This is a genomic window from Zoogloea sp. GW822-FHT05C07 (assembly GCF_058800215.1).
In genome coordinates this window covers 2,134,690-2,190,645 of the sequence record NZ_CM179510.1, presented here as the reverse complement: position 1 = coordinate 2,190,645, position 55,956 = coordinate 2,134,690, and the positions used below count along the sequence as shown (strand labels likewise).

Annotated in this window: 48 protein-coding genes and 1 CRISPR repeat array (2 of these 49 cut by a window edge); of the genes, 20 read left to right on the top strand and 28 right to left on the bottom strand. The window is 69.1% G+C overall.

The window, feature by feature from the left end:
- From AC3QL2_RS10310 to AC3QL2_RS10265, 10 genes are all read right to left on the bottom strand, one after another.
- Nucleotides 1–810, bottom strand: partial view of a 2Fe-2S iron-sulfur cluster-binding protein gene (locus AC3QL2_RS10310; protein WP_493233504.1) — the 5' portion only. Its footprint begins 207 nt before the window's first position; the window shows 810 of its 1,017 coding nt (coding positions 1–810); the start codon lies at nucleotides 808–810; its stop codon lies off the left edge, out of view.
- A complete protein-coding gene (locus tag AC3QL2_RS10305; RefSeq protein ID WP_493233502.1) occupies nucleotides 801–1,136 on the bottom strand; it encodes a non-heme iron oxygenase ferredoxin subunit in 336 nt (111 codons plus the stop codon). Before AC3QL2_RS10305 ends, AC3QL2_RS10310 begins: the two co-directional genes overlap by 10 nt.
- A gap of 66 nt (nucleotides 1,137–1,202) precedes the next feature.
- Nucleotides 1,203–2,387 (bottom strand): OmpP1/FadL family transporter, encoded by a 1,185-nt coding sequence (locus AC3QL2_RS10300; RefSeq protein WP_493233500.1) that lies wholly within the window; start codon nucleotides 2,385–2,387, stop codon nucleotides 1,203–1,205.
- The gene (locus AC3QL2_RS10295) at nucleotides 2,384–3,166 is read right to left on the bottom strand and encodes an SDR family oxidoreductase (RefSeq protein WP_493233498.1); all 783 of its coding nucleotides are present in this window, start codon (nucleotides 3,164–3,166) and stop codon (nucleotides 2,384–2,386) included. Before AC3QL2_RS10295 ends, AC3QL2_RS10300 begins: the two co-directional genes overlap by 4 nt.
- A gap of 25 nt (nucleotides 3,167–3,191) precedes the next feature.
- Nucleotides 3,192–3,740, bottom strand: coding sequence for a flavin reductase family protein (locus AC3QL2_RS10290; protein ID WP_493233496.1), 549 nt, complete (start codon nucleotides 3,738–3,740; stop codon nucleotides 3,192–3,194).
- Complete coding sequence (locus AC3QL2_RS10285) at nucleotides 3,730–4,995, bottom strand: styrene monooxygenase/indole monooxygenase family protein (protein ID WP_493233494.1); 1,266 nt, start codon at nucleotides 4,993–4,995, stop codon at nucleotides 3,730–3,732. The genes AC3QL2_RS10290 and AC3QL2_RS10285 overlap by 11 nt, the downstream gene beginning before the upstream one ends.
- Before the next feature lie 29 nt (nucleotides 4,996–5,024).
- Nucleotides 5,025–5,510 carry a nuclear transport factor 2 family protein gene (locus AC3QL2_RS10280; protein ID WP_493233492.1) on the bottom strand — a complete coding sequence of 162 codons (486 nt, stop codon included), beginning with the start codon at nucleotides 5,508–5,510 and terminating at the stop codon, nucleotides 5,025–5,027.
- A gap of 2 nt (nucleotides 5,511–5,512) precedes the next feature.
- Entirely contained in the window at nucleotides 5,513–5,857 is a 345-nt protein-coding gene (locus tag AC3QL2_RS10275; protein ID WP_493233490.1) for a hypothetical protein, read from the bottom strand.
- Between the two features lie 11 nt (nucleotides 5,858–5,868).
- A complete protein-coding gene (locus AC3QL2_RS10270) occupies nucleotides 5,869–7,074 on the bottom strand; it encodes an aromatic ring-hydroxylating oxygenase subunit alpha (protein ID WP_079435120.1) in 1,206 nt (401 codons plus the stop codon).
- Between the two features lie 36 nt (nucleotides 7,075–7,110).
- Complete coding sequence (locus AC3QL2_RS10265; RefSeq protein ID WP_493233488.1) at nucleotides 7,111–8,427, bottom strand: acetamidase/formamidase family protein; 1,317 nt, start codon at nucleotides 8,425–8,427, stop codon at nucleotides 7,111–7,113.
- A gap of 292 nt (nucleotides 8,428–8,719) precedes the next feature.
- On the opposite strand from AC3QL2_RS10265, the gene AC3QL2_RS10260 reads away from it, so the two are divergent.
- The 5 genes from AC3QL2_RS10260 to AC3QL2_RS10240 all read left to right on the top strand — a co-directional run bounded on the left by AC3QL2_RS10260 (nucleotide 8,720) and on the right by AC3QL2_RS10240 (nucleotide 13,633).
- Complete coding sequence (locus AC3QL2_RS10260; protein ID WP_493233486.1) at nucleotides 8,720–10,210, top strand: PAS domain S-box protein; 1,491 nt, start codon at nucleotides 8,720–8,722, stop codon at nucleotides 10,208–10,210.
- The gene (locus tag AC3QL2_RS10255) at nucleotides 10,203–10,859 is read left to right on the top strand and encodes a response regulator transcription factor (RefSeq protein WP_493233485.1); all 657 of its coding nucleotides are present in this window, start codon (nucleotides 10,203–10,205) and stop codon (nucleotides 10,857–10,859) included. The genes AC3QL2_RS10260 and AC3QL2_RS10255 overlap by 8 nt, the downstream gene beginning before the upstream one ends.
- Before the next feature lie 65 nt (nucleotides 10,860–10,924).
- A complete protein-coding gene (locus tag AC3QL2_RS10250) occupies nucleotides 10,925–12,034 on the top strand; it encodes a hypothetical protein (protein WP_493233483.1) in 1,110 nt (369 codons plus the stop codon).
- 119 nt (nucleotides 12,035–12,153) lie between these two features.
- Entirely contained in the window at nucleotides 12,154–12,555 is a 402-nt protein-coding gene (locus AC3QL2_RS10245) for a PA2779 family protein (protein ID WP_493233481.1), read from the top strand.
- Nucleotides 12,556–12,682: 127 nt separating this feature from the next.
- Nucleotides 12,683–13,633, top strand: coding sequence for a PA2778 family cysteine peptidase (locus AC3QL2_RS10240; RefSeq protein ID WP_493233479.1), 951 nt, complete (start codon nucleotides 12,683–12,685; stop codon nucleotides 13,631–13,633).
- Between the two features lie 109 nt (nucleotides 13,634–13,742).
- Here AC3QL2_RS10240 and AC3QL2_RS10235 read toward each other — a convergent pair whose 3' ends face one another.
- From AC3QL2_RS10235 to AC3QL2_RS10225, 3 genes are read right to left on the bottom strand one after another with little or no spacing between them, the layout of a single operon-like run.
- Complete coding sequence (locus tag AC3QL2_RS10235; protein WP_493233477.1) at nucleotides 13,743–14,969, bottom strand: hypothetical protein; 1,227 nt, start codon at nucleotides 14,967–14,969, stop codon at nucleotides 13,743–13,745.
- A 42-nt stretch (nucleotides 14,970–15,011) separates the two neighbouring features.
- Entirely contained in the window at nucleotides 15,012–15,449 is a 438-nt protein-coding gene (locus AC3QL2_RS10230) for a hypothetical protein (RefSeq protein ID WP_493233476.1), read from the bottom strand.
- 47 nt (nucleotides 15,450–15,496) lie between these two features.
- Nucleotides 15,497–17,536: a methyl-accepting chemotaxis protein gene (locus AC3QL2_RS10225; protein ID WP_493233474.1), complete on the bottom strand. Its 2,040-nt coding sequence runs from the start codon at nucleotides 17,534–17,536 to the stop codon at nucleotides 15,497–15,499.
- A 292-nt stretch (nucleotides 17,537–17,828) separates the two neighbouring features.
- Between AC3QL2_RS10225 and AC3QL2_RS10220 the strand changes: the two genes are divergently transcribed.
- Nucleotides 17,829–20,516 carry a cation-translocating P-type ATPase gene (locus AC3QL2_RS10220; protein WP_493233473.1) on the top strand — a complete coding sequence of 896 codons (2,688 nt, stop codon included), beginning with the start codon at nucleotides 17,829–17,831 and terminating at the stop codon, nucleotides 20,514–20,516.
- Nucleotides 20,517–20,576: 60 nt separating this feature from the next.
- Nucleotides 20,577–21,611, top strand: a complete 1,035-nt coding sequence (locus tag AC3QL2_RS10215) for a zinc-dependent alcohol dehydrogenase family protein (RefSeq protein ID WP_493233471.1) — start codon at nucleotides 20,577–20,579, stop codon at nucleotides 21,609–21,611.
- Nucleotides 21,612–21,667: 56 nt separating this feature from the next.
- On the opposite strand, the gene AC3QL2_RS10210 is transcribed toward AC3QL2_RS10215, so the two are convergent.
- Nucleotides 21,668–22,597 (bottom strand): LysR family transcriptional regulator, encoded by a 930-nt coding sequence (locus AC3QL2_RS10210; protein ID WP_493233469.1) that lies wholly within the window; start codon nucleotides 22,595–22,597, stop codon nucleotides 21,668–21,670.
- 118 nt (nucleotides 22,598–22,715) lie between these two features.
- Between AC3QL2_RS10210 and trxA the strand changes: the two genes are divergently transcribed.
- Entirely contained in the window at nucleotides 22,716–23,042 is a 327-nt protein-coding gene (trxA, locus tag AC3QL2_RS10205) for a thioredoxin TrxA (RefSeq protein ID WP_481116337.1), read from the top strand.
- Between the two features lie 160 nt (nucleotides 23,043–23,202).
- On the opposite strand, the gene AC3QL2_RS10200 is transcribed toward trxA, so the two are convergent.
- Nucleotides 23,203–23,424: a hypothetical protein gene (locus AC3QL2_RS10200; protein ID WP_493233467.1), complete on the bottom strand. Its 222-nt coding sequence runs from the start codon at nucleotides 23,422–23,424 to the stop codon at nucleotides 23,203–23,205.
- 228 nt (nucleotides 23,425–23,652) lie between these two features.
- A complete protein-coding gene (locus AC3QL2_RS10195) occupies nucleotides 23,653–24,540 on the bottom strand; it encodes a tetratricopeptide repeat protein (RefSeq protein ID WP_493233466.1) in 888 nt (295 codons plus the stop codon).
- Nucleotides 24,541–24,868: 328 nt separating this feature from the next.
- Between AC3QL2_RS10195 and AC3QL2_RS10190 the strand changes: the two genes are divergently transcribed.
- From AC3QL2_RS10190 to AC3QL2_RS10180, 3 genes are all read left to right on the top strand, one after another.
- A complete protein-coding gene (locus tag AC3QL2_RS10190; protein ID WP_493233464.1) occupies nucleotides 24,869–27,262 on the top strand; it encodes a penicillin-binding protein 1A in 2,394 nt (797 codons plus the stop codon).
- Nucleotides 27,263–27,267: 5 nt separating this feature from the next.
- On the top strand, nucleotides 27,268–28,149 hold the full coding sequence (locus AC3QL2_RS10185) for a ketopantoate reductase family protein (protein WP_493233463.1): 882 nt from the start codon (nucleotides 27,268–27,270) through the stop codon (nucleotides 28,147–28,149).
- Between the two features lie 177 nt (nucleotides 28,150–28,326).
- Nucleotides 28,327–28,638: a BON domain-containing protein gene (locus AC3QL2_RS10180; RefSeq protein ID WP_493233461.1), complete on the top strand. Its 312-nt coding sequence runs from the start codon at nucleotides 28,327–28,329 to the stop codon at nucleotides 28,636–28,638.
- Nucleotides 28,639–28,886: 248 nt separating this feature from the next.
- Here the strand turns inward: AC3QL2_RS10180 and AC3QL2_RS10175 are convergent, their stop codons facing one another.
- The 3 genes from AC3QL2_RS10175 to AC3QL2_RS10165 form a co-directional block, all read right to left on the bottom strand.
- Nucleotides 28,887–29,297 carry a response regulator gene (locus AC3QL2_RS10175; RefSeq protein ID WP_493233460.1) on the bottom strand — a complete coding sequence of 137 codons (411 nt, stop codon included), beginning with the start codon at nucleotides 29,295–29,297 and terminating at the stop codon, nucleotides 28,887–28,889.
- An 8-nt stretch (nucleotides 29,298–29,305) separates the two neighbouring features.
- Entirely contained in the window at nucleotides 29,306–29,584 is a 279-nt protein-coding gene (locus AC3QL2_RS10170; protein WP_493233458.1) for a hypothetical protein, read from the bottom strand.
- Between the two features lie 62 nt (nucleotides 29,585–29,646).
- Nucleotides 29,647–29,988, bottom strand: coding sequence for a BON domain-containing protein (locus tag AC3QL2_RS10165; RefSeq protein ID WP_493233457.1), 342 nt, complete (start codon nucleotides 29,986–29,988; stop codon nucleotides 29,647–29,649).
- 218 nt (nucleotides 29,989–30,206) lie between these two features.
- On the opposite strand from AC3QL2_RS10165, the gene AC3QL2_RS10160 reads away from it, so the two are divergent.
- Nucleotides 30,207–30,842 carry a response regulator gene (locus tag AC3QL2_RS10160; protein ID WP_493233554.1) on the top strand — a complete coding sequence of 212 codons (636 nt, stop codon included), beginning with the start codon at nucleotides 30,207–30,209 and terminating at the stop codon, nucleotides 30,840–30,842.
- Between the two features lie 28 nt (nucleotides 30,843–30,870).
- On the opposite strand, the gene AC3QL2_RS10155 is transcribed toward AC3QL2_RS10160, so the two are convergent.
- On the bottom strand, nucleotides 30,871–32,265 hold the full coding sequence (locus tag AC3QL2_RS10155) for a CHASE3 domain-containing protein (protein WP_493233455.1): 1,395 nt from the start codon (nucleotides 32,263–32,265) through the stop codon (nucleotides 30,871–30,873).
- Between the two features lie 160 nt (nucleotides 32,266–32,425).
- Between AC3QL2_RS10155 and AC3QL2_RS10150 the strand changes: the two genes are divergently transcribed.
- The gene (locus tag AC3QL2_RS10150; protein WP_493233453.1) at nucleotides 32,426–34,354 is read left to right on the top strand and encodes an AsmA family protein; all 1,929 of its coding nucleotides are present in this window, start codon (nucleotides 32,426–32,428) and stop codon (nucleotides 34,352–34,354) included.
- A 155-nt stretch (nucleotides 34,355–34,509) separates the two neighbouring features.
- Here AC3QL2_RS10150 and ahbB (AC3QL2_RS10145) read toward each other — a convergent pair whose 3' ends face one another.
- Genes ahbB (AC3QL2_RS10145) through AC3QL2_RS10125 form a run of 5 tightly spaced genes read right to left on the bottom strand, consistent with a single transcriptional unit; the run spans nucleotide 34,510 to nucleotide 38,012 of the window.
- Nucleotides 34,510–35,007, bottom strand: coding sequence for a siroheme decarboxylase subunit beta (gene ahbB, locus AC3QL2_RS10145; protein WP_493233451.1), 498 nt, complete (start codon nucleotides 35,005–35,007; stop codon nucleotides 34,510–34,512).
- Nucleotides 35,004–35,483, bottom strand: a complete 480-nt coding sequence (locus AC3QL2_RS10140; protein ID WP_493233449.1) for an Lrp/AsnC family transcriptional regulator — start codon at nucleotides 35,481–35,483, stop codon at nucleotides 35,004–35,006. The genes ahbB (AC3QL2_RS10145) and AC3QL2_RS10140 overlap by 4 nt, the downstream gene beginning before the upstream one ends.
- Nucleotides 35,480–36,469: a siroheme decarboxylase subunit beta gene (gene ahbB / locus AC3QL2_RS10135; protein WP_493233447.1), complete on the bottom strand. Its 990-nt coding sequence runs from the start codon at nucleotides 36,467–36,469 to the stop codon at nucleotides 35,480–35,482. The genes AC3QL2_RS10140 and ahbB (AC3QL2_RS10135) overlap by 4 nt, the downstream gene beginning before the upstream one ends.
- A gap of 14 nt (nucleotides 36,470–36,483) precedes the next feature.
- Nucleotides 36,484–37,662 (bottom strand): cytochrome D1 domain-containing protein, encoded by a 1,179-nt coding sequence (locus tag AC3QL2_RS10130; protein WP_493233445.1) that lies wholly within the window; start codon nucleotides 37,660–37,662, stop codon nucleotides 36,484–36,486.
- Nucleotides 37,663–37,664: 2 nt separating this feature from the next.
- On the bottom strand, nucleotides 37,665–38,012 hold the full coding sequence (locus AC3QL2_RS10125; RefSeq protein ID WP_493233443.1) for a c-type cytochrome: 348 nt from the start codon (nucleotides 38,010–38,012) through the stop codon (nucleotides 37,665–37,667).
- Nucleotides 38,013–38,164: 152 nt separating this feature from the next.
- Between AC3QL2_RS10125 and AC3QL2_RS10120 the strand changes: the two genes are divergently transcribed.
- A complete protein-coding gene (locus AC3QL2_RS10120; RefSeq protein ID WP_493233442.1) occupies nucleotides 38,165–38,770 on the top strand; it encodes an IMPACT family protein in 606 nt (201 codons plus the stop codon).
- A gap of 70 nt (nucleotides 38,771–38,840) precedes the next feature.
- On the opposite strand, the gene AC3QL2_RS10115 is transcribed toward AC3QL2_RS10120, so the two are convergent.
- Both AC3QL2_RS10115 and AC3QL2_RS10110 read right to left on the bottom strand, forming a co-directional pair.
- Nucleotides 38,841–39,155, bottom strand: coding sequence for a c-type cytochrome (locus AC3QL2_RS10115; RefSeq protein ID WP_493233440.1), 315 nt, complete (start codon nucleotides 39,153–39,155; stop codon nucleotides 38,841–38,843).
- Between the two features lie 62 nt (nucleotides 39,156–39,217).
- Nucleotides 39,218–40,933 (bottom strand): cytochrome D1 domain-containing protein, encoded by a 1,716-nt coding sequence (locus tag AC3QL2_RS10110; protein WP_493233552.1) that lies wholly within the window; start codon nucleotides 40,931–40,933, stop codon nucleotides 39,218–39,220.
- A 158-nt stretch (nucleotides 40,934–41,091) separates the two neighbouring features.
- Here AC3QL2_RS10110 and cobA point away from each other — a divergent pair, with 158 nt between their 5' ends.
- The 6 genes from cobA (at nucleotide 41,092) to AC3QL2_RS10080 (ending at nucleotide 54,199) form a co-directional block, all read left to right on the top strand.
- A complete protein-coding gene (gene cobA, locus AC3QL2_RS10105) occupies nucleotides 41,092–41,997 on the top strand; it encodes a uroporphyrinogen-III C-methyltransferase (RefSeq protein WP_493233438.1) in 906 nt (301 codons plus the stop codon).
- Nucleotides 41,998–42,249: 252 nt separating this feature from the next.
- Entirely contained in the window at nucleotides 42,250–45,630 is a 3,381-nt protein-coding gene (locus tag AC3QL2_RS10100) for a transglutaminase family protein (protein WP_493233437.1), read from the top strand.
- 147 nt (nucleotides 45,631–45,777) lie between these two features.
- Nucleotides 45,778–48,306 carry a circularly permuted type 2 ATP-grasp protein gene (locus AC3QL2_RS10095; protein WP_493233435.1) on the top strand — a complete coding sequence of 843 codons (2,529 nt, stop codon included), beginning with the start codon at nucleotides 45,778–45,780 and terminating at the stop codon, nucleotides 48,304–48,306.
- A gap of 7 nt (nucleotides 48,307–48,313) precedes the next feature.
- Entirely contained in the window at nucleotides 48,314–49,246 is a 933-nt protein-coding gene (locus AC3QL2_RS10090) for a transglutaminase family protein (RefSeq protein WP_493233433.1), read from the top strand.
- Nucleotides 49,247–49,315: 69 nt separating this feature from the next.
- The gene (locus tag AC3QL2_RS10085) at nucleotides 49,316–50,350 is read left to right on the top strand and encodes a diguanylate cyclase domain-containing protein (protein WP_493233431.1); all 1,035 of its coding nucleotides are present in this window, start codon (nucleotides 49,316–49,318) and stop codon (nucleotides 50,348–50,350) included.
- A 69-nt stretch (nucleotides 50,351–50,419) separates the two neighbouring features.
- The gene (locus AC3QL2_RS10080) at nucleotides 50,420–54,199 is read left to right on the top strand and encodes an ATP-binding protein (RefSeq protein ID WP_493233430.1); all 3,780 of its coding nucleotides are present in this window, start codon (nucleotides 50,420–50,422) and stop codon (nucleotides 54,197–54,199) included.
- Nucleotides 54,200–54,244: 45 nt separating this feature from the next.
- Here the strand turns inward: AC3QL2_RS10080 and AC3QL2_RS10075 are convergent, their stop codons facing one another.
- Entirely contained in the window at nucleotides 54,245–55,480 is a 1,236-nt protein-coding gene (locus AC3QL2_RS10075; protein ID WP_493233428.1) for a DUF4382 domain-containing protein, read from the bottom strand.
- 144 nt (nucleotides 55,481–55,624) lie between these two features.
- Nucleotides 55,625–55,956: a CRISPR direct-repeat array (repeat unit 28 nt; unit sequence TTTCTGAGCTGCCTATTCGGCAGTGAAG) (it continues 4,082 nt past the right edge of the window).

Sequence of the window (55,956 nt, the reverse complement as noted above, 5' to 3'; positions counted from 1 at the left end):
CACCGCGGCGTGGTAGCGGAGTTGAATGCCGTAGCCGGGCAGGGCCGCGAGTTCGGCCTCGCCGCACAGGTCGGCCGGGGTGCGTCCGCCGTAGAAGAAATCCAGCCGGCGGCCGGCCAGCGCCGGGTGGGCCGCCGCGCCGCGGGCCACCGACAGCATCGGTGCCAGCCCGGAGCCGCCGGCGATGCAGACGATGTCGCGTGGGCTGTCGGGGCGCAGGTGGGCGAGGCCGTAGGGGCCGTCCAGTTCCGCCGTGGCGCCGGGTGCCAGCTGCTCGAACAGCGTGCCGGTGGCTTCGCCGCCGGTTACCCGGCGGATGCGGAAATGCCACTCGCCGGCACCGTTGGGCAGGTTGGCCATCGAATAGGCCCGTTCGCGGGCGACGCCGGGCAGGGCCAGGAAGGCGTATTGGCCGGGCAGAAAATCCGCCGGCGCGTCGGCCTGGAAGACGAACTCGCGGATGTCGTGGGTGACGTCGCGCACGGCAGCCAAGCGTGCCGTCCGCCGCTGCGGGCGGATCGCCGGCACGGCGCGGGGATCCAGCTGCAGGCGCAGGCCGGCGTCGCCTCGCGGGCGGCTCTGGCAGGCCAGCATGCGGCCCTTGCGGCGGTCCCGCGCGGACAGGCCGGGGGCGTCCGGCCACAGGTCGTCCACCTGTCCTTCGACCACCTCGCCGCGGCAGCAGCCGCAGGCGCCGACGCCGCACTCGTAGGGCAGGCCCACGCCGGCGCGCAGGCCGGCCCGCAGCAGGTTGTCTCCGTCCCGGCATTCGAAGACGGCTTCGCCGTCGTTCACTGTGATCACGGGCATGGCGCGGTCTCCGTCTCATCCACGGCGGCGAACACCGCTTCGTCCTTCACCTCGACGCGGTAGACCCGCAGCGGGATGGAGCACGGGGCGCCGGCGGGGCGGCCGCTGGCGATCTCGAAGGCCCCCTGATGGTAGGGGCATTCCACCACGCCGTCGTCGCAGTCGATCTCCCCGTCGCACAGGGAGGCATCGCCGTGGGTGCAGGTGTCGTCGGTGACGTAGAAACGGCCTTCCAGATTGAAGACCGCCAGGGGCGGGCGATCCGGCAATTCGATGCGGCGGCAGCCGCCGGTCGGCACGTCGATGGTGGGGCACAGTTTTTTCATGATGATCGTCTCTGGTTGAAGGGGCCGCCCGGCGGGGCGGCCCGGAGTCGTGTCGGATTCAGCGGCCTACCACTTCCAGGCCCAGGCGGCGCCGAGCCATTGCTGGGACATGCGGACGTTCACACCGGCGCTTGGGCCGGTACCGCGCACTTCCTCGCCGAAGACCCGCGTATAGACCAGCGACAGTTCGTGGCTGGCGTCCATCGCCCAGGTCGCGCCGAGGGTGGCGTGGTCCTGGGGGGTGACCGGGGCGAGGTAGTCGAGGGTCGCATTCTCCTTGCCGACGATCTGCGTGCCGTGGCTGTAGCCGGTGCGCAGGGTCAGTGCGGGGGTGGCCTGCCAGGACGCGCCGATCCGCGAGATGGTCTGGCTGCGCCAGCCGAAGCCGGGCTGCGGGGCGGTGAGCGCATTGGCGAGGGAGTCGATGTCGCCCCAGTTCACGCGCATCAGGTCGGCGGCGATCACGATGCCGTCGCGCGGCCGCCAGGCGACGCCGACGCCGTAGCGCTCGGGCACGTCGAACTCGCCGGAATGGGCGAGCAGGTTGCGGTAGGCCTTCAGCTTGCCCATGTGCATGCGCGCCGCGTACATGGCGCCGAGGGTGATCTGCTCGCTGACCTGGCCGGTCCAGCCCAACTTGAAGCCGGCGCCCATCGAGCTTTCGGTGCCCTGGCCTTCCTGGCCGAGGCCGTCGGGCACGCCGTCTACACGGAAGCGCTGATAGGCCAGGTCGAGGGATACGCCGACCGCCTGGCCGGGGCTGAGGCGTAGCGCGTAGGTGGGGGCGACGATGACCTGCATCAGCTTGGCGGCGTCCTTGCCGCTGCCGGGGCCGCCGACGATGGAGGTGTCGTACTGGGTCGTCACGCCGTTGCCGTAGACCGACACGCCGACCGACTGGTGGTCGTCGAGCATGTGGTTGTAGCCGAATTCGGGGATCGGGATGGCCTTGACGCCGTCGCCGTCGAAGTTGGTGCCGCCGAAGGTGGACGCCGGCTTGGGCATCACCACGGCCAGACCGAGATCGAGGCGGTTGCCGACGAAGGCCATGCCCGCTGGGTTGTTGGCGGCGGCCAGCGCGTCCTGGGGCAGGGCGATGGACGCGCCGCCCATGCCCTGGGCCTTGATGCCGTAGCCGTGGGGCATCGTGCCATTGGTGGCGTGGGCGGGCAGCGCGACGGCGAGGAGGGCCGCGCCGGCGGCGGGAATACAGTGGCGGCGCCAGCGGGGGCGGGTCGGGGCGGGGGTCATGACAGCAGCTCCGTGATGGGGGAAAGGGCTTGCTCGGGGCCGAGGGCGGCGTAGCCGCCATCCACCGCCAGGTTGGTGCCGGTGATGAAGCGGGCGTGGTCGGAGCACAGGAAGAGCACTGCGTCGGCCACTTCGGCGGGGTCGCCGATGCGGCCGAGCATGTGGAAGGGGCGGGCGACCTGCTCCACCTTGTCGCGGTCGCCGCCGGAGATCTGGTCGAGGATGCCGGACCAGGTCCAGCCCGGCGACACGGCGTTCACGCGGATGCCCTCCGGTGCCAGGTCCAGCGCTGCGCTGCGGGTGAATTGCAGGACTGCGGCCTTGCTGGCCGGGTAGGTCCAGCGCCCGGCCTGGGCCACGCCGGCGCTGGTGGAGCCGAAGTTCACCACCGCGCCGCCGTTTTGCAGCTGCGGGCGGGCGGCGCGCAGGAAGCCGACGGCGCCGAAGAGATTCACCGCGAAGGCCTTCTCCCAGTCGCTGCGCGGCGAGGCGGGGCCTTGGTCGGCATATACGGCGGCCACGTTGACCAGGCAGTCGAGGCGTCCGAAAGCCTGCACAGTCGTCGCCACGCAGGCTTCGATGTCGGCGTCGCGGGCCACGTCGGTGGCGACGAAGCGCGCCGCGTCGCCGAGCTCGGCGGCCAGCCGGTCGCCGCCGGCCCGGTCGATGTCGGCGATGACGACCCGTGCGCCGGCGGCGACGAAGGCGCGGGCGACCGCCGCGCCGATCAGGGTGGCGCCGCCGCTGACGATCGCCACCTTGTCCTTGAGTCCTCTCATTGGGGGTTCCTTTCTGTTTGTCCGGTCAGCCGGCGAGAGCCGGTTCGGGGAGCGGTGCGGACTGTGGCGCGGGGCCGAGACGGCCCTGACAGAACAGCAGCGGGTTGCGGCTGTTCCAGCGGTAGCGCAGCACGCGGCCGATCAGGATCAGGTGGTCGCCGCCGGGATGGACGGCTTCGCGCTGGCACTCGAACTGGGCCACCGCACCGGCCAGCAGCGGGGCGCCACCGGCGCCGGGCTGGGTGATGAGGCCGGCGAACTTGTCCGGACCAGGGCGGCCGAAGCGCTGGCACAGGTCGAGCTGACCGTCGGCCAGTACGTTCACCGCGAAGTGACTGCCGCTGCGGAAGGCGTCCAGGTTGGGCGACTGGCGCGACAGGCTCCACAGGATCAGCGGCGGGTCGAGGGACACGGTGTTGAAGGAGCTGGCAGTGACGCCCACCGACCGGCCGCCGTCGGCCAGGGTGGTGATCACCGTGACGCCGGTGGCGAAGCTGCCGAGGGCCCGGCGCAGGCCGGACGGGTCGGCGGCGTCCAGCTCGCCGTCCCAGCGGGGAGCGGAATCAGGCGGCACAGGGCACCGTCCTTTCGGCGACGAAGCGGCGGGCTTCGTCCAGGTCGGCGATCCACGGCCAGTAGTTGCGCGGGTTGTCGAAGCAGCGCATGAAGGCATCGCCTACCGGCGGGTGCTGCGAGGCGGCGCCGAGCACTTCCATCACCGGCGCGCCGGGCGGCTTGAGCAGGGCGTTGGTGAAGGCGGTGGTGTACATCGCCGATTCGGCCCAGAACGTCTCGAAGGTGTCTTCCATCCATGCCGCGTCGAAGGCGCTGTTGCCGCGGGCCTGGATGCGCGACACCAGGTGGCGGACCATGCGCGCGGCGTTGTTGGAGCCCTGGCCGGCGATCGGGTCGTTGAGCACCGCGGTGTCGCCGATGGCCATCACCAGCCCGCCGGAAGGCAGGCGGCCGACCGGCTTGCGCACGGTGGGGGTGAATGCGCCCTTCAGCCAGGCGTCGGCGTCGGTCAGTTCGGCACCGTCCAGGTGGTGGAGGTCGTCGGGGGCGAATTCGGCGATCACCTGGCGGGCGATTTCCAGCAGCTCCTTGCCGTCCCTGGCGTCCTGGAAGCGGTCCATCGGGCCGTCGGGGATGGCTTCGAACAGGAAGCTGCGGCACTCGCCCTTGGTGTGGGTGTAGAAGGGCAGCGAGAAGAACTCGCCGACGCCGGCCACGAAGTTGAAGCGCAGGGGACGGAAGGGCACCCGCTTCCACGGCCGGTCGCCGAGCATCTTGGGGCCGGTGAGCAGCAGCGCGGCCAGGTTGCGCGGCGGGCTGAGGTGCTCGCTGCGCTCGTCGTCGCGGGCGAAGAAGGCGTTGATCTGGCCCTTGCCGGCGGCCACCATGGTCAGGTCGGATTCGGCGGCGATCTTCTCCAGGTCGGCCACCGACACGGCCTGGATCACCAGCTTGCCGCCACGGCGCGGGAATTCCTGCAGCCAGCGGGAGAACTTGGTGCGCTGGTCGAGGGCCTGGCCTTGCAGGTTGCCGAGGCGGCCCTGCACGGTGAGGCCGATGCGGCCGTCCGGCCCGCGGAAATCCACGTGCATGCCTTCGCCGAAGGGCACCAGATCTTCCCAGAAGTTGAGGCCGAGGGCCCGCTCGGTGGCCAGGGAGCTGTCGAACAGGAAGGCGGTGCTGGGGATGCGGCTGTTGAGCACCTGTTCCGCCGTCCGGTCGGTGTAGACGGTGACGGCGTAGCCCTTGTCGAGCAGGGCGAAGCCGAGCAGCAGGCCGGCCTGGCCGCCGCCGATCAATGAAATCTTGCGCATGTGCGTGTCCTCTTTCGTCGATATGGGGTTCAGGCCGCCGGTGGCAGGGTGTGCCAGCCTTCCGTGTGCGGGCTGAGGAGCTTCAGGTCGAGGCTGACGTGGGTGAAGCGCCAGCCGTCCGGGCCTTTTTCAAGTTGGGTGTCGTAGGTGCCGCCGATCCAGTGGGCGGCGGGCTGCATTTCGCCGGCGGCGACGCGGGCCAGTTCCCACAGGTACCAGCGGCAGCGGGCGCGCCGCCCGTCCGGTGCCGGTTCGATGAGCGGCGAGACCATGTAGTGCAGCGACCAGCGGATGTCTTCGCGGCCGATGCGGGCCAGTTCGCGGGTGATGTTTTCCGCCCCCTCGTAGCGCCCGAAGCCGGCGCATTCCCACACGGCCTCGTCGGCGAACAGCGGGCCGAAGATCGCCGGGTCGTTGTTGCGGTCGGCGCCGAGGGCGTAGGTGGCCACCACGTTGCGGATCGCCTCGATGTCCTCGAGGCGGGTCAGGCGGGCGGCGAGGGCGGCGGCGTCCATGTTCAGCCCGCCAGTTCGCCGTGGTCGGCGACGAAGCGGCTCTCGTCGAAGCTGTGCGGCACCTTCGGGTCGCCGCCGTACAGCTCGATGTGGGGCGCGACTTCGGCCAGCGACAGGGCCAGGTTGAACAGGCGGTCGGCGTCCGGCGGCAGCTCGCCGAGGGGGTAGCGGTCCACGTATTCGACGATGTCCTCGATGCGCGGCAGCATGGCTTCGTAGAAGGCCCGCAGCTCGCCGCGGGAGGAATGGATGCGGCGCTGCTGGCGGGCGTTCTGGGTGGGCAGGGCCCAGGTGGTGACCAGCGGTTCGAGGACTTCGAAGGACTTGGGCAGGGCGGTGGTGGTCATGGCGGTATTCCTCATTCGGCGTGCATGTAGGCTTCCAGGGCGTGGTAGCCGTGGCGGATCAGGATTTCGTCGTCCTGCAGGTGCATCCACTGCTTGGCGCCGGATTCCAGGGCGGTCTGGGTGTCTTCCATCGTCGCGGTGTCTTCCAGCCAGGCGTTGCGCTGCAGGGCCTGGGCGTGTTCCAGCGCCCAGCGCTGGCTGTTGGTCTTGGGCGGACGGACGTAGTACTTGCCTTCCCACAGGGTCTTGTTGTGGGCGATGGGCCAGAACTGGTGGGTGAACCAGATGCCTTCCGAGACGTGCAGCAGCAGGTTGGGGAAGAGCACCGACAGTTCGAAGGAGAAGTCCTCGCGGCGGTCCGGATTGACGGTCGGCGGCAGCATGGAGGCGCCGCGGCGGGCCACCAGCGAGCCGGTGACCAGCGCGTTGGCGATCTTCGCCACCGGCGTCGGGTCGTTCTTCAGGGACAGGCAGATCGCCGTGGTGCGGTGCGGGCCGTACAGCTCGACGTTCTGCAGGCCGGACGAGAACACGTTGGGGAAGGAGCCGGCGTGGATGGTGGCCACGTGGTAGGCCTCGGCGAAGGCGTCGTGGGCGACCTTCCAGTTGCAGTCCAGGTAGGTGTGGTAGCTGAAGCAATGGGACAGCTCGCCGTAGGGGAAGCCGGCCAGGTGGGTGCCGATGCCGTCGAGGAAGTCCTTCAGCGGGACAACTTTTTCAGCCGGGTCGAGGTTCACGAAGATGAAGCCTTCCCACACGTCGGTATGCACCGGGGTGAGGGCGTTCTTCTCCTTCTCGAAGCAGGCGTGGAACTTGTTCTCCTCGGGCACCTGCACCAGCTTGCCTTCGGCGTTATAGACCCAGCCGTGGAAGCGGCAGGTGACGACGGCGGCCTTGTTGCGGCCGAAAGTTTCCTCGCCGCTCTCGACGATGACCTTGTTGCCGCGGTGCGAACAGGTGTTGTGATAGCCGCGGACCTGGCCGTCCTTGCCGCGGATGAGGATCACCGAGGTCTTGGCGAAGGCCAGCTTCTTGACCTTGTAGTCGCCGGGGTTGGCGATCTCCTCGACGCGGCCGACCTTCAGCCAGCTCTTCATGAAGACCTTCTTGCGTTCCTCCTCGAAGAACTCGGGGGAGATGCAGGGTTCGACGGGGATCGGGCCGGTCCCCAGGTCGGGATACTTGGCGGCCCACTTCAGTTCGGAGGGTGCATTCATCGGATGACTCCTTGGTGTGGTTGGAGAGGGAAGGATTCAGTTGTCGAGGCCGTACTGGGCGCGGACCAGGTCGCCGATGCCGAGGCGGTCGAGGATGGGCAGCGGGCACAGGAAGGTGACCCGCACCACGCCGGGCAGGCGGCTGATCTCGATGGAGCCGGTGATGGTGGCGCGGTTGAGGATCTCGTCCGGTGACAGGCCGGTGAGGCGGGCGGCGCGGTCAACGCCGTTGTGGGTGGCGTCGTTGAGGTTGCGGCCGGTGCCGATGAAGGTGATCGGGCCGTTCTCCTCGATGGCGGTCTGGCCGAAGCGCTCGGCCAGCGCTTTCACGGCGGCGCGCTGCCCGGCGTTCATCGGGCGGGCCATCGGCGGCAGGTCGTCGGGGCGCTGGAGCAGGATTGGGCCGTCGATGGCGAGGCCCTTGATCACCTCGACCCGTACTTCGGTCACGCCGGACACGTCGGTGGCGTGGCCGGCCACTTCGCCGTTGCCCTGCTGGGCATGCATGTCGCCCATGTAGATGCCGGCGCCGGGCACCTTGACCGGGCAGATCAGGATCGCCCCGGCACGGACCGAGTTGGTGTCCATGTGGCCGTCGGTCTTGTGGGCGTCCAGCTCGGCCTGCGTCATCGCGTAGGCGTGGGGCGCATCCACCAGGAAGGCGCCGAAGTCGCCGGCGTTGTGGGAATCCGGCAGGTCCTTGGACGGGGTGGTGCCGATGTTGCCGAGGAAGGGTTGCATGTGCGCCGCCAGGCCGACGATGTCGGTGCGGGCCAGGGACAGGATCGAGTGTTGCTCGGCGTTGGCGGGCAGCGCGGCGTTCTCGCGGGCCTGGGCGGCGAGGCGCCCGGCGGCGGCGTGGTCCACCGTCAGCGAGACCTTGTTGTCCTTGTCGAGGACGATCACGTAGCCGTTGGTGAAGCGGAAGGCATTCACCTCGGCACCGCACACGTCGCAATGCACAGCATCGTCGCCGATGCCCTCGATGTGGCTGGGCGGGCTGACAGTGCCGCAGCTGGGGCACAGCTTGGCGACGAAGGGATCGCCGAGGTAGCGGCCGTCCACGAAGGCCATCACGCCGGAGGAGGTGGCGAGGGAGGTGACCTCCATCGCCTTGATGTGGATCGCCACCGCGTCGCCGACCTCGGCGCCGTCCACTGCGACCGGCTGGGAGACTTCATGGCCGCCCTGGAACTTGGGGGTGATCATCGGCCCCCAGCAGCCCGGCGGCGTGCCGACGCGGATGGTGCCACCGTCGGCTACCGGGCCGAGCATCTCGTTGCCCGGCCCGACGATGCCGCGGGTGTAGGTGGTGACGACGACCGACTGGTGTGGCGTGCTGCGGGTGCTCATGAAAGGACTCCTTGCTAAGTAGGGGCTTGCGTCGTCCGGAGGTTGCGGGGTGGGCGGGGCCCGCGAGCCTTCGATGTTTATGGTGAATTTTTCAATTCGATTTACACTGTAATTTTGATATTCAGGGCGAACCTCGACAGGTCCGGCCTCGTCGTCGGCGCCGCTCGCAACGGCCCGGAACGTGCTAGCAAGGTTATCGACGGGGGTGTGCGCGGAAAATCCGGTGACGCACTTAAGCAGATAGGTATTAGTTCTTAGCGGCGCTAAGCAAAGGCCGCGGGGGAGGCATGACATGCACGTGGCGACGAACTACCAGGACGTCTTCGATCACGCCAACGACGCGATCTTCATCCATGACGAGGCGAGCGGCGCGATCCTCGACGCCAACCGGATGGCGGCGCGCATTACCGGCTTTCCGGTGCCGCTGCTGCGCAAGATGCGGGTCGGTGACATCAGCGCGCGGGACCGCGGCTGTGACGGACTTGGTGCATTGACGCACATACATCGTGCGGTGGACGAAGGGCCGCAGATCTTCGAATGGTGGCTGCGCCAGCCCGACGGCAGCGAGCTGCCGACCGAGGTCAACCTCAAGCGCATCATCACCGACGGCCATCCTCGGGTGATCGCGCTGGTGCGCGATATCCGCGACCGCAAGCAGGCCGAGGAGCGCCTGGTGGCGCGGGAAGCCTATTACCGGCGCCTGATCGCCAACATCAGTGACGGCATCGCGATCCTCGACCGCTGCGGCGTGGTGCGCTGGGTCGGTCCCTCGATCCGCAAGGTGCTCGGCTTTCGCGAACGGGAGGTGCGCGGGCGCAGCATCTTCTCGCGCATCGAACAGGATGACGCGGCGCGCCTGGCCGGTCAGCTGGAGGCGCTGGCCCGCAGCGAGGGCGGCGAAGCGAGCTTCCGTTGCCGTATCCAGCATCGGGACGGCAGCTGGCGGACCCATGAAGGCAGCTGCGTAAACCTGCTGGAGGACGACTGCGTCGGCGGCCTGCTGGTCACCTTCCGCGACGTGACCAGCCGCATCGAGGCTGAGGAGCGTGTGCGCCAGCGCGACCTGGAGCTGAGCCACATGGCCCGCCTGTCCACCACCGGCGAAATGGCCTCGGCGCTGGCCCACGAGCTCAACCAGCCCTTCTTCGCGATCATGAATTTCGTCGGCGGCGCGGTGCGCCGCGCCCAGGCCGGCCGGCTCGACGGCGATGCGCTGCTGGAGGTGCTGGAGAACACCAGGAGCCAGGCCGAGCGGGCCGGCCGCATCATCCGCACGGTGCGCAACTTCACGCGCAAGAGCAGCTACCACCGGGAGACCGTGGACATCCGTACGATCATCGAGGAGATCGCTCCCTTCATCGAGATCGAGGCACGTTCCCGGCGCATCCGCGTGCGCTACCGCCTGCTGCGCGAGCCGGCGCTGGTGGATTGCGACTGGGTGCTGATCGAGCAGGTCATCGCCAACATCGCCCGCAACGGCATCGAGGCCATGTCCGACACGCCGCAGGAGCTGCGCCAGCTCACCATCGCCACCCACCTGACCGCCGCCGGCACCGTCAACGTGTCCATCGAAGACCGCGGCCACGGCCTGCCGCGGGCCAACCCGGATCGCATCTTCGACGCTTTCTTTACCACCAAGAAGGAAGGCCTCGGTATCGGTCTTTCGCTCTGCCGTTCCATCGTCGACTCCCACGACGGCCACCTGTGGGCCACCCAGGGCGGCGGCGGCGGGGCCAAGTTCCACTTCAACCTGCCCCTCGCCAGCGGAGACGCCCATGTCTAGCCCCCTCGCCCATCCTCCCGCCCTGCCCACCGTCTACGTGGTGGATGACGATGACGGTGTGCGCGAGTCCCTGCGCTGGCTGCTGGAATCCGTCGGCCATCCGGTACGGGTGTTCCGCCACGGCCGCGATTTCCTCGATGGCTACGACCCGAACCTGCCCGGCTGTCTGCTACTCGATATCCGCATGCCGCTGATGGGCGGCTTCGAGCTGCAGGAGGTGCTGCGCATCGACAACCCGGCGCTGCCCATCCTGTTCCTCACCGGCCACGGCACCATCCCGATGTCGGTGCGGGCGATGCGGGCTGGCGCCTTCGACTTCATCGAGAAGCCGTTTTCCGACCAGGCCCTGCTGGAACGCGTGCAGGATGCGGTGAACGACGCCGCCGAACGCCACCGCCAGCAGCGCCACGTGCGCTCGATCAACCACCACCTGGCGATGCTATCGCCGCGGGAGCGGGAAGTCCTCGACCTGCTGATGGACGGCATGTCGAGCCGGCAGATCGGCGAGGAACTGGGCATCAGCAAAAAGACCGTCGAGGTGCATCGCTGCCATATCCGCGAAAAGCTGGGTATCGGCACGGTGGCGGAGCTGGTGCGCATGGTCCTCAACAACGGCGGTGACGGGAACACGGTGGCCGCCCGCCGCTGAACCGGAGGGGCCGCCGGCATGACACAGTGGTATCGTGATTGCCCGCCCGTCCGAGGAGCCCGTCGATGGCCGCTGTTCCCCGTCTCCGCGTGATGTTCTCCAGCCGTGCCCTGTCGCCCGTGTTCGGCGGCGAATTGCTCACCGACCTGCGCAAGGAGCTCAAGGCGCGTATCGAAGGCATCCGCATTGGCGAGCATCAACCCTTCGAGGTGTGGATCCACGAGGACGACCCCGAGCCGGCCGGCAAGACCATCCTCGAAGGTTCTCTGGAGGAGATCGCCAAGGCCGACATCGTGCTGGTGCTCTACACCGGCGAGGCCGGCAGCGCTGACCGCGGTAGCGAAATCGGCATCTGCCACGCCGAACTGCAGGAAGCCCTCACTCATCGGCGCGACGTGGTGTCGGTGATTTCACTGGAGCCGGCCTTCCCGGCGGTGGAACATCGTGACAAGGTGTTTCAGCAGTACGTCACCGCCCGGCGCCTGATCCACACGCGTGTGGCGGATCGCGACGCGCTGTTCGACGCCGCGCTGCGCCTGGTCCTGCAGCGGGCCGTCGAGCTGGCCAAGCGCGGTGCGCGGCCCGCCGGTCGGCGCGTCGACCAGGGCGCGGCGCTGGACTGGGCGCGCCTCGATCTGCCGGGCCGGGCGAAGGAGATGCGCACCGCCCTCGTCGAGGCGCTGGACGGCGACGTGGCGGAGGACGGCGTCGTGCTGTCCGACCTGGGCCTGCCTGGGCTGGCACCGGCCCGCCTGCTGCTGCGTGTGGAGGCGATTCCGGCGGCGCTGGGCGTAGCGGCGGCGCGGGAGCGGGTCGGCCAACCCTTCTACCAGGACCATGACTACGCTGCGTTGTTGGCGGAAGCGGACTCTGTCGGCCCGGTACACGTGATCGCCTGCCACCGAGGTGTTACCGAATCCCAGGCCCTCAAGCTGCTCGGCACCAGCAATGCGGTGGCGGTGGCTTCCGAGTTCGGCGTGTTCGCTGCCGAGGATGTGATGCAGACTCAGCTCGTGCTGCTGTCCCACTGCGTCGAGGAAGGCGCCGTGCGGCTCGGCCTCAGGCGCTTCCGCGAATGGCTGGAGCGGGAAGGGGAGGCCGCCAACCTGCTGCGCCGTGCGCGGGCCCGCCGCGGCATCGTCGAGGCCATCGCGCGGGGGCGGGCCAGCCTGTGAGCGATGCCACTACCCAAAATGTGTTGTTACAGGATCGACCTTGAAGAAGCGTGGACCGGCCTGCCAGCATGAAGCATCGTCCCCCGTGCGGGCCTTCCATGATCCCGAGGAGAACCACAATGACACGCTTCAAGCAGACTCTTGCCGCGCTGCTTATCGTCAGCACCACGCATGTGGCCTTCGTGCAGACGGCGCAGGCCACCATGATCGGTACCGAACAGGTCGCCCAGGCCAGTCAGGGCACGACCCGCAGCGGCGCCGAAGCCCGCGCCCACCTGAATGAACTGCTCGACCGTGCCGACGTGCAGGCCCGCCTGGAAAGCATGGGCGTCAAGGCGGCCGATGCCCGCGAGCGCGTTGCCGCGCTGACCGACGAGGACGCCAGCCGCCTCGCCACGCAGATGGACAAGGCGCCGGCCGGCGGTTTCATCGAGGTGATCATCTTCCTGTTCCTGCTGCTGCTGGTGACCGACATCCTCGGCCTAACCAAGGTCTTCCCCTTCACCCGCTCCGTCCGCTGACCTTAGCGAATAAATCTACTGCGCACTCCGATCTCGCAATTCCGGTGCTCGCCGTACTCATGTACGGCTGCGCTCCTCGTTGCGACCTCGGAGCGCTCGCTACGATTTCTTCGCCAAGGTCGAACCTATGAGTAAGTCTCTTTTTCTTGATAAGCGGCGGCGTTTGATTGGCGCGGCCGGTGCGCTGGCTGTGCTCGGGCTGAGCGGTTGCGCGGCGCAGACGGCGGCGTTGCGGGCGGCGCGGCCGACCGGGGTGCCGCCGCGGGTCGAGTTGTCGGCGGTGCCGTATTACGCGCAGGAGGATTACCAGTGCGGGCCGGCGGCGCTGGCGATGGTGCTGGGAGCCAATGGCTTCGGCGCCACGCCGCAGGCGCTGGCCGGGCAGGTCTTCCTGCCGGGGCGGCAGGGTTCGCTGCAGATCGAGATGCTGTCCGGCGCACGGCGCCATGGTGCGCTGGCGGTGGAGATCCCCGGCACGCTGGAGGCGCTGATGCGCGAGACGGCGGCCGGACATCCGGTGGTCGTGCTGCTCAACCTGGGCCTGTCGTGGGCGCCGACCTGGCATTACGCGGTGGTGATCGGCTACGACCTGGACGACGAATCCTTCCTGCTGCGCTCCGGCCCGATGGAGCGCCAGGTGATGCCTTTCCGCACCTTCGAGCTGACCTGGGAGCGGGCCGGCAAATGGGCCTTCGTCGTGGTACCGCCGGGCCAGCTTGCGGTGACGGCCGACGAGGCGCTGACGACGCGTGCGCTGGTGGCTTTCGAGAAAGCGGCGCCGACAGGGCGCGCGGTGCCGGCCTATCGGGCCGCGCTGGGCCGCTGGCCGGACAGCCTGACGCTGGCGATGGGCCTTGGCAACAGCCAGTACCAGGCCGGCAACCTGCGCGGGGCGGAAGCCGCCTTCCGCGATGCGGCCAAACGCCACGACGCGGCCGCCGCGTGGAACAACCTGGCCAACGTGCTGCTCGAGCTGAAGCGTCCCGTCGAAGCCCGCAAGGCCGCCCAGCGCGCCGTCGAGCTCGGCGGCCCGACGGCGGACGCGGCGCAGGACACCCTCAAGCGCATCGGCCGTTAGCGGCGCTCAGCACCCTTCACGCACACGAGTCGGGCTGCGATGGCAGCCCTGCGCGGTGACCGGCTGCGCGTGCCGTCCGCCGGTGCGCCATGTCTTCACGCGGGTCCGATCAGAACACTACGTCGTAGGTCGCGGTCAGCAGGCGCGCGTTGCCGAAGCGGTTGAAGCCGTCCACGGTGTAGTTGGGGCCGCTGCGGTCCTTCTGGAAGTCGAGCTGCACCTTGACGGCGCTGGACGTGGTCAGGTCGTAGCGCAGCGTGAGGGACTCGGTGCGGTGGGCTTCCTGGCCGTCCGGGTCGGCGCCGGCGGAGATGTCGGCCTGGCTGCGGTAGTTGGACACGGTGACCATCGGCGTCCACTTGCCGAGGCGGTAGCCGACGCCGAGGATCTGCGCGCGGTCGGTGTAGCCCATCACGTCGTTGTGGGCGATGCGGATGAACTCGCTGCGCACCAGCACGTTCTCATAGTCCACGTTGAAGCTCACGCCGTAGATCTGCTGCTTGCCGGCCGGCGAGCTGAAGGACGTATCGGCGTCGATGTAGCTGCCGAAGGTCGGCGAGCTCGGATCAGCGTCGAGGGAGCCGCTGACGTTCTTCTGGCGGACCTTGGACTGCAGATAGACGAGGCGCGTCTCGAACCAGTCCTTGGTGAGGGTCAGGTCGCCGCCGACGATGTTGTCCCAGCGCACGTCGGTGCGGTTGTTGCGGCCGCGGTAGACCTTCCAGTAGCCGCTGCGGTCCTTGGCCTCGTAGCCGGCGAGCAGGTTGGCGTTGGCGTCCCAGCCGCTCCACTGGCCGCGGTAGGCCAGGTTCATGCCGTTGTAGTTGACCGCTTCCCAGCCGTACAGCTGCGGCGGCAGGTGGGTCCACGGCAGGGCCACGCCGATGTCCTGGGTGTCCGAGTAGTAGAACATCGGGATGCGCTTGCGGCCGGCCTGCAGCGTGAAGCTGTCGTTCACCTTGAAGCTGGCGTACAGCCATTCGAGGTTGATGGCCCCTTCGCGGGCGCCGCGGGAGACCAGCTGGCCGGTGACCGAGAAGCGCCGGTCGGGGAAGGTGGCGACGCCCTGCACGCCGACCTTGGAGTCGGGCTTCCATTGCACGCCGCCCTTGCCCTCATAGACGCCGCCCTGGGCGTAGTCGGAAACGAAGACCGGTTTCTTGAAATCGCTGACGGTACCCGGGGTGCCGCCCAGCATGTGGCCGAGGCCGAGGGTCATGAAGCCGGAGCCGGCGAAATCGACGCCGCCCACTTCGACGGCCGACGCCGGCGCGCTTGCGCACAGCAGTGCCGCCACGGACAGGGCCGCGGCGCAGGGGATGTTGCGGAAAGACATGGAACCTCCAGATGCGAATTCGGTAAGGGACGCGGCGCGGCCTCAGTGGACGGTCAGGACGACCTTGACGGTGGCGTCGGCAGCGGCCTTCTCGACGTAGCCGATGCCGCCGGGGGCGGCCGCGACGGCCTTCTTGACCGCCGCGCTGTTGGCCGCCTCGGGGGGCGGCGTGCCCTTGCCGGTGAAGGCCAGCTTGGACCAGTAGGCCTTGGCCTGGGCGGCGGACTTGCCGGTCATCTTGGTGTAGAACTCGTCGCGCAGCGGGCTCGCCTCGGGCTGGTCCTGCGGTGCGGCGGCAGCGCCGCCGGGCAGGCTGCCAGCCTTGCCGAGGAATACGTCGGCGACCTGCTCCTTGGTCATCGCATCGGGGCCGCCCTTGCCGACGATCACCACCATTTCAGCCACAGCGCCGTGGGCGGCAAGAACGCCCAGCAGGCACAGGCCCGTCTGCAGCTTGCGCTGCAATCCGTCTAGAAACATGACACTCCCTTGTTTGCTTTGTAATTGCCCGCGCGGGCGGGCCGGATTCAGAAACTGGCGTTCTTCTTGAAGAATTCGAAACAGCGGCGGATGGTGCTGCGTTCCGCTTCGCCGACTCCGGTGAATTCGATGCCGTACTCGTGCTTCGCGCCATCCCTGGTGCTGCGCACGATGCGCCCGGTGAGGCGCACCGGTGCCTGGCTGGCGTAGCGCTCCAGGTTGTCGTCGGGCACGAAGAGGCCGAGGCTGACCGGCTGCTGCGCATCCACGGCCTGACTCAGGCTGAGGCGCAGGCCGCCGAGCGAGAAATCGGCACAGACGCCCTCCTGGCGGACGCCGCCCTGTTCGACCTTGACCAGCAAGCCGTGGCGCGCGCGCGGTGTGCGGCGCTGCTCGTTCTCGACCGGCAGGATCTGGGTGCCGCTGGCGAAGCTGAAGCCGGCCATGATGTCGGTCAGCCGGCTCGTCACGTCGCGCAGGTCTTCACCGATGGCGGCCGTGGTGTCCACCTTGGTGGCGCTCTCGCGCAGCGTCGAGAAGAGGGTCTCGGTGGTCGATTCGAGCAGCGAGAAGCGGTCGAGCTGCTGGTGGCTGGACGATGCGATGCCCTGGATCGCTTGCGCCGAGTCCACCGCATTGCTGGCCATGCCCTCGATGGAGCCGCTGGTCTTGTGGGCTTCGTCCTGGGTCAGGTCCACTTGCTGGACGACCTCGTTCATCGTTCCCGACACTTGCTGCACCTTGGTGGACAGCTGGTCGATGATCAGGCCGACTTCGCTGGCCGACGTGGTGGTGCGTTCGGCCAGCTTGCGCACCTCGTCGGCAACGACGGCGAAGCCGCGTCCCTGCTCGCCGGCGCGGGCGGCCTCGATGGCGGCATTGAGGGCCAGCAGATTGGTTTGCCCGGCGATGTCCTTGATCGTGTTGACGATGGAGTGGATCTGGCGGGCGGACTCTTCCAGTTCGAGGATCTCGCCGGCGGCGCGACTGACCTGCGCCGTGGTCTGCTGCATCGAGCTGATGTTCTGGCGCACGCTGGCCAGTCCATCGCGGGACAGGGCTTCGACCACCGACGCGCGCTCGGCGGCCTCGCTGGCCTGGCTGCGCACCTCGGCGGAGATCTGGTGCAGCTGCAGCATGGCGCCGGACACTTCGTCGGAGCGGCTGCCCTGCTGGCGGCTGACGCCCGAGATCTCGTTGGAGATCTTGGAGATCTGGTAGGCCGACTGGCCCATGTGGCGACTGCATTCCTCGATCTCGCGCAGGATGCCGGCCAGCCGGTCGCGCATGGTCTTGATCGCGAACAGCAGGCTGCTGCGGTCGTCGCGGCCGATCTGCACGTCCACGCCCAGCTGTCCCTCGGAGATGCGGCGGGCGATTTCGGCAGCGTAGGCGGGCTCACCGCCCATCTGGCGCAGGATGCTGATGGCGACCAGCGCGCCGAGTACCAGCACGGCCAGCGTTGCTCCAACGCCGACCGCGAGCATGCCCTGCTGGGCCAGTTCGGTGGCCTGTTCGGCCGATTCGGTCTGGCTGGCGACATTGCGGGCGTTGATGTCCACCAGCTGCATCAGGTTCTTCTCGGCGGCCAGGTAGGGTTTGCGCTGGGCGCCGCCGAGCAGGTAATACTTCTGGAACAGTTCCTTCTGGCGTGCCGCGTCGTGATTGGCGGCCAGGGCACGGATCAGCTCGATGATGTCCTGGTCCACCTTCTTCCAGGCCGTCCACTCCGTCACGAAGGCCTGCCACAGGGCTTCTTCCTCGGCCGAGCGGGGAATCGCCTCGTAGCGCTTCCAGACCCCCTCGACGTTGGCCCACAGGGCCTGCTTGTCGCGGGCGATGGCCTCGAACTGGTCCTGGGCATCCGGATCGCTTTCCCACAGTGCCGCTTCGTAGGTGCTCGACTTGAGCGCGACCTGCACCTCCCGCAGGCCCTGGATGGCGATCACCGACGGCAGGCGTTTGCGGCCGAGCTCCTTGACGCCGCTGACGCCTTCGCGGATGCCCACCAGGCCGGTCAGTACCGCGATGACGAGGGCCACGATGGCCACCGCCCCGAGCGTCAGCAGCTTCTGACGCAGACTCATTCGTGCAAGCATCGTGTTGTTCTTTCTATGTTGTCGGCATGCCTGTCGCTGCGTGGCGAATCCCTGTCCCCTACAGGAATCTACAGCCGGCATACCGGCCGCAAGCGCATTGCCCGGCGCTTTTTCGGCAACGAAGCTGACACCTTTAGCATTTTCTGCGTATTTGTCGGAAATTCACGCAACCCCGGAATATGCCCCACGCCAGGCCTCGCGGTGTTGACGCAGGTCGTATCGGCCGCGTGCGGCCAGTCGTAAAGTAGGCGCTGGTCCGCTCCCCCCCGGTGCGCCTGCGATGAAGATCCATCAACTGTCCGTTTCCGATGCCCTCGCCAGCGTGCGCAGTTCGGCGCAGGGGCTGGACGCGGCCGAGGCGGCGCTGCGGCGGGCCGAGTACGGTCCGAACCGGGTCGAGCCACTGGCGACGGAGCCGGCCTGGCTGCGCCTGCTGAAGGAATTCACGCACCTGTTCTCGATCATCCTGTGGGTCGCCGCCGGCCTGGCCTTTCTGGCCGACTGGTTCGACCCGAGCCAGGGCATGGCCCGCGTCGGCTGGGCGGTGGTGCTGGTGATCCTGGTGTCGGGGATGTTCTCCTTCTGGCAGGAGCTGCGTGTCGAGCGCACGCTGGCCGCGCTGCAGGGCCTCTTGCCGCAGCAGGTCGATGTGCTGCGCGGCGGGCAGCCCGCCCGCGAACCGGCCGAAAGCCTGGTGCCCGGCGATGTGATCCAGCTGGCCCAGGGTGACAACGTGCCGGCCGACTGCCGCCTGATAGAAGCCTTCGGCCTGCGCCTCAACCGCGCCACGGTGACTGGCGAGTCACGTCCGCGGAGCTGCGAGCCGGCGCCGTCCGCCGAGGAGCAGGCCTTCGATGCGCGCAACATCCTGCTGGCCGGTACCGCAGTGGTGGCCGGGCAGGGGCGGGCGGTGGTCTATGCGACCGGCGCGCACACCGAGTTCGGGCGCATCGCCCACCTGACCCAGTCCGGCGCCGGTGGGGATTCGCCGCTGCGCCGGGAGATCGCCCGCCTCAGTCGCAGCATCGCGTTTTTGGCGCTGACCATGGGCGGCGCCTTCTTCGCGGTCGGGCAGGTCACCGGCGTGCCCTTCTGGCGCGACACCATCCTGTCCCTCGGCATCATCATTGCGCTGGTGCCGGAGGGCCTGCTGCCGACGCTGACCCTGGCGCTGGTGCTGGCCGCCCAGCGCCTGGCGCGCCGCAACGTGCTGATCCGCCACCTGCCGTCGGTGGAGACGCTGGGCTCGGTGACGGTGATCTGCACCGACAAGACCGGCACCCTCACCGAGAACCGCATGTGCGTCGAGCGCCTGTACCTCGGCGGGCAGATCGTGCCGCTGGATGCGCTGACGCCGGGCCAGGTGGCCGAGCATGCGCCGTTCTTCCGTGTTGCGCGCTGGTGCAACGATCTGGGCGAAAGCCGCGGCGCCGGTGTGCCGGTCTTCAGCGGCGATCCGCTGGAGGTCGCGCTGGCCGAGTTCGCCGAGCGCCACGCGCCGCCGCCCGCCGCGCCGCCGCGCAGCGACGAATGGCCTTTCGACTCGGAGCGCATGCGCCAGTCGGTGCTGTTCGATGCGCCGGACGGCCGCCTGCTGGTGTGCAAGGGGGCGTTGGAAAGCGTGCTGCCGCGCTGTTCGATGATCCACAGGGCCGCGGGCGAGCAGCCCCTCGACGACACCGTCCGCGCCGCCATCCAGCGTGCCCAGGAGACCCTGGCCGGTGACGGCCTGCGGGTCATCGCACTGGCCTTCCGCCGGCCGCCGACGGATTGCCTGCGGGACGAGATGGAGAGCCAGCTCGTCTTTGCCGGCCTGGCCGGCATCGCCGATCCGCCGCGGGCCGACGTGGACAGCGCCATCGCCACCTGCCACGCGGCGGGCATCAAGGTGATCATGGTGACCGGCGACCATCCGTCCACCGGCCTGGCCATCGCGCGGCGCATCGGCCTGGTGCGCGGCGATGCGCCGCGGGTGATCACCGGCGCCGAGCTGCGCCGCTTGCACCGGGCCCAGCTGCAGCTGGCCCTCGACGCGCCGGAGATCCTGTTCGCCCGCGTCGCCGCGGACCAGAAGCTGCGCATCGTCGAGGCCCTGAAGGCCAAGGGCCAGGTGGTGGCGGTGACCGGCGACGGCGTCAATGACGCGCCGGCCCTGCGCGCCGCCCACATCGGCATCGCCATGGGGCGCAGCGGCACCGACGTGGCCAAGGAGGCCGCCGACATGGTGCTGCTTGACGACCACTTCGCGAGCATCGTGAACGCCATCGAGGAAGGCCGCGCGGTGTTCCAGAACATCCGCAAGTTCCTCACCTACGTGCTGGTGCACAACGTCGCCGAGCTGGTGCCGACGCTGGCCTTCGCGCTGTTCCGTATCCCGCTGCCGCTGACGCCGGTGCAGGCGCTGGCGGTGGACATGGGCACCGACTCGCTGACCGCGCTGGGCCTCGGCGTCGAGCGCGGCGATCCGCTGCTGATGCAGCGGCCGCCACGTGCCCGCCAGGAGCGTCTGCTGAACCTGGCGGTGGCGCTGCGCGCCTACCTGTTCCTTGGCCTGTTCGAGGCGGCAGCGGTGCTGGCGGTGTTCCTTCAGGTGCTGTACCGCGGTGGGTGGACCTACGGCGCCGAGCTGCCGGCCGGCAGCCTGCTATACCGCCAGGCCACCACCGCCAGCCTGGCGACCATCGTGCTGCTGCAGGTCGTCAACGTCTTCCTGTGCCGCAGCGCGGTCCGCTCGGCGTGGGCCACCGGGCTCGGTGGCAATCCGCTGATCCTGTGGGGCGTGGCGCTGGAGATCGGCCTGCTGGCGCTGATCGCCTACACGCCGTGGGGCAACGCGCTGTTCGGCACCGCGCCGTTGCCGTGGCCGGTGTGGCTGGACCTGCTGCCGTGGGCGGCCAGCATGCTGGCGGTGGAGGAGGTCCGGAAGTACGTGCTCCGCCGCCGGCTGGCGATGCGGCAACCGCCGTGAGCAGCGTGCTTGCCCCGTCCTTGTCCGTCTTATCCCCTTCATGAACCGGAGGCCATCGCGATGACCGAACCCCTCTCCGTCACCCTTCCCGCCACGATGCGTGCGATGGTCCTGCACCGTCCCGGCGAGGCGCTGCGCCTGGAGAGCCGCCCGGTGCCGCGTCCCGGCCCGGGGCAGATCCTGATCCGCGTGGAAGCCTGCGGCGTGTGCCGTACGGATTTGCACCTGATCGACGGCGAATTGCCGGAGCCGCGCTTGCCCATCGTGCCGGGCCACGAGATCGTCGGCCGGGTGGTGCTGACCGGCGACGGCGTGGCGGGCTTCAAGGCGGGCCAGAGGGTTGGCGTGCCGTGGTTGGGGTGGACCTGCGGCACCTGCCGCTACTGCACCAGCGGCCGGGAGAATCTGTGCGACGCGGCGCGCTTCACCGGCTACCAGATCGACGGCGGCTACGCCGACTACACCGTGGCCGATGCCCGCTACTGCTTCCCGCTGGCCGACACGGCCGCTTTGCCGGCCCCCACCGACCTGGCGCCGCTGCTGTGCGCCGGGCTGATCGGCTATCGGGCGCTGCGCCTGGCCGGCGACACCGAGCGGGTCGGCATCTACGGCTTCGGCGCGGCGGCCCACATCATCGCCCAGGTGGTCCGCCACCAAGGGCACCGCTTCTACGCCTTTACCCGCCCCGGCGATACGGAGAGCCAGGCCTTCGCACGCCAGCTCGGCGCCAGCTGGGTCGGCGATGCCGGCCAGATGCCGCCGGAGCCGCTGGATTCGGCGCTGATCTTCGCGCCGGCCGGGCCGCTGGTGCCGGCGGCACTGCGCCACCTGGAAAAGGGCGGCCGGCTGGTGTGCGCCGGCATCCACATGAGCGACATCCCAGGCTTTCCGTATGCCGACCTGTGGGGCGAACGGGTCATCCGCTCGGTGGCCAACCTGACCCGCCAGGACGGGATCGAATTCCTCGAACTGGCGCCGCGCATCCCGGTCAAGACGGCGGTGACGGTGTTTCCGCTGGAGGCGGCCAACACGGCGCTGGAGCGTCTGCGCCGCGGCGAGTTGCAGGGCGCCGCGGTGTTGTCGCTGGAGAACTGAGGCGGGAAGGACGGCCCGCTGCGTGGCGGGCGCCGGCAGTCGCGTTCCCCGCCGTTTCAGGGCCGGCGCAGCGTGGAGCGCAGCTGGATGCCGTCGTGCTCGCCGAAGAGTTCGGCGATCCAGTCCACGAAGACGCGGATCTTGCCCGACAGGTGGCGGTTCTGCGGATAGACCAGGTTGAGCGGTACCGGCTCCGGAAACCAGTCGGCCATCACCAGTTCCAGGCTGCCGCGCTCCATCGCGTCCTTCAGCACGAAGGCCGGGATCTGCGCGATGCCCAGTCCGGCCTCGGCGGCGGCCACGTAGCTGTTCTCGTCGTCGAGGGCGATATGGCCGTCGAGGGACACCTGGATGCGCTGGCTGCCCTTGGCGAAGACCCAGTCGATGATCTTGCCGGTGCGCGGCAGGAAGTGGTTGATGCAGCGGTGTTGCGTCAGCTCGTCCGGATGGCGCGGCGTGCCGTGGCGGGTCAGGTAGGACGGTGCCGCGCAGGTGGCGAAGTAGAGTTCGCCGATGCGCCGCGCGACGAGGCTGGAATCCTCCAGTTCGCCGGTCCACAGTGCGCAGTCTATGCCTTCCTCGATCAGATCGGCGCGGCGTTCGCTGCAGCCCAGTTCCAGCTCGATCTCCGGATAGCGCTCGAAGAAGCCGGGCAGCGCCGGCACGATCACCGAGCGCGCGATCAGCGTCGGCACGTTGACGCGCAGCTGCCCGCTCGGCGTGGCGTGGCGCTGGGCCAGGGATTCCTCGGTCTCGCGCACGGCGGCGAGGATCGCCACGCAGCGCTCGTAGTAGGCCGCGCCGTCCGGCGTCACGCTGATCTGGCGCGTCGTGCGGTTGAGCAACTTGACGCCGAGAGTCGCTTCCAGCTTCTGGATCAGCGTCGTCGCCGTTGCCTTGGGTAGGCGCAGGCTGTCGGCGGCGCGTGTAATCCCGCCGCTTTCGACGACGCGCACGAAGACTTCCATGGCTTGTAGCTTGTTCATTGTTCGGTATTTTGAATGATCAATTCGGGTTTTGCCTGTTGAATCAATAAAACGCGAACAATAGACTGGGGGCCTTCCGGTTCAAGACACCGGTTCCCCCTCTTCAACGGAGTACAGCATGAGCGACGCAATCAAGCACGTTACCGATTCTTCCTTCGAAGCCGATGTTCTGCAGTCGGCAAAGCCGGTCCTGGTCGATTACTGGGCCGAATGGTGCGGCCCCTGCAAAATGATCGCTCCGGCGCTGGACGACGCGGCCGTGACCTTTGCTGACCGCCTGGACATCGCCAAGATCAACATCGACGAGAACCAGCAGGTGCCCAGCCAGTACGGCGTGCGCGGCATTCCGACGCTGATGCTGTTCAAGGAAGGCCAGGTCGTGGCGACCAAGGTTGGTGCGCTGTCCAAGTCCCAGCTGGCTGCCTTCATCGAAGCCAACCTGTAAGAGGCTGGCTTGCCGGCGGGCTGCGGCCCGCCCGGTGGCGGCTACCTGCGGGTGGCCGCCTGCAGTACAAAAAACAAAGGCCCGTCGAATGGACGGGCCTTTGTTCTTCCTGCGGGTTCTGCCGGGAGGATCTCCCGCAAAACCCGCGGCACAAGCTGTCTTACTTGGCAGCTTCGGCGGGAGCGGCAGCCGGAGCAGCGGCTTCAGCCTTCTTCGCAGCAACCTTCTTGTGCTTCTTCTTGGCCGGGGCCTTCTTGGCGGGAGCCGGGGCAGCAGCCGGAGCGGCGGCGGCGTCGGCAGCCGGGGCTGCGGCGGGGGCTTCAGCCAGGGCGACGGAAGAGAAGGCAGCGGCGATGGCAAGAGCGACGAGCTTGTTGATCATGGAAGTTCTCCTTGAACGGTTGATCTTGTGCGGCACCGTCGAAATGCGGTGCCTGCCTGTTCAAACGCGCCTGGCGGACTGGCGTTGACACGAATATGGCCGTTTCTTGATTGAAATGACGGATCGCGCCATAAGCCGGCCGCATGCCCCTCAAGGAAACGCCGGGTCGCCCCGGGTTTCCTTGTCCCCGTGAAGGGCGGGCAGGGCACAGCCTGGCCCTTGGAGCGCTCAGTTCCAGTCGCTGTCGCCGCCCGAGCTGTCGTCCCACGACGAATTGTCGGAGATCCCGAAGTCCGTGCCGCCCATGTCGTTGCGGTCGACTTCCGGCGTGCCCAGGTCCAGGTTGCCCAGGTTGCTGTTGTCCGGTGACACGGCGGAGTCGCGCTGGACGGGCTTGCCGTCCTTGTCGAGGAAGTGGTGCATCAGCGCTTCGCCGGCCACCATGCCGGCACCGACTGCCGCGCCGGTGGCGAGGCCGCCCATCACCTGCGAGCCGAGGCCGGGCTGGCTGGGGGCCGGGGCGCCGCCGTAGCCGCCGGCATAGCCTCCGCTGCCACCATAGGGGGCACCACCCGCGCCGTAGGGCTGCAGGCCGCCACCTCCGTAGGCTGCGCCGCCCATCGCGGGCTGCGCATTACGGCGCGCCATGAAGCGGGCCACGAAGACGATGAAGGCGATCAGTCCGACGCCGGTCAGCAGCAGCCCCCACGGGACGGAAGACTGGGCGACGGCGGGTGCCGCCGGCTGAAACGGGGCGGCGCTGGCGCCACCTCCCGTCGTCTTGTGGCTGCCGCCGAGGATGCCTTTCAGCTCCTGCACGGCCTGGGGTTTGGCGAAGGGCAGGCCGGGGGCCAGTTTCTCGGCGGTTGCCAGCTCGCCCTCGGCCTTGTGCAATTGGCCCTGCTTGGCGAGTAGCTCGGCCTCCACGTAGTGGGCCTTGCCGCTGTTGGGGTGGGCCTGCAGTACCTGATGCATCATCGACTGGGCTTCGTCCAGCTTGCCCGCTTCGGCGGCCTGGTAAACCTGGTGCAGGCTGGGTTCATCGGCGAGGACGGCGCCACTCATGAAGGTGGTGGCGGCGAGCATCATCAGGCCGATCAGGGTTTTTCGGGACATCGAGGTTTCCTTCCTGTCGTTCCAGGTTCGCGGGGGCGCGGTGGGGCGCCCGAGGGCATCGTCGACCGACGGTACCGTGTACGTCGCAAAAATAGGGATGCACGGCGCCGGACTCAAGTTGGGTTTTGCAACAAAACGTTTGCCGCCGCGCTAGCGGAATGTACGCCGCGTGCTCTCCGCGGGCGCGGGATTCCGCCTGTGCCGGGCCGCCACGGGGGCGATTGGCGTGCCCGCTGGTGCCGCATTTCCGCTACACATCTGCGGCGAGAGGGTGCCCGATCTGTGTTACAACGCGTTCCACCCGAGCACAGTCCGTGATTCGCCCCTGATGCCGCTACCCGCTCTTTCCGCCTTGCTGACGCAGGCCGTCGCCCGCGTCCGTCCCCTCCTCGAACGTCTGCGCCACCCCACCCGCCGTGGCGTGCTGCTGGCCGTGGCCGCACCGCCGGCGCTGCTGCTGGCCTATGCGCTGATCCTGATCCCCTTTACGCCGGGCATCAGCGACATCCGCAAGGCCAAGGTGGAACAGCCGGCGCGGGTGCTGTCGGCGGACGGCAAGGAACTGGCGGTGTTCAAGTGGGCCAACCGCCAGTGGGTCGGTCTGGCCGACATCTCGCCGCAGGTCACCGCGGCGCTGATCGCCACTGAGGACCACCGCTTCTACGAACACCACGGCATCGACTTTTACCGCCTCGGCGGCGCCGCGCTGCGCACCTTCTCCGGCGACAAGCAGGGCGGTTCGACGCTGACCCAGCAGCTCGCCCGCAACCTGTTCCCCGACGACATCGGCCGCGCGCCGACGCTGACCCGCAAGCTGAAGGAGGCGATCACCGCGCTGAAGATCGAAGCCCTGTATTCCAAGGACGAGATCCTCGAGACCTATCTCAATACCGTGCCCTTCCTCTACAACGCGTGGGGCATCGAGATGGCCGCGCGGACCTACTTCGACAAGTCGGCCAAGAACCTCGACGTGCTGGAGAGCGCGACGCTGGTCGGCATGCTGAAGGGCAACAGCTACTACAACCCGGTGATCAACCCGGAGCGCGCGGCCAACCGCCGCAACACCGTGCTGGCGCAGATGGCCAAGCACGGCAAGCTCGACGAGAACCGCCTGGCCGCGCTGCAGAAGAAACCCCTGCGCCTCGACTTCGAGCGCCAGCTGGAGGCGCCCGGCGCCGCGCCGCACCTCGCCCAGCAACTACGCAAGTGGCTGATCGCCTGGGCCGATCGCAACGACTACAACGTCTACGCCGACGGCCTGGTGGTGCGCACCACCATCGATTCCCGTCTGCAGGCCCAGGCCAACCAGACCGTGCAGCGCCGCGGCCGGCAGCTGCAGGGCTTGGCCGACCAGGCATGGAGCGGCCGGCGCGGGTGGACCGGCAGCCCGGAGCTGGTGGACGCCTTCATCAGGGAGTCGAAGGAGTACCGCAGCGCGCTGGCCGCCGGCCAGACGCCGGAGGATGCCCTCAAGCGCCTGCGCGCCGACCGCGCCTTCATGGACGCGCTGCGCCGCGACAAGACCCGCGTGCAGGTCGGCTTCATGGCCCTCGACCCGCGTGACGGCCAGGTGCGGGCCTGGGTCGGCAGCCGCGACTTCGTGCAGGACCCCTTCGACCACGTGGCCCAGGCGCGCCGTCAGCCCGGCTCGACCTTCAAGCCCTTCGTGTATGGCGCGGCCTTCGACAAGGGCATGAGCCCGGACGACACCATTGTCGACCAGGAGGTCGAGATTCCGCTGCCCGGCGGCGAGGTGTGGCGGCCCAGCGACGATGGGGCGCCGAGCGGGCAGGCGATGAGCCTGCGCGACGGCCTGGCCTATTCCAAGAACACCATCACCGCCCAGCTCATGCAGAAGGTCGGCCCGGCCCGCGTCGCCAAGCTGGCCAAGGCGATGGGCGTGCGCCAGAGCGCGCTGGAGGAGGTGCCGTCGCTGGCCCTCGGCACCAGCCCGGTGACGCTGAAGGAAATGGTCACCGCCTACGGCAGTATCGCCAACGGCGGCAGCTACATCGAGCCGATGCTGGTGACCCGCGTCGAGGACAGCCAGGGCAAGGTGCTGGAGGAGTTCGCCTCGGCCACGCCGCAGGAAGTGCTGCCGCCGGCCACCGCCTACATGCTGCTCGACGTGATGCGCGGCGTGGTGAACCGCGGCACCGGCGTCGGCATCCGCAACCAGTTCGGCATCCGCGCTGACGTGGCCGGCAAGACCGGCACCACCCAGGACAACACCGACGGCTGGTTCATCCTGATGCACCCGCAGTTGGTGGCCGGCGCCTGGGTCGGCTTCAACGACAACCGGGTGACGCTGCGCAGCGACTACTGGGGGCAGGGCGCCCACAGCGCGCTGCCGATCGTCGGGGACACGTTCAGTTATGCGCTGCGCACCCGCCTCATCGATCCCAAGGAGCGCTTCGAGTCGAAGGCCCAGCCGGGCCTGCTGGAACGGGCCTGGGAATGGCTGGCGACGGGGCTGAGCGATTGGTGGCAGGGCCTGTTCAAGCGTCCCGAGCCGGCGCCCGAGGCGCCGACGCACCGCATCACGCCGGTCGAACCGGAGGCGCCGCCGCCGCTGCCCGCGGTACCGGGGCCCGACGAGCCGCTGCCCGTGCCGGCGCAACCGGAGACGCCGCCCGACAGCACGCCGCCGTCTCCGCCCGCCGAGACACCGGCAGCGCCGCCGCCGACGGTGCCCAGCCTCGACCCGTCGTCCGGGCACTGAGCGGCATGGGCGCATCCCGTTTTCCATTGGCGATCATCGGTGCCGGTGCGCTGGGCCTGCATTTCGCGGCCCGCCTGGCGGCGCAGGGGCCGGTTGCCATCGTGGCGCGCAACCGCGAGCGGGCGGCCGCGCTGCGGGCTGGCGTGGATGTCGGCACGCAGTGCTACGTGCCGGACGTTTTCGCGCCGGAGGACGCGCCCGCGGCCGACTGGGTGCTGGTCCTCGTCAAGGCCGCCGACACCGCGGATGCGGCCCGCACGGCGCGGGCGATGGCACCGCGCGGCGTGCTGTCGCTGCAGAACGGCCTGACCGGCGAGGTGCTGGCTGCCGGCTGTGGCGACATCCCGGCCGACCAGGGCATCACCACCGAAGGCGCCTTCCGCGACGGCGCCCGCGTGGCGCCGTCCGGTGCGGGGGAAACCCTCGTGCCGCCGGGCTTCGAGGCCGTCGCGGCGGCGCTGGCGGCAGCCGGTTTCCGTGCCCGCGTCGAGCCGGACATCGCCGCGGCGCGGCTCGCCAAGCTGTTGGTGAACGTGGCCATCAACCCGCTGGCGGCCCTGTTCCGGGTGCCTAACGGCGCGCTGCTGGAGGCGCCGCACCGGGTGCTGCTCGACGCGCTGGTGGACGAGGCCTGGCCGGTGCTGCGTGCAGCCGGCCTGCAACTCGACGCGGAGGCCGCGCGGGCGCGGGTGCATGCCGTAGCAACGGCCACCGCCGGCAACCGGGCCAGCATGCTGCAGGACGTGCTGGCCGGCCGGCGCACCGAGATCGATGCGATCACCGGCACGCTGCTGCTCATGGCGGCGGCGCAGGGGGCCGACGTGCCAACTCACCGGGCGGTCTTCACGCTGGTGAAGTGTCTCGAAGGTGGCCCTGCGGCCGCTTAGGCGCCTTCCGGGCCGCGGCCGGCAGCCGCGCAGGCAGGACTCCTCCTACACCGTTATCGGCTGCGTCGGACAGGGCGCGGCCATGTCGGGCGCCTATATTCAAGTCACCCTGATCGACATCGCATGCCGCGCACATCCGGTGCCCGCTCCGCGATGCCACATTCCAAGGAGGCAGCAATGAAGCACACCATCGCCACGCTTGCACTGTCCGGCCTGCTGGGCATCACCGCCGTGGGTTGCGCGGTGACCCGCGAACAATCCACTGTGGGTGAATATCTGGACGACGCGACGATCACGACCCGCATCAAGGCCAAGCTTGCCGAGGACCCGAAGGTCAGCGGCATGGCCGTCGGGGTGGAAACTCTGAAGGGCGTCGTGCAGCTGTCCGGCTTCGCCAAGTCCTCCGTCGAGCGCGGCCGCGCCGAAGAGCTTGCCCGCAACACGCCGAGCGTGAAGGGCGTGATCAACGACATCGTCGTCAAGCCGTGACGCTTCCAGCCTGGGGCGGCACGGCCGCCCCAGGCTGTGGAAGGTACGAGGCGCCAGCGTCCGGTGAGTCGCTGGCGCTTTCTTGTGGACAGACAGGGTGTGCCGCGGAAAAGCCGTGGGGGCGAGTTGGTTTGCCCATGGCCTGCATCGAGCCGGCTGCGGGCGAATGAACTCGCCCCCACAGGGAGACGTGCCGGCCCGGCGGGGGCCGCGGCATCCATTCCTCTGAAGGTGCGGGGATGTGCCGATCAGCAGGGGCGGGTATCGGGCTTGTTGGCGGCGGCGTGCACGTAGGCGAGCAGCTCGTCGAGTTGGAAGGACTTGTCGAAGAAAGCTTGGGCGCCGAGCATGCGGCAGCGCTCGCGGACGAGGGGATGGGTGTGGTTGGAGAACACCACCGCCCGTGGCATCTCCGCGCAGGCCGGCATGCCCTGCAGCGCGGCGAGCACCTTGAGGCCGGTGCCGCCCCGCAGTTCCAGGTCGATGATCGCCAGATCGGGGTGAAGCCGGCGCAGGAGCTCGATGGCCGCCGGCTCGTTGTCGGCGGAGCCGACGATCTCGACGCCGCCGGAGTCCGCCAGCATCTCGGCGAGCAGGTCGCGCAGGGCGACCGAATCCTCGATCAACACGACCCGCACGGGCCTGGGGGCGGTGGCCATGATGGCGCTCAGTAAAGGGTTTCGGGGGCCGGGGCTTCAGCGGCGCGGCATTCCTGCAGCACGGCCCAGGTGGACGGGCCGAGCATGCGGTACACCGCGCCAAGGTTGCGCACGCAGGGCTCCGGCTGGCTGGTGGCGGTGGCGGGCAAGTGGTTGCTGTTGCCGAACAACATGCCGCCGCACAGCAGCAGGCTGCCGAGCAGGCTGGCATGCACGGTCCAGTCCCATTCGCCGGATGGCGCCCAGGCGTGACCGCGTTCAAGGCGGGGGAAAGTGGCGTGGGTCATGGTCGTCTCCAGTAAGAACGGGACGGAGGGCGGCACGCGGCCGGGCTGGCCGGCCGCCGCGCTTAGCGCTGGATGATGATGTCGTTCCGGACATCCTTCACGCCCTGGGTGTTCCGGGCGATTTCCTCGGCCCGCATCTTCTCCTTGGCCGACGGCGTGAAGCCGGACAGCTGGACGACGCCGTTGTGGGTCTCGACGCCGATCGCGGTGATCCGCACGGTCTTGTCCTCAGCTTGGCGGGCCTTGACGTTGGCGGTGATCGACGCGTCGTCGATGAACTGGGCGGCGGCGGATTTGTCCGTGTCGCGGACCACCGGCTGGGGTTCGGCGGCGTGGGCGAAGCCGGCGGCGGCCAGGCTCAGCGTCGTGGCGACGAGCAGTCGGGTGAAGGGCTTGCTGTACATGGCTGTTCTCCTTGCATATCGAGTGGGTATGTCCGGGAGGCGGCCGCTACTGCCGCGCTTCCACGGTTTCCACTCTATGCGGCGTTTGCGCGGCGGGCTGTCCGACAAGGGCGGAAGGGCGTGTAGGACTGCGCTGGCAAGCATGTCGGAGTCCGCGGGCTGTGCCGTTGCTGTGGGCTGGCTACAATGGAAACTGTCGAATGTGCAGAAAGGACGCCATGCTCCGCCTGGCCATCGTGGATGATCACAGCATCGTGCGTGCCGGTTTCCGGGAAATGCTGGTGGACGAGCTGGGCGTGCACATTGCCTTCGAGGCAGCCTCCGGCGAGGAGGCGCTGGAGAAGCTGCGCGAACACGAGTGCGACGTGCTGCTGCTCGACCTGTCCCTGCCCGGTAAGAGCGGTGTCGATGTGCTGCGCGTCGTGCGCCAGCGCCATGCCGACCTGAAGGTGCTGGTGCTCAGCGGTTTCCCGGAAGAGCGCTATGCGCTGCCAATGCTACGCCACGGGGCCAACGGCTACCTGTGCAAGGACTGCGAACGGGAAGAGCTGCTGAAGGCCATCCAGACGGTGGCGCGGGGGCGGCGCTACATCTCGGGCCGCACCGCCGAGCTGCTGGCCGACGACCTGGCCGGGGAGAGCACGGCACCGGCCCACGAGAGCCTGTCGGAGCGGGAACTGCAGGTTTTCCTGCGGCTGGCCCGCGGCGAATCGGTGTCGGGCATCGCCGAGGCGCTGAACCTGAGCGTCAAGACGGTCAGCACCTATCGTTCGCGCCTGCTCGAAAAACTGGCCCTGGCCAGCAACGCCGAGCTGGCGGCCTACGCGCTGCAGCACGGCCTGATGGTGGCGTGACGGGGGGCCGCTGCGGCACGCCGCCGTGTCAGGCCGGGCGGGGTTGCAGCGGCATGCAGGCTTCTATCGTGCAGCCCTGGCCCGGTGCCGCCGTCACCGCCAGCCGGCCGCCGAACATCTGCACCCGGTGCTGCATGCCGGCCAGGCCGTGGCGATTAAGCATCGGCGAGTCGGCATCGAAGCCGACGCCGTCGTCGCGGATCCACAGCTGCAGCTCGCCGTCCACCACGTCGAGGCCGAGTTCCACGTGGGCGGCATGGGCGTACTTGCGGATGTTGGTGAAGGCTTCCTGGGCGATGCGGAACACCGCCAGGGCCTGGTCCTCGGTCGGCTCCGGGTCGGTGTAGGGCAGCAGGCGCTCCACCGGCACTTCGCGGCTGAAGTCGTCGGCGAGGGCGCGCAGCGCCTCCACCAGGCCGAGGCCCTGCAGCAGTGGCGGGCGCAGGTCGTCGATGAGGCGCCGCTTGAGGGTGATGCCGGAGCCGATGGTGTCGATGAGGCGCTTGAAACGGTCGCGGATGTCCTGCCCGGCGCTCGGGCCGAGGCTGCGCAGCAGCCATGCCGCGTCCATGCGGGCGGCGGTGAGGAGGGCGCCCAACTCGTCGTGGAGTTCCCGCGCCAGCCGGCCGCGCTCCGCCTCGCGGGCATTGGTGAGGTAGCTGGCCAGGTCGCTCAGCTCCCGCGTGCGCTGGCTGACCGTCGATTCGAGCATGCTGTTCTCGTCGGCCAGCAGCTGGGCGATGCGGGCGCGCAGGCGGGCCTGCTGCTGCTGGACGCCGAACAGCATGATGAGCAGCCCGAGGGCGCCGACGGAGAGGGCCGTGACGGCCGTTTGCATGTGCTCCAGGCGCTGCAGGGAGTCGCGGGTCAGCTGTGCGTTGCTGAGCGCGCGGCGTTCGTGCAGCGCGGTGATCGACAGGCGGATCTGGTCCATGAAGGCCTTGCCGGGGCCGGCCTGCTCCGCGTTGGCGCTGTCCTCGATGGCGCCGGAGGCGACGGCCCGCGCCAGGTGCCGGCGCTTGAGGGCGACCAGTTTCTTGAGCACCTCGAACTCGTCGCGGTCGCCGCCGCCGGCCGGAAAGTCCGCTTCCATCGCGGCCAGCAGGCGCCCGACGCGGGCCTCGCTGTCCCGGTAGGGTTCCAGGTAGTCGTCATTGTGGGTCAGTATGTAGCCACGCACGCTGCTTTCCGCATCCACCACGGTCAGCAGCAGCAGGTCCAGGCGGTCCAGGCGGGCGCGGTTCTCCTGTACGGTGTGGACGGCCTCAAGGCCCAGGCGGGAGTGGTCGCGGCTGGTTGCCAGCAGCGTCAGCACGATGGTGCAGCCGGCCAGCAGCAGCGCGAAGGGCCAGTAGCGCAGGGCCCGCATGTGCGCGCGCAGGTCGGCGAAACGGGATTTTCCGCTGGAAAGGGGATTGGGCATGATTTCTACGGCCGGCCGGCTGGAGGGAGCGCAGGGCGGGCTTTTCCGTCATCCTGCGCGTGCATGTCGGACAGTGCCGACGGTGTGACGGTTCCTGCCGGGCCGCCTTGCGGCCGGGTGGGATGGGTGGGGCGGGTGGGACGGGACAGGGGAAACGGATATGACGAAAGCCCGACGTGACGATGCGCCGCCGCCGCGCCGACGACGGCGCCGGTGGGGGCTGGCGGTGTTGGCGATGGCGCTGCTGGGCATGTTCCTGTTCGACTGGAACATGCTGCGCGGGCCCATCGGCGAGATGGTGTCGGCCCGCCTCGAGCGCGGCTTCCGCATCGCCGGGCCGCTGGACGTGGAGCTGTGGAGCCTGACGCCGTCGCTGTCGGCCGGCGACGTGCAGTTGGACAACGCGAGCTGGGGCAAGGCGCCGCAGATGCTGACGGTGCGGGAAGTGGCGGTGAGCGTGGACCTCATCCGCTTGCTGCGCGGCGAACTGGTGCTGCCGCGCCTGGAGATCGACGGGCCGCGCCTGCAACTGGAGGAGGACGCCCACGGGCAGGGCAACTGGCGGCTGGGCGCCCATGCCGATACCACGCCGGTCGCGCCGCGACTGCGCGTCGGCACCTTGCTGATCCGCGACGGCGATGTGGGGGCCAGGCTGCCGTCGCTGCAGACCGACCTGCAGATGAGCATCGCCTCCGACGTGGTGGCGCGCCGCGTGCGTTTCGGTGTGGTCGGCCATTGGCGCGGCCAGGCCGTGCAGGCCGACGGCCAGGCCGGCAGCCTGCTGGACCTGGAGCGTGCCGACCAGCCCTACCCGGTCGAGGCGAAGGGCTCCCTGGGGGAGACCCGCTTCACGCTCAACGGCCGCGTTGCCAACCTGCTGGCGCTAGCCGGGCTGGACGTGGATTTCAGCCTGTCCGGGCGCAGCCTGGCGGAGCTGTATTCCCCCACCGGGGTGCCGCTGCCGGCGACGCCGCCGTTCCGGCTGGCGGCGCGCCTGTTCCATCAGGACCAGATCTGGACTTTCCGCGACATCGATGGGCGGGTCGGGCGCAGCGATGTGGCCGGCACGTTGAACATCGACCGCAGCGCGCCACGCCAGCGCATCGCCGGCACGCTGCGTTTCCGCCGCCTTGATCTGGCCGACCTGTCCGGCTTCATCGGCGCCCGCCGCGAATCCGGGCAGGTTGTCGCGCCGCGGCCGGGCAAGGTCCTGCCGTCGCGGCCGCTGGGTCTGGAGAAGATTGCCGCGGCGAACGTGGACGTGGAATTCGTCGCCGACGAGATCCGCAACAGCGGCCTGCCCCTCGATACGGCGGCGGGCCGGCTGCGTATCGACGACCGCCTGGTCAGCTTGGCGCCGCTCAAGCTGGGGCTGGCCCATGGCCGCGTGGAAGGTTCGCTTGAGCTCGACACGCGTCAGGCCGTGCCGGCGGCACGCCTCGACATGCAGGCCTCGCGCCTGCGCCTGCGCGACCTGATGCCCGCCGAGGACACCCGCAAGCTCACCACCGGCCTGCTCGGTGGGCGGGCCCGGCTAGGCATGCGCGGCGTGTCGGTGGCCGAGCTGCTGGGCAGCGCCGATGGGGAGGCGGCTTTTGTGATGAACGGTGGCAGCACCAGCCTGCTGCTGGTCCGCCTGGCTAACCTGGATGTGGCCAACGGGTTGATGGCCTGGCTGGCCGGAGGCCAGCGGGAGGACATCCGCTGCGTGATCGGCGACTTCCGCGCCCAGGCCGGCGTACTGAAGACCCAGAGCCTGCTGATGGACAGCCAGCGCATGCTGATCCGCGGCGAGGGCACGATCAGCCTGCGCGACGAGGCCCTCGACCTGCACCTGCGCGCCGCCGGCAAGGACGGCAGCCTGCTGGCCCTGCGCGGGCCGCTGAAGGTGGAGGGCAGCTTCGCCGCGCCGTCGGTGACGCCGGAGGCGCTGCCGCTGGGCGGCCGCATCGCGGCCAGCGTGGGCCTCGGCCTGGTGCTGCCGCCGCTGGCCTTGCTGCCCCTCGTGCAGATCGGCGACACCGGCAGCGGTGACAATCCCTGCGGAGCGATGCTTGCGCGGGTCGGCGCGAAAGTGCGCCAGCCCTGACGGTGGCCGGGCATGGCCCGGGGCGCCAGCCGTGGGCTGGCTTCAGGAGACATCGGCCCGGCCCGCCGGTTTGCGGGAAGGTTTGCCTGGACGGTGGGCCTGAAGGCAGGCGCTGCCGGCGCGGGCTTGAAGCTACGTTCGCCTGGCCGGCAGGCTCAGCCGTCGCCGCCGATGCGCAGGCCGGTTTTCTTGAGGATGGCGCTCGAGAACAGCACGTCGCGGGCGCGGCAGGTGGTGCCGAGCAGCGTGGCGATTTCCTCCACGTGGGCCAGCACCGTGTCCCGGTCGCGCCCGTGCACCATCGCGAACAGGTTGTAGGGCCAGTCGGGCAGGGCGCGCGGACGTTCGTAGCAGTGGGTCACGAAATCGAGGCGGCCGACGGCTTCGCCGAGCTCGCCGATGCGGGCGTCGTCCACGTCCCACACCGACATGCCGTTGGCGGTGTAGCCGAGGGCGTAGTGGTTGGGCACCGCGCCGATGCGGCGGATGCGCCCGCCCTGCAGCATGGCGGCGAGGCGCGTCTTGACCAGCGCCGCGTCCACGCCGAGCTGTTCGGCCAGCGCGTCGTAGGGGCGCGGCACCAGCGGCAGGCCGGCCTGGGTGGCGATGATCAGGCGGCGCTCGAAATCGTCCGGCGGCAGGGTCGTGCTCATGCCTTCAGCCTCATGTCCACGAAGAACTCCCGCAGTTTCGGAAAGGCGAACACCGGCAGCCCGGTGGCGGCCTCGATGCGCGCCGTCGCCGCGGCGATGCCGTCCGGCGTCTCGGTGGCGAGCACGAACCACATGTTGAGGTGGTGCTCGCGCCGGTAGTTGTGGGCCACCTCGGGCAGCGCATTGACCGCCGCGGCGACCTCGTCGAAACGTTCTTCGGGCACCGCCAGCGCGGCCAGCACGAAGCGCCCGCCGATGCGCTCGATCTGGAACATCGGCCCGAAGCGGGTTAGCACGTGGGCGTCGAGCAGGCGCTGCAGGCGGGCGAGGAGGTCGGCCTCGGTGGTGCCGAGTTGGGCGGCCATTTCCCGGTAGGGCTCGTCGCTGATCGGGAAGCCGCCCTGCAGCGCGTTGATGATGCGCCGGTCGAGTTCGTCGAGGACGGCTGGCGGCGGGCGGCGGGAGGGGGCGTTCATGCGGCGGCGAGCCCTTGCGGCGCTTGGTAGCGGGCGCCGCACTGCTTGTAGCAGTCGGTGGAGAACAGCACCGCGTGCGGGGAGGCGGCCAGGCCGACGGCGTCGGCCAGCTCGGCGCGGCGCGCTTCGACGGCGGGGCGGGATTGACCGTGGATCATGCAGAACAGGTTGTAGGGCCAGTCGGGGGCGGTGCGCCGACGGTAGCACAGGCTGACGCCGTCCTGGCCGGCGAGGGCGTGGCCGAGGGCGCTGACTTGCGCCTCCGACACCGCCCACACGCACATCGCGTTGGCCTGCCAGCCCAGCTCGCGGTGTCGCACGACGACGCCGAAGCGGCGTAGCGTGCCGTCGGCGAGCCAGCGTTCGAGCGTGTCGAGCACGACACCTTCGCCGAGGCCGGCGGCGTGGCCGAGGGCCCGGAACGGCTGCGCGACCCACGGCAGGCCGTCGTGCAGGGCGTCCACCAGGCGCCAGTCGGCGTCGCTCAGCGGCTGGCGCGGGCTGGCCGGCGCCGCATGGCGGGTGCGCCGGCCATTGACCAGGTCGAAGCCGAGGTCGATGTGGAATTCCTCGAGCAGCGGCAGCGCGATCGGCGGGCAGCCGGTGGCGGCGCCCATTTCGGTCAGCAGCGCGGCCAGCGCGGCCTCGTCGTGGGCGCTGGCGACGAACCACAGGTTGTAGTGGTGTTCGCGCCGGTAGTTGTGATTGACGCCGGCGAAGGCGCTGACGATGCGCGCCACGCGGGGCAGTTCGTCGACCGGCACGGCCATTGCGGCGAGGGTGCTGGCGCCCAGGCGGCGCGGCGCGAAGACGGCGCCGACCCGGCTGATCTTGCCGGCGTTGCGCAGGCAGGCCAGGCGCGCCATGGTCTCTTCGGCGCTGCAGCCGACCTGCGCGCCGACCGCCGCCCAGGGTTCGGCGGCGAGCGGAAAGCCGCGCTGGAAGTCGTTGAGGAGCTGAAAGTCACGCGGGTCGGTGGCGATCATGGCCAGGCTCCGTCTCAAAAGCCGATGCGCTGGGCGCGGGACGTGAAGAAGATGCCCGACGGTGCGTCGGCCGGTAGTTCCTTGCGCACCGCGAAGCTGGCGGTGTCTACCACCGTGACCCGGTTGCTGTCCCGCGAGGACAGCCACACGTCCTCGCCGCGCGGCGTGAATTCCATGTGCAGCACCGCCTTGCCGGGGCTGAAGGTGTGGATCACGCGCTTGTCGACGGTGTCGATGACCTGCACCCACTCGTTGTCGGGGAAGGCGAAGTTCACCCACACCTGGCGGCCGTCCGGGCGCGCCATCACGAACACCGGCTGGCCTTTTACCGGGATGCGTGCCGTCTCCTGCCAGCTGCGGACGTCGGCGACCAGCACCTCGTGGTGGCCGACGGCCGGCAGCCAGGCCTGGCCGGCGGCCAGGGACCAGCCGCGCAGGTGGGGCATCTTGAAGACCGGCAGCTTTTCCTCGCCGCGGCCGTAGCCGGACAGGATCTTGCGGCTGCCGGCTTCCGGGTGCCACAGGTCGAGCAGGGAGATGCCGTCCTCGCCGAACAGGCCGGCCAGGAAGTAGCGCCCGTCCGGCGTGACGAGGCCGTCGTAGGGCTGCTTGCCGGCCGGGTAGCGGGTGGTGACGGGTTTGCGCGGGTCGCTGAAGTCGCTGACCCAGATCTCGCCCGCGTCGAACAGCGCGTAGGCGAAGCGCTGGCCCGGCACGTCGGCCAGCCCGACGACGCGGGAGAACTTGCCCGGCGCGTATTCGGCGGGCACCTCGGCGAGCAGTTCCAGCGTGTCGGCGTCGAAGGCCTTGATGCCGCCCGGCTCGTAGTTCTGGGCGACGATCAGGCGGCCGTCCTGCGATATCGAACCGCCGATGGAATTGCCGGCCTGGATGATGCGTTTGGCGATGCGGCGGGTCAGCAGGTCTACCTTGGTCAGCCCGCCGTCGCGGCCGAACACGTAGGCGTAGCGGCCGTCGCGGGAGAAGGCCACGTGGGCGTGAGACAGGTCGCCGAGGCCGTCCACGCTGCCGAGGCTGCTGTCGTGGCTGTGTTCGACGATCTGCACGCGGCCGGTGGCACGTTCGATGACCACGCCGAGGTCGCCGGTGCCGCGCAGCTCGGTGGGCGCGCTGGCGCAGGCGGTAAGGGCGAGGGCGGCGGCGAGGGTGCCGAGGGAGGAGAGGAGACGCATGATCATTGCAGGGCCGGGAAGCCTTCTTTCAGGCGGGCGACGATCCAACCAGCCTCGGCCTCGTCCATGAACTGGTTCCAGCCGGGCATCGCGGTGCCGGGGCGGCCGTTCAGGATGGTGGCAACCAGGGCTTCATCGGGCAGTTCGGCAAGCCGTTCCGGCAGCAGGGCTGGGCCGAGGCCGCCGGCCAGGCGCATGCCGTGGCAGGAGCCGCAGTCCTGGCGGACCATGTGCACCAGCATCTGCTGGCGCTGCGGCGTGGGCGCCGGTTCGGCGGCGGGGGCGGCGCTCACCGCCAGGGCGGTCAGGCCGAGCAGCACGGCCACGTGGATCAACAACGAGCGGTCCATCGCAGAACTCCTTTTGACGACGCCCTCACAGTAGGTTGACCCGCCGGCAGGGTCATTGATGGGCATCAAGAAGGCCGGGCCGATGGGCGCCCGCCGGCGCTTGGCCTTATCCTTGCGCCCTCGTTCCCGCGCCTGCCTCCCGTTGTCGTCCGATGCCCCAGACCCTCGCCGCCCCTGCCCACAGCGAATTGCTGATCAAGAAGAGCCGCTTCCTCGGCTGCGTGCAGCCGATGGCCGACCGCGCCGAAGCCCAGCGCGTGGTGGCGGCGCTGAAGGCGGCGCATTCGGGCGCCGCCCATGTGTGCTGGGCCTTGCTGGCCGGCGGACAGTCGGCGGCGGTGGATGACGGCGAGCCGAGCGGCACGGCCGGGCGGCCGATGCTCGACGTGCTGCGCCACCAGGATCTGGAAGGCGTGCTGGCGACGGTGGTGCGCTACTACGGCGGCGTGAAATTGGGGGCCGGCGGCCTGGTACGGGCCTACACGGACAGCGTGGCGCAGGCGCTGCTGGTGGCGGAGACGGTGGCCATCGTGCGCAGCACTTCGCTGCGTTGTGTCGTGCCCTATGCGCAGGAAGGGCTGGTGCGGCGGGCGCTGGATGGCGCCAGGGCGGTGCTGCTCGGGGTGAGCCACGGCGAACAGGTGGAATTCGCCTTCAGCCTGCCCGTGGATGCTGCGGCGGAACTGGTGGGCCGCCTCGATGACGCCTGCCATGGGCGCCTGGTGTGGCTGGACGAGGACCAGGGGGACCGGGAATAGGGTGAACGCAAGAGGGGGGCGCATGAGCTCGCCCCCCTCAAATAACCCCATCCCCGGGTTACGAACCTGCTCAGCCCTTCAGGACCCAGCCCAGCACGTCCTTCAGCTCGGCGTCGCTGATCTTCTCGGCCGGGTTGGGCGGCATCGGGATCTGGCCCCAGTTGCCGGAACCGCCCTTGCGGACCTTGTCGGTGAGCTTGGCGACGGCGTCGCCCTGGCCCTTGTACTTGGCGGCGACGTCCTTGAAAGCCGGGCCGACGAGCTTCTTGTCCATCGAATGGCAGGCCAGGCAGCCGGCCTTCTGGGCCGACGCGGCCGGGTCGGCGAAGACGCTGCCGCTGGCGGCGGTGGCCAGCAGGGCGAGCAGCAGGAAGCGTTTCTTCATTTCTTGTCTCCTGGATGAAGGTGCCGCCGCCCGGGGGCTCCGGGGGCGGCCGGACACGATGCTCAGTAGATGTCGTGCTGCGTGTTGTAGAGGTTGAAGTGGCCGGTCGGCGTGATGATGCGCGGATCCTTGATGACGGTCTTCAGTTGCAGGGTCTTGTCATCCACGACGACGATCGCCGATTCCTTGTTCTTGGCGCTCCACACCGAGAACCACACTTCGTCGCCCGCCTTGTTGTACTCGGGCTGCACTACGCGCTTGGCGCCGTCGTCCTTCAGGCCGGCCCACTCGCCGATAGGCAGGGTCTTGTAGCCGGCAGCCAGGTTATTGACGTCATACACCACGATCGACTGGGAGATCTTCGGATCCGGGTTCAGCGGCGCGTCGGAGTACAAGTGCTTGGACTTCGGGTGGCTCTTGACGAACAGCGCGCCTCCGCCCGGGCCCTTCAGCGATTCGACCATCTTCCAGGCGTACTGCGGGTGCTTGGCTGGGTCGGTGCCGATCAGCGCGATGGTGTCGTCGCCCAGGTGGCCGGTGGACCACACCGGACCGTACTTCGGATGGATGAAGTTGGCGCCGCGGCCCGGGTGCGGGATCTTGCCCACGTCGATGAGGCCGGCCAGCTTGCCATCCTTCATGTCGATCGCGCCGATCTTGTTGGACTGGTTGGCGGCCACCATGAAGTAGCGCTTGCTGCTGTCCAGACCGCCGTCATGCAGGTACTTGGCGACCGGGATTTCCTTGGTGGAGACGGCGTTGAGGTCGGTGTAGTTGACCAGCAGGGTCTTGCCGGTTTCCTTCACGTTGACCAGGAACTCGGGCTTGAAGTGGGACGCCACGATGGAGGCGACGCGCGGTTCCGGGTGGTATTCCTGGTCGCCGACGGTCATGCCGCGGGTGGCCATGATCTTCAGCGGCTCGAGGGTGTCGCCGTTCATGATCACGTACTGGGGCGGCCAGTAGGAGCCGGCGATGGCCAGCTTGTCTTCGTAGCCCTTGAACTTGGAGGTCTCGACGGAGCGGGCCTCGAGACCGGTGCGGATCTCGGCGACGTTGTCGGGCTTCTCCATCCACAGGTCGATCATGTTGATCTTGGCGTCGCGGCCGATCACGAACAGGTAGCGGCCGGAGGCGGACACGCGGGAGATGTGCACCGCGTAGCCGGTCTTGATCACGTTGATGATCTTCTTGGTGTCGCCATCGATGAGCGCAATTTCACCCGCGTCGCGCAGGGTGGTCGAGAAGATGTTCTCGATGTTGTAGCTGTTCATCTTCTTCTTCGGCCGCTGCTCGGGCGGAATGATGACCTTCCAGGTCGCCTTCATTTCCTTCAGGCCGTATTCCGGCGGCTGCGGAGGCGTCTGCTGGACGTAGCGGGCCATCAGGTCGACGGTGTCGTCGTCGAATTCACCGGAGGTGCCCCAGTTGGGCATGCCGGCGGGAGAGCCGTACTTGATGAAAACCTTCAGGTAGTCGGTGCCCGCGGCCAGGGTCTTGTCCGGCGTCAGCGGCTTGCCGGTGGCGCCCTTGCGCAGCACGCCGTGACAGCCGGCGCAGCGTTCGAAGTAGATCTGGCGCGCCTTGTCGAACTCCGCCTTGCTCATCGGCGGCGCCTTCGGGTTGATGTCCTGGTACATCTCCACGTTGGCCAGCGGCGACCCTGCCGCCTGGTACTTGGCAGCGGGATCGTTCGTCGATGTCTTCGGCTCTTCGGCGAAGGCGTGCGACAGGGCCAGCGGCAGCAAGGCCATGGCAATCGCTCCGGTTTTCCACATACTCATCGTGCATCTCCCTTTATGAACCCAACGAGCGGCCTATCCCGCTTGCGGCGAAGAGTGCGCTTCCGGGCTATTCCCCTTCCTTGACTCGGGTCAAGTTCGAAAAAGGGGACCGGCTGATAGATTGCGGCCGTCATGATTCCGGGAGTTCCGCCATGCCTCCGTCCGCCATCGCCAGCTTCGGCCTGCCTGCCGCCGGCACCCTGCGTGCCTTTGTCGACCAGCTCGTCGGAGGCCGCGGCAGCGCGCCGGCCGAGACCTTCAAGCCGCTTGCCGGTGGCATCCGCCCGGCGGGGCGGGTGGCGCTGGTCGGCGCCGGGCCGGGTGACCCCGAGCTGCTGACGCTGCGCGCCGCGCGGCTGATCGGCGAGGCCGACGCGCTGGTGGTGGATCACCTGGTCGGCGACGGCGTGCTGGACTTCGCCCGGCCTGATGCCGAGCGCATCTACGTCGGCAAGGAGGCCGGCCACCACACGCTGCCGCAGGAGGACATCAACCGCCTGCTCGTCGAACTGGCCCGCGATGGTCGCCGGGTGGTCCGCCTGAAGGGCGGCGACCCCTTTATCTTCGGGCGGGGCGGCGAGGAACTGGAAGAACTGCTGGCCGCTGGCATCCCCTTCGAGGTGGTGCCGGGCGTCACCGCCGCCTGCGGCGTGGCGGCCTACGCAGGGATTCCGCTGACCCACCGGGATTACGCCCAGTCGGTGGTGTTCGCCACCGGCCACCGCCGGGCCGGCGAATCGGCGCTGGACTGGACGGCGCTGGCGCGCCCGCATCAGACCGCAGTGATCTACATGGGCGTCGGCATGCTGCTGTCCCACTGCGCGGCGTTGATCGCCCACGGTCGTTCCCCGCAGACCCCGGCTGCGCTGGTCGAGAACGGCACCACGCCGCGCCAGCGCATCGTCACCGCCACCCTCGAGACCCTGCCGGACAAGGCCACGCTGGCCGGCATCCGCCCGCCGGCGCTGCTGATCGTCGGCGAGGTGGTCAGCCTGGCTGGCAAGCTGGCCTGGTTCGATGCCGCCACGGCGGAGGCCGGTGCGGCCGCCGTGGCCTAGCTCCGCAGGCTTCCGCTGCCTTGTAACCGGGATATGCACATTATTGGTGCATATCCCGGTGTCCATTCTGGTGCGTGCACGGCGGGCGGTTGCCGGGTCAGCGCGCCCCATCCCCGTTTCGATACTCCAAAAGCCTCGGTTTGATGCAGGATCGCAACATCCACGCAACAGGAGCGGCGTAAACCGCTTGGCGTGAAGCTTGCTACGTCAGGCAACAAGTCTGCAAACCGCGCCCCAAGAACGGAGTATCCCGTGACCATCCATGTCGCCCTCAATCACCTGACCTCCTACAAGTACGACCGGCCGATCAATGTCGGCCCGCAAGTCGTCCGTCTGCGGCCGGCACCCCACAGCCGTACGCGCATCCTGTCCTACTCGCTGAAGGTGCTGCCCAAGCCCCACTTCATCAACTGGCAGCAGGACCCGCAGTCCAACTACCTGGCGCGCCTGGTTTTCCCGGAGAAGGTCACCGAGTTCAGCATCGAGGTGGACCTGGTTGCCGAGATGTCGGTGATCAATCCCTTCGACTTCTTCCTGGAACCCGAGGCCGAGAATTTCCCGTTCGAGTACGCCGGCGCCCTCAACCACGAGCTGGCCCCGTACCGCCTGAAGGAAGAGGCTAAGCCAGAGTTCAAGAAGTACCTGGACGGCATCTCCCGCGACAAGACCCGGGTGGTGGACTTCCTGGTCAAGCTCAACGCCGACCTGCAGAACCACATCGGCTACGTGATCCGCATGGAGCCGGGCGTGCAGACGCCGGAAGAGACGCTCACCAAGCGCACCGGCTCGTGCCGCGACTCGGCCTGGCTGCTGGTCCAGCTGCTGCGCCACCTGGGCCTGGCGGCGCGCTTCGTGTCGGGCTACCTGATCCAGCTGAAGGCCGACGTCAAATCCCTCGACGGCCCGTCCGGCACCGAGGTGGACTTCACCGACCTGCACGCGTGGACTGAGGTATACCTGCCCGGCGCCGGTTGGGTCGGCCTCGATCCGACCTCCGGCCTGTTCGCCGGCGAGGGCCACATCCCGCTGGCCGCATCCCCCGATCCGTCGTCGGCAGCACCGATCTCCGGCCTCATCGACGAGTGCGAGTGCGAGTTCGAGCACCGCATGGAGGTCACCCGCGTGTTCGAGGCGCCGCGGGTCACCAAGCCCTACACCGAGGAGCAATGGGCCGAGATCGAGGCCCTCGGCCATCGCATCGACGCCGACCTCGACGCCAACGACATGCGCCTGACGATGGGGGGCGAGCCGACCTTCGTGTCCATCGACGACCCGGACGGCGCCGAGTGGAACACCGAGGCGATGGGCCCGACCAAGCGCGTCCGCGCCGAAGACCTCTACCACCGCCTGCGCGAGAAATACGGCCCCAACGGCCTGGCCCACTTCGGCCAGGGCAAGTGGTATCCGGGCGAGCAGCTGCCGCGCTGGTCGCTGACCTGCTTCTGGCGCAAGGACGGCCAGCCGATCTGGATCAACCCGGACCTGATCGCCGACGCCTCGGCGCCGGGCGAAGCCACCGAAGACCAGGCCAATGTGTTCCTGGCCGGCATCGCCGAGCGGCTGGCGCTGGATCCGCAGCGGGTCTTCCCGGCCTTCGAGGACGCTTTCTACTACCTGTGGCGCGAACGCCGCCTGCCGGGCAACGTCGATCCCTTCGACGCCCGCCTCGACGACCCGCTGGAGCGCGACCGCATCCGCCGCGTCTATGAGCACGGCCTGCCCAACCCGGTCGGTTACATCCTGCCGGTCGGCCTCAACGACTACACCGGCGAATGGCAGACCGGCTCGTGGTTCCTGCGCGACGAGCGCTGCTACCTGATCCCCGGCGACTCGCCGGTCGGCTACCGCCTGCCGCTGGATTCCCAGCCTTGGGTGACGAAGGGCGACTACCCCTACGTCAGCCAGCCGGACCCCCACCAGAGCTTCCCGCCACTGCCCGAGTACACCGCGATCCGCCGCCAGCTGCCGGGCGGCCAGACCGCCGTGCTCAACGCGCTGAAGGACGGCGAGCCCGGTTTCGGCTCGTCCGCCGCGGCGCATGCCGCCGCCGCGCTGAAGGCCGCCCGCGAGGCCGAGAAGCTGCGCCCCACCGACCGCCAGCCGGAGCGCTTCGAATCCGCCAACTGGATCGTCCGTACCGCGCTGTGCGCCGAGCCGCGCAACGGCACGATGCACATCTTCATGCCGCCGCTGGCTAGCCTGGAGAAGTACCTGGAACTGGTCGCCGCCGTCGAGGCGACCGCCGAGGCCCTCGGCACGCCGGTGGTCATCGAAGGCTACGAGCCGCCGTCCGACCCGCGCCTGACCCACTTCCGCATCACCCCCGACCCCGGCGTGATCGAGGTGAACATCCACCCGGCCAGCAACTGGGAAGAGCTGGTGGACCGCACTACCCACCTCTACGAGGCGGCACACTACTCGCGCCTGACCAGCGAGAAGTTCATGGTGGACGGCCGCCACACCGGCACCGGTGGCGGCAACCACTTCGTGCTCGGCGGCGCCACGCCGGCCGATTCGCCCTTCCTGCGCCGGCCGGACCTGCTGCGCAGCCTGATCTCCTACTGGCACAACCACCCGAGCCTGTCCTACCTGTTCTCCGGCCTGTTCATCGGCCCGACCAGCCAGGCACCGCGCATCGACGAGGCGCGCAACGATTCGGTGTATGAAATCGAGACCGCCTTCCGCCAGTTCCCGAAGATCGGCGAGGAAGTGCCGCCGTGGCTGATCGACCGTCTGCTGCGCAACCTGCTCATCGATGTGAGCGGCAACACCCACCGCTCCGAGTTCTGCATCGACAAGATGTACTCGCCGGACGGCCCCACCGGCCGCCTCGGCCTGCTCGAGCTGCGCGCCTTCGAGATGCCGCCCCACGCGCGCATGTCGCTGTCCCAGCAACTGCTGCTGCGCGGCCTGCTGGCGCGCTTCTGGGAAACGCCCTATGCGCCGCAGCGGCTGGTGCGCTGGGGCACCGAGCTGCATGACCGCTTCCTGCTGCCGCACTTCGTCGAGCAGGACTTCAACGACGTGATGGAGGACATGCAGAGTCACGGCCTGGACTTCAAGCCGGAATGGTTCGCGCCGCACATGGAGTTCCGCTTCCCGAAGATCGGCGATTTCGCGGTGCGCGGCATCGACGTGGAACTGCGCGGCGCCCTCGAGCCCTGGCACGTGATGGGTGAGGAAGGCGGCGGTGGCGGCACCGTGCGCTTCGTCGATTCGTCCGTCGAGCGCTTGCAGGTGAAGGTTTCCGGCATGTCCGACGACCGCTTCCTGCTGGCGGTGAACGGCCGCACGATCCCGCTGCAGCCCACCGGCACCGTCGGCGAGCACGTCGCTGGCGTGCGCTACCGCGCCTGGCAGCCGCCGTCCTGCCTGCACCCGACCATCCCGTCCCATGCGCCGCTGGTCTTCGACCTGGTGGATACCTGGACCAATCGCTCCCTCGGCGGTTGCCAGTACCACGTGTCGCACCCGGGCGGGCGCAGCTTCGAGACCTTCCCGATCAACGCCTTCGAGGCCGAGAGCCGCCGCCTGGCGCGCTTCTTCCGCATGGGCCACACGCCGGGCGAGCCGGCGGTGCAGGTCTCGCCGGTCGAGCGGGAGTTCCCCTTCACGCTCGATCTGCGGCGCTGACGGCGGCTCCCCGGCCTTACGGGGGGATTCAAAACCGTGGGGCGAATGCGTTCGCCCCACGGTGGCGCCTGCCCGCTTTACCAAAATCAACAACCTCCGTGCCGTCCGTGGCACGGCGGTCCGGTCGGTGTGTGCTAGTTTCGCGAGATGCCCAGCTCCATCCTTGCCCATTACCCCTATCGACCCGACAGCTACGACGAGCTGTTCGGTGAAGAAGGCGTGCGCCCGCACTGGCAGGAATTCCTCGATCACATCGACGAATCCAGCGCCGATACCCTGAAGGTGCGTGCCGCCCAGCTCTCCCGCGGCATCCAGCAGAACGGCGTCACCTACAACGTTTACGCCGACCCCCGTGGTGCCGACCGCCCGTGGTCGGTGGACCTGCTGCCGCTGATCCTGCCCGCAGAGGAATGGCGCGGCATCTCGGCGGCGATCACGCAGCGCGCGCGCCTGCTCAACGCGCTGCTCGGCGACCTCTACGGTGCCCAGACCACGCTCTCCGAAGGCCTGCTGCCGCCGGAGCTGGTGTATGGCCACAAGGGTTTCCTGTGGCCGTGCTCCGGCATCAAGCCGCCCGGCGGCTCCTACCTGCATCTGTACTCCGCCGATCTGGCTCGCTCGCCGGACGGCCGCTGGTGGGTCATCGCCGACCGTACCCAGAGCCCGTCCGGCGCCGGCTACGCGCTGGAGAACCGCCAGCTGGTGTCGCGGGCCTTTCCGGATCTGTTCCGCGACATGCAGGTGCGTAGCTTGTCGGGCTTCTTCCGTGGCCTGCAGCGCAGCCTGGCCAGCCAGGCACCGACCGACGGCGAGCCGCCGCTAACGGTGCTGCTGACGCCGGGGCCTTTCAACGAAACCTATTTCGAGCACGTTTACCTGGCCCGCAACATGGGCTTCCCGCTGGTCGAGGGGCAGGATCTGACGGTGCGCAACGACACGGTCTTCCTCAAGACGGTGTCCGGCCTCAAGCGCGTGCATGCGATCCTGCGCCGCCTCGACGACGACTTCTGCGATCCGGTCGAGCTGCGCGCCGACTCCGCCCTCGGTGTGCCGGGCCTGCTCGGCGCGGTACGTGCCGGCAAGGTGCTGGTGGCCAACGCGCTGGGGAGCGGCCTGCTCGAATCGGCGGCGCTGCCGGGTTTTCTGCCGGGCATCTGCCGCCATCTGCTCGGCGAGGAGCTGGCCATGCCGTCGGTGGCCACCTGGTGGTGCGGCGAGGAGCCGGCCCGCCAGGAAGTGCTGGAGAACCTGCGCAGCCTGGTCATCAAGCCGACTTTTCCGGGTGGCGGCAACGAGATCATCTTCGGCGACCAGCTCGGCGAGGACCAGTTCGACGAGGTGGCCCGGCGCATCGAGGCCGATCCGTCGGCCTTCGTCGCCCAGGAGCTGGTCAAGCTGTCCCGTGCGCCGGCCTGGGGCGGCGGCCAGCGCCGCAAGCTGTTGACCCGTTCGATGGGCCTGCGCGTCTACGCGGCGATCACGCCGGAAGGCTACAGCGTGCTGCCCGGCGGGCTGGCGCGTGTTGCCGGGGTGGACAACACGCGCATCCTGACCATGCAGAAGGGCGGCAGCAGCAAGGACACCTGGGTGCTGTCCGATGGCCCGGTGGCCACCTTCAGCCTGCTCAACAACAACATCCGCGTCGGCGACCTGATCGAGGAAACCGGCACCCTGTCGTCGCGCCTGGCCGAGAACCTGTTCTGGTGCGGTCGCTACGGCGAACGCTGCGATGCCGTCGCGCGCCTGGCCCGCCTGGCCCTGTCGCGGCTGTCGGAGGGGCGGCGCTCGGAGCGTGCCGGGGCCCTGACGATGATGCTCGAACTGGCGGCAGGGGCCGGCCTGATCGAATCGCGGGTGGGCAGCCTGCCGATCGCCAAGGCCGAGCTCGACCTGTTCCGCGCGGTGCTCGATCGCCGCTCCGACAGCGGCCTGGCGGCCAACCTGCAACGTCTCATGTGGTGTGCCACGCAGGCCCGCGAGCACCTGTCCCTCGACCACTGGCACGCCCTCAAGCGCCTGTCCGCCGAGCTGGAGGACGCCCGCGCGACGGTCACCGACGTGTCGGCGCTGCTCGAATTCCTCGACGGTGCGCTGACCACCTTCGTGTCCCTGTCCGGCTTCGCGATGGACAACATGACCCGCGACATGGGCTGGCGCCTGCACATCGTCGGCCGCCGCGTCGAGCGCCTGGACAGCCTGGCCCGCACGCTGGCGCGCTTCCTGCGCGTCTATGGCGACATCAACGGCGCGCTGCAGCGGGAGCTGGCGGTGGAGGCCCTGCTCGAGCTGTGCGATTCGATCATCACCTACCGCACCCGTTACCGCGCCCAGCCCGAACTGCTGCCGGCGCTGCACATGCTGACGACGGACGACGGCAACCCCCATGCGCTGGCCTTCCAGGTGCGCATGGTCTGCAACTACCTGGCCCGCTTCGAGGCCGACGAGAAGGTCGACCTCGGCGTTGCCGAGCTGGAGGCCAGCTTCGCGGCGATCCGCGCCTTCCCGTGGGGGCGGCTGGAGGCTGTCTGCCCGGCCCTCGAACGGGCGGACGCCAGCCGCCAGCTGGCCGAGCTCTTCGAGCGCGTCGGCAGCGCCGGCCGTACGCTGTCTGACCGTCTGGCGATGCGCTTCTTCAGCCACGTCGGCCAGGCCGGCCAGGCCACCTTTGCCGCCTGAAGGCCCCATGACCCGTTCCGCCGCCTACACCATCCTCCACGAAACCGAGTACACCCCCTGCGGCGTGCCGGTGTCGCTGGCCCAGCATCTGCTGCACCTGATTCCCCGCGAGCTGCCGTGGCAGAGCCGGGAGTCGGGGCGGATCGTCATCGAGCCGGACCTGGCCCGCCTGAGCGAGGGTGAGGACGCCTTCGGCAATCCGGTCGGCTGGCTGTCCCTCGACACGCCCCACGACGGCCTGCTGGTGCGCGCCGAGAGCCACGTCACGGTGATGAGCCGCGAACAGCCCGAACCCGAGGATTCGCCGCCGTGGGAAGGCGTGCGTGACAGCCTGCGCTACCACCCGGAGCCGCGCGGGGCGGATTCCCTTGACGCGCTGCGCTACCTGTACGCGTCGCCGCGGGTGCCCCGCAGCGCCGCACTGGCGGCCTTCGCCCGGGAAGCCTTCACGCCGGGGCAGCCCCTGCTCGCCGGTGCGCAGGCCCTGATGGCGCTGATCTTCGAGACCTTCACCTTCGATGCCAAGGCCACCGAGGTTAACACCCCGGTCCATGAGGTGCTGCAGCGCAAGCGCGGCGTGTGCCAGGACTTCGCCCACCTGATGATCGCCGCGCTGCGCTCCATCGGCCTGCCGGCCCGCTACATGTCGGGCTACCTGCTCACCGATCCGCCGCCGGGCAAACCGCGCCTGATCGGCGCCGACGCGTCCCACGCGTGGGTGGCGGTGTGGTGCCCGCACAATGGCTGGATCGAGTACGACCCGACCAACGGCATCCAGCCCGACCTGCGCCACCTGACCCTCGGCTGGGGGCGCGACTTCCAGGACGTGTCGCCGCTGCGTGGCGTGATCCTCGGCGGCCTGGCCCAGGCGCCGGAGGTGCGCGTCACCGTGATGCCGGACGCCGAGATGCAGGACGCGGAGCAGGCCGATCCTGCCTGATGGCGGTGCCGGGTAGCGTGGCTTCCGCTACGATACGGGCACATACCGAGCCAGACGAGAACCCGCTTCATGGATGTCCTGAATCCGGACCCCGCCGAGCCCATGCAACGCCTGCTGGTCGTCGATGACGACCCGGGCATGGTCCGCCTGCTGAGTCGTCTGCTGACGGGGATGGCGCGCATCCATTTCGCCACCAGCGGCGAGGACGCGCTGCTGCAGATCCGCCAGAACCCGCCGGACCTGATCCTGCTGGATGCCGAGATGCCCGGCCTGGGCGGCTACGAGACCTGCCGCCAGCTCAAGGCCGACCCGGCGCTGGCCCACCTGCCGGTGATCTTCGTCACCGCCCACACCGACACCGCGTCGGAAACCCATGCGCTGACGATCGGGGCGGTGGATTTCATTCCCAAGCCGCTCAACCCGCCGGTGGTCCAGGCGCGGGTCCGCACGCACCTGGCCCTCAAGCGCCAGAGCGACGAGCTGCGCCGCCTGACCGCCACCGACGCGCTGACCGGCATCGCCAACCGGCGTGCCTTCGACGACGGCCTGCAGCTGGAGTGGCGGCGTGCGCTGCGCAGCCACGCGCCGCTGTCGCTGCTGATGGTGGACGTGGATTACTTCAAGCGCTTCAACGACACCTACGGGCACCCGGCGGGTGACGCCTGCCTGCGTGCGGTGGCCCGCGTGCTGGCGGGCACAGCCCGCCGGGCCGGCGACTTGGTGGCGCGCTACGGCGGCGAGGAGTTCGCGCTGTTCCTGCCGGCCACCAATGCCTTCGACGCCTTCCGCCTCGGCGAGAGCCTCTGCCAGGGTGTGGCCGCGCTGGGGATCCCCCATGCGGCGTCATCGGTAGCGGCGCATGTCACGGTCAGCGTGGGCGTGGCCACGCTGGTGCTGCCCTGCGACGGCGTCGAGCCGCCCCGCGCAGCCTGCCGCAACTGCGATCAGGCGCCAAGCTGCCTGGCCGCGCCGGAGGCGCTGCTGGCCTTGGCCGACGAAGCCCTGTACGCCGCCAAGGCTGCGGGGAGGGCGCGGGTCGTCGACCGGGTCGGGATTGTCGGGCAGGGCTACGATGCGGATTGCGTGATCGAATCGGGTGACTGATCCACGTCATGCTGAGATCATGGTGGGGACGGTCGTCAGCCACCCTGTGCCTTTCATCTTCGGAGCGCCATGCCAGCCTGGCTCTATTCCTTCCGTGCCCGTCTGACCCTGCTGTTCGGCGGCCTGTCGCTGCTCGTCGCACTGGGCCACAACCTCTATCTTGAACAAGCCACCACCGCGGCGCTGACCCGCGAGAGGGGCGCCGCGCTGCGTGACCTGGCCCATGCGATCGCCGTCCAGCTGGATGGCAACATCCAGGAGCGGGCGCGGGAGGTCACGCTGCTGGCCCAGTCGCCGGCGATGACCCGTGGCAGCCTGGGGGCGGATGACCTGCGCGGCGTACTGGAGCGCATGAAGCACTCCCACCCGCAGTACGCGTGGATCGGCGTCGCCGGGCCCGACGGCATCGTGCTCAATTCCGCCGATGGCGTGCTGGCCGGCGCGAACGTGCAGAAGCGCCCGTGGTTTATCGAGGGGCAGAAGCACTCTTACCTTGGCGACATCCACGAAGCCGTGCTGCTGGCCAAGCACCTGCCGGCACCGCCGTCCGGCGAGCCGCTGCGCTTCATCGACTTCGCCGCGCCGATCTATGACGAGAATGGTGGCTGGCGGGGCATCCTGGCCAGTCATTCCCACTGGAGCTGGGTCGAGCACATCATTTCAACGGCATTGCCGGCGGAGGCGCTCACCGATCGGGTGGAGGTGTATGTCCTCAGCCGCAGCAACGCAGTGCTGTACCCCTACAAGGCGGTTGGCGGCGGCGAGGTGCCGGACCTGCCCAGGGACGTGGGCTACGCGCAGGTGACGTGGGGCCAGGAAGGCGAGTTCTTCACCGCCGCGGCGCTGCTGCCCAGCCCGGCGGCGGCGGCCCTCGGCTGGAAGATCGTGGTGCGCGAGCCGGTGGACAAGGCCCTGGCGCCGGTCGACGCGCTGCGCCGGGCCCAGCTGGTGCTGGCCATCCTGACCACGCTGGGCTTGGGTGCCGTCGTCTTCCTGTTCGCGCGCCGCCTGAGCCAGCCCCTGGAGCAGCTCGCCGAGGCCGCCCGGCGCGTCCAGCAGGGCGAGGAAGAGCAGCTACCCGAGGTCCGCTCGCGCACCACCGAGGTCCGTCACCTGGCCGAGGCCTTGCAGGCGATGACCCACAGCCTGCTGGCCCGGCGCGAAGCACTCCGCGAGGCGGCGGCGGGGCTGGAGACGCGGGTGTCCGAACGGACCCGCGAACTGGAAGCCGTCCGCAACCGTTTTCGTGCCTTCGTCCTGCGCGCGCCCATTGCGATGGGGGTGCTCGAGGATGAATCCATCGTCATCCGCAACGAACAGTTCGCGCGCCTGTTCGGTTACACCGAGAGTCAGGTGCGCAGCTTCGATGACTGGTGGCTGTGCGCGGTGCCCGATCCTGACTATCGGGCCTGGGCGCGCGCCAAGTGGGCTGCGGCGGTGCAGCAGGGCCTGGTCGAGCAGCGTGCCACCACGCCGCTGGAGGTCCGCGTGCGCTGCATGGACGGCAGCGTGCGCGACGTGGAAGTGTCGGGCATCTCTCTGGCCGGGGTTGTCCTGGCGACCTTCGTCGACGTGACCGACCTGAAGCGCGTCCAGCAGGATCTGGAGGCGGCGAATGCCGAACTGCGTGTGCGCGGCCTCGAGACGGAGAGCGCCAACCGCAGCCTCGAACGGCAGACCAGCCTGCTCAGCGGCGTGATCGAGAGCCTGCCCTTCGGCCTCGTCGTCTACGACGAGCAGCGCCACCTGGTGCTGCAGAACAGCCTGTTTTCCGAATTGCTGGTCTATCCGCCGGAACTGTGCGCCCGCAAGGGCATCCGCTTCGACGACCTGGTGCGCTTCAACGTGGCCCGCGGCGATCACGGCGTGGCGAGCGTGGAGCAGGTGCTGCCGGTTTTCGTGAAGGCCATGAAGGATGCCCAGCCGGTGGTCTTCGAACGGACCCAGTTCAACGGCGTGACGCTCAAGATCCAGGGCACGCCGCTGCCCGACGGGTGGACCCTGCTGACCTATACCGACATCAGCAGCCACCGGGAGGCCGAGCGCGTACTGGAGGAGGCGCGGCGACAGGCCGAGAGCGCCAACCAGGCGAAGAGCGACTTCCTGGCCAACATGAGCCACGAGATTCGCACGCCACTCAATGCCATCGTCGGCACCGTGCAGGTTCTGGCGCGCGGCGGGCTCGACGCCGAGCAGCGCCACCTGGTGCATACCGTGCAGACCGCCAGCCGCGGCCTGGTGGCGGTCATCAACGACATCCTCGACTTCTCCAAGATTGAGGCCGGTCATTTCGAGCTGGCGCCGGAACCCTTCGTGCTGGCCAACGTGATGAGCCATCTGGTGGACGTGCTCACCGCGTCGGCCGCCGCCAAGCGCCTGAGCCTGCGTCTGGAGCCGCTGCCGGCCGATGTGCATGCGCTGCTCGGCGATGCGCAGCGCCTGTCGCAGGTTTTGCACAATCTGGCCGGCAATGCGATCAAGTTCACCCCCGCCGGCGAAGTGGTGCTGGCCGTGCACGTCACCCGCCGGGACGCCGGGCAGGTCCGCCTGCGCTTCACCGTGCGGGACACCGGCATCGGTATCGCGCCCGACAAGATCGCGCGCCTGTTCGATGCCTTTGTGCAGGCCGACGCATCCACCAGCCGCCAGTTCGGCGGCACCGGCCTGGGCCTGGCGATCTGCCGGCAGCTGGTGAGCCTGATGGGTGGCGAGATCGGCGTGCTTAGCCAGCCGGGCGAGGGCAGCGAGTTCTGGTTCGAGCTCCCCTTCGAGCCGGCCGACGTGGCGCAGGTGCTGGAGGCGCGCGGCGACAGCGCCGGTGCCCGCCTGCCCGGCCTCCGCGTGCTGGTGGTGGACGACAGTACGGTCAACCAGGACGTGGCCCGCCGCCTGCTGGAATTCGAAGGCGCCCAGGTGGAGGTCATGGACAACGGCGAGGCGGCCGTCGAGCTGCTGCGCGTTGAGTCGTCGGCCTTCGACCTGGTCCTGATGGACGTACAGATGCCGGTCATGGACGGCCTGGAGGCGACCCGCCGGATCCGCGCCGAGCTGGGGCTGGGCGGGCTGCCGATCATCGCGCTGACCGCCGGCGTGCTGCCCAGCCAGCGTGAGCGCGCCTTCGCCGCCGGGATGTCCGGCTTCCTGACCAAGCCCTTCGAGCTGGACGCGATGGTCGCGGCGATCCTGCGCCAGGTGGGCGACAAGGTCCGCCGGGCGCTACCGGCAGCGCCCCCTGTTGCCGCGCAGGCAGCCGGCGACGCTTTCCCGGTCATTCCCGGCATCGACGACAAGGAGGCCAGCGACCGCTTCCTGAACGATCGGGCCCTGTTCCTGCGGGCCCTGCGCGGTCTGCGCGACGAGTTCGCCGACGTGGCTGTCCGGCTGCGCAACGATCTGGCGCGCAACGACACGGCCGCCGTGGTCCAGCGGGCGCACAAGCTGAAGGGCCTGGCCGGCAACGTGGCGGCCCGGGAGGTGTTCGGGCTGGCAGGGCAACTTGAAGGCCTCTTCAGCGAGGCCTCCGCCACCGACCCGGCGCCCGTGCTCGACGCGCTGGAGAAGGCGATGGCCCGGCTGAGTGCCGATCTGGCGCCGCTGCTGGATACGCCGCAGCCGGTCGCCAGCGGGTACGGGAGCACCCCCGCCGCACTGGACCGTACCGACTTGCATGCCTTGTTTACTGCGCTGGCGGAGCAGGATGTGGATGCCTTGAGGATCTTCGAGAGCCTTCGGGCCGGCCTCGCCGCACGCATCGGGGCCGACGAGGTCGATGTGCTCGGACAACTCATCGACACCTTGCGCTTTGCCGATGTGGAAGCGCGGCTGCGCGGCCGCTACGCGGAGCTGTAGGCGCTCGGGGGCGGCCGCATCGGCGCCCGCCCCGCCCTGGGTTGGTCAGGGCACCAGGATCAGGTTCTTGACGGTGGTGCTGCCCGGCGCGCCGAGCACGACGCCCGGTGCCGTGCTCTGGCCCGTATAGCCGCTGGCCGTGGCCGTCACGTTGTAGGCACCGGGTGTCACCGCATCCATCGTGAACGTCAGCGCGTTACCGCCCGCGTAGGTGGCCTTCAGCGGCGCCGCCAGCGGCAGGGACAGGTTGTAGCCGGCCGACAGCGGATCGACAGCCGTCCACGCCACGTCGAGGATCTGGCCTGAGGTCAGCGCCTGGCGCACGGATACCTGGGCGTCGGTGAGCGCGACGGCGCTGGCGTTGGTGACGGTGCCGGCCAGGCCGGCCATGCTCGACGCAGGCGGATTGATCGGTGCGGCGAGCGGATTGACCGGTGTCGTGCCGGCGGCGAGGGTCACCGGCACGCCGGTGACGGCGGCGGTGGTCAGGTTCGGGCCGCTCAGCACGACTGTGTAGTTGCCGCCTTCGGGCAGGTAGGCCAGCGTGAACTTGCCGGTCGCCGCGTCCGGTACGGTGGCCCGCAGGTTGTTGTCCGGGTCGCGGGTGGACACCACCATGCTCGGCGCGAGGGCCGGATTCACATAGCCGACGATGGCAGTCGTCAGGCGCTTTATGACCGCCACCACCGGTTTCAGGTTGTAGTTGCCGGAATTGCCGGCCTTCACCACCGACTTGCAGGCGTCGAAGTCGAGGACCATGTCGGCCACCTGGCTGCCGACCACGTCGAACTTGGCCTGCAACTTGAAGCCGCTCTGCTGGCCGCTGGGCGTGCTCAAGGCGATCTCGTTGTTCGAGCCGGCCGGCACGATCGCGTTGGCCAGCGGATTGGCGGGCGTCGGGTTGGCCGGGTTGTCGGCCAGTACCAGGCGCACCTGCTGGTAGGTGCCGGCGGGCAGGGGCAGGGAGCCCAGTTCCTGCAGTACGCCATTGGTCAGCCCCAGCAGGTCGATGCGCTGAGGCGTGATGTTGAGCTCGCTCCAGCCCGCATCCGTTGTGTTGGCCGTGGCGCTCTGATGCACGCGGATCTTGGTCACGGTCACGTAGACGTGATCGTAGCCACAGGACGGCGCATCAGTCATCGCCAGTTTCAGCGTGCCGGTGTCCGTGCTCGAACCACCCCCCCCGCCGCCGCCGCAGGCAGCGAGACCGGATGCGATGAGGCTGAGCCCAAGCCATTTGACCGCCTTCGGCATGGTGAAGGCGTGTAGGTGCTGCGACATGATGTCCCCCGTGAGTCACATTGTTTTTCAATTCTAGTGAGGGGATTAGTTAGGGAAAGTAATCGTCCGTAAGCAAATGTGCGGCGATTGGTTGTGGTCGTGTGGGTTGGTATGCGTTGCCGTGGGTGGATATATTGTGGAGTATTTCTGAGCTGCCTATTCGGCAGTGAAGGGCGACCTTGCGGCGAGCGTCACAGACGTGTGTTTCTGAGCTGCCTATTCGGCAGTGAAGGCTTGGTGGCGGCGGCAGTGCGCTCAGACTCGTTTCTGAGCTGCCTATTCGGCAGTGAAGCGCGTCGTCGAGCACTACCTTGACGACGTCTGTTTCTGAGCTGCCTATTCGGCAGTGAAGACAGCATCACGCAGCGTTTCGTGCTCCTGTTCTTTCTGAGCTGCCTATTCGGCAGTGAAGGAAGCGCCTCGAACGTCTTCCCAGCTGCTGCCTTTCTGAGCTGCCTATTCGGCAGTGAAGCAGT

Coding starts and splice junctions, on each gene's coding strand:
- AC3QL2_RS10305 (WP_493233502.1), bottom strand. CDS start 1,136: ATGAAAAAACTGTGCCCCACCATCGACGTGCCGACCGGCGGCTGCCGC.
- AC3QL2_RS10300 (WP_493233500.1), bottom strand. CDS start 2,387: ATGACCCCCGCCCCGACCCGCCCCCGCTGGCGCCGCCACTGTATTCCC.
- AC3QL2_RS10295 (WP_493233498.1), bottom strand. CDS start 3,166: ATGAGAGGACTCAAGGACAAGGTGGCGATCGTCAGCGGCGGCGCCACC.
- AC3QL2_RS10285 (WP_493233494.1), bottom strand. CDS start 4,995: ATGCGCAAGATTTCATTGATCGGCGGCGGCCAGGCCGGCCTGCTGCTC.
- AC3QL2_RS10280 (WP_493233492.1), bottom strand. CDS start 5,510: ATGGACGCCGCCGCCCTCGCCGCCCGCCTGACCCGCCTCGAGGACATC.
- AC3QL2_RS10275 (WP_493233490.1), bottom strand. CDS start 5,857: ATGACCACCACCGCCCTGCCCAAGTCCTTCGAAGTCCTCGAACCGCTG.
- AC3QL2_RS10270 (WP_079435120.1), bottom strand. CDS start 7,074: ATGAATGCACCCTCCGAACTGAAGTGGGCCGCCAAGTATCCCGACCTG.
- AC3QL2_RS10265 (WP_493233488.1), bottom strand. CDS start 8,427: ATGAGCACCCGCAGCACGCCACACCAGTCGGTCGTCGTCACCACCTAC.
- AC3QL2_RS10260 (WP_493233486.1), top strand. CDS start 8,720: ATGCACGTGGCGACGAACTACCAGGACGTCTTCGATCACGCCAACGAC.
- AC3QL2_RS10255 (WP_493233485.1), top strand. CDS start 10,203: ATGTCTAGCCCCCTCGCCCATCCTCCCGCCCTGCCCACCGTCTACGTG.
- AC3QL2_RS10250 (WP_493233483.1), top strand. CDS start 10,925: ATGGCCGCTGTTCCCCGTCTCCGCGTGATGTTCTCCAGCCGTGCCCTG.
- AC3QL2_RS10245 (WP_493233481.1), top strand. CDS start 12,154: ATGACACGCTTCAAGCAGACTCTTGCCGCGCTGCTTATCGTCAGCACC.
- AC3QL2_RS10240 (WP_493233479.1), top strand. CDS start 12,683: ATGAGTAAGTCTCTTTTTCTTGATAAGCGGCGGCGTTTGATTGGCGCG.
- AC3QL2_RS10235 (WP_493233477.1), bottom strand. CDS start 14,969: ATGTCTTTCCGCAACATCCCCTGCGCCGCGGCCCTGTCCGTGGCGGCA.
- AC3QL2_RS10230 (WP_493233476.1), bottom strand. CDS start 15,449: ATGTTTCTAGACGGATTGCAGCGCAAGCTGCAGACGGGCCTGTGCCTG.
- AC3QL2_RS10225 (WP_493233474.1), bottom strand. CDS start 17,536: ATGAGTCTGCGTCAGAAGCTGCTGACGCTCGGGGCGGTGGCCATCGTG.
- AC3QL2_RS10220 (WP_493233473.1), top strand. CDS start 17,829: ATGAAGATCCATCAACTGTCCGTTTCCGATGCCCTCGCCAGCGTGCGC.
- AC3QL2_RS10215 (WP_493233471.1), top strand. CDS start 20,577: ATGACCGAACCCCTCTCCGTCACCCTTCCCGCCACGATGCGTGCGATG.
- AC3QL2_RS10210 (WP_493233469.1), bottom strand. CDS start 22,597: ATGAACAAGCTACAAGCCATGGAAGTCTTCGTGCGCGTCGTCGAAAGC.
- trxA (WP_481116337.1), top strand. CDS start 22,716: ATGAGCGACGCAATCAAGCACGTTACCGATTCTTCCTTCGAAGCCGAT.
- AC3QL2_RS10200 (WP_493233467.1), bottom strand. CDS start 23,424: ATGATCAACAAGCTCGTCGCTCTTGCCATCGCCGCTGCCTTCTCTTCC.
- AC3QL2_RS10195 (WP_493233466.1), bottom strand. CDS start 24,540: ATGTCCCGAAAAACCCTGATCGGCCTGATGATGCTCGCCGCCACCACC.
- AC3QL2_RS10190 (WP_493233464.1), top strand. CDS start 24,869: ATGCCGCTACCCGCTCTTTCCGCCTTGCTGACGCAGGCCGTCGCCCGC.
- AC3QL2_RS10185 (WP_493233463.1), top strand. CDS start 27,268: ATGGGCGCATCCCGTTTTCCATTGGCGATCATCGGTGCCGGTGCGCTG.
- AC3QL2_RS10180 (WP_493233461.1), top strand. CDS start 28,327: ATGAAGCACACCATCGCCACGCTTGCACTGTCCGGCCTGCTGGGCATC.
- AC3QL2_RS10175 (WP_493233460.1), bottom strand. CDS start 29,297: ATGGCCACCGCCCCCAGGCCCGTGCGGGTCGTGTTGATCGAGGATTCG.
- AC3QL2_RS10170 (WP_493233458.1), bottom strand. CDS start 29,584: ATGACCCACGCCACTTTCCCCCGCCTTGAACGCGGTCACGCCTGGGCG.
- AC3QL2_RS10165 (WP_493233457.1), bottom strand. CDS start 29,988: ATGTACAGCAAGCCCTTCACCCGACTGCTCGTCGCCACGACGCTGAGC.
- AC3QL2_RS10160 (WP_493233554.1), top strand. CDS start 30,207: ATGCTCCGCCTGGCCATCGTGGATGATCACAGCATCGTGCGTGCCGGT.
- AC3QL2_RS10155 (WP_493233455.1), bottom strand. CDS start 32,265: ATGCCCAATCCCCTTTCCAGCGGAAAATCCCGTTTCGCCGACCTGCGC.
- AC3QL2_RS10150 (WP_493233453.1), top strand. CDS start 32,426: ATGACGAAAGCCCGACGTGACGATGCGCCGCCGCCGCGCCGACGACGG.
- ahbB (WP_493233451.1), bottom strand. CDS start 35,007: ATGAGCACGACCCTGCCGCCGGACGATTTCGAGCGCCGCCTGATCATC.
- AC3QL2_RS10140 (WP_493233449.1), bottom strand. CDS start 35,483: ATGAACGCCCCCTCCCGCCGCCCGCCGCCAGCCGTCCTCGACGAACTC.
- ahbB (WP_493233447.1), bottom strand. CDS start 36,469: ATGATCGCCACCGACCCGCGTGACTTTCAGCTCCTCAACGACTTCCAG.
- AC3QL2_RS10130 (WP_493233445.1), bottom strand. CDS start 37,662: ATGCGTCTCCTCTCCTCCCTCGGCACCCTCGCCGCCGCCCTCGCCCTT.
- AC3QL2_RS10125 (WP_493233443.1), bottom strand. CDS start 38,012: ATGGACCGCTCGTTGTTGATCCACGTGGCCGTGCTGCTCGGCCTGACC.
- AC3QL2_RS10120 (WP_493233442.1), top strand. CDS start 38,165: ATGCCCCAGACCCTCGCCGCCCCTGCCCACAGCGAATTGCTGATCAAG.
- AC3QL2_RS10115 (WP_493233440.1), bottom strand. CDS start 39,155: ATGAAGAAACGCTTCCTGCTGCTCGCCCTGCTGGCCACCGCCGCCAGC.
- AC3QL2_RS10110 (WP_493233552.1), bottom strand. CDS start 40,933: ATGTGGAAAACCGGAGCGATTGCCATGGCCTTGCTGCCGCTGGCCCTG.
- cobA (WP_493233438.1), top strand. CDS start 41,092: ATGCCTCCGTCCGCCATCGCCAGCTTCGGCCTGCCTGCCGCCGGCACC.
- AC3QL2_RS10095 (WP_493233435.1), top strand. CDS start 45,778: ATGCCCAGCTCCATCCTTGCCCATTACCCCTATCGACCCGACAGCTAC.
- AC3QL2_RS10090 (WP_493233433.1), top strand. CDS start 48,314: ATGACCCGTTCCGCCGCCTACACCATCCTCCACGAAACCGAGTACACC.
- AC3QL2_RS10085 (WP_493233431.1), top strand. CDS start 49,316: ATGGATGTCCTGAATCCGGACCCCGCCGAGCCCATGCAACGCCTGCTG.
- AC3QL2_RS10080 (WP_493233430.1), top strand. CDS start 50,420: ATGCCAGCCTGGCTCTATTCCTTCCGTGCCCGTCTGACCCTGCTGTTC.
- AC3QL2_RS10075 (WP_493233428.1), bottom strand. CDS start 55,480: ATGTCGCAGCACCTACACGCCTTCACCATGCCGAAGGCGGTCAAATGG.